This is a genomic window from Pseudomonas sp. LBUM1647 (genome assembly GCF_059716175.1).
Genome location: NZ_CP166809.1, coordinates 5958362 through 6014435 on the forward strand (window position 1 = coordinate 5958362; position 56074 = coordinate 6014435).

A 56074-nucleotide genomic window follows, 5' to 3' on the forward strand; every position below is an offset into this window, starting at 1 on the left:
CCTTGGTCAGATCGGTGTGGATGGTGCAGCAGACGCAGCCGTTGGACAGCGTCATCACTTGCACCGGTTCGTCGCCCAACAGTTGGGTGTCGATACCGGCGTCGCTGAATTCGTTCTCGATCACGGCGATTTTCAGGCCGTGTTCGGCTTTGAGCAGGTAGCGCAACAGCGTGGTTTTTCCCGCGCCGAGAAAGCCACTGAGGATCGTTACCGGGATGGGAGAGGACAACTGGAATCTCCTGTTTCACAAAATGAGAATTCAACACAAAAACAAATGTGGGAGCGGGCTTGCTCGCGAAAGCGGTGTGTCAGTCGACATTAATGTTGAATGACAGATCGCTTTCGCGAGCAAGCCCGCTCCCACAGGGATTGCATCAAGCCGACTGTTGCATCAACAGCACTTCGGCCCACCCTTGCCACCGTAACGAGCCTCTTGGCGTTCCCGGAAGAACATTTCGTAGGTCATCACCGGTTTGTCCGGGTGTTTGGTTTGCATATGCTCGACGTAATTGTCGTAGTCGGGCATCCCGACCATCAGGCGCGCGGCCTGACCGAGGTATTTACCGAGGCGACTCAGGTCATTGAACATGCTGCAATCCTCGATTACGCATCCGGCAGAGCCTGGAATGGCGCTTCTTTATCCGTACGTTCCTTGCTGCCCCAAGCGGAAATACCGACCTTGAGCGCATAGAACAGGATACTGAATACCACGAACAGGAACAGCGCTGTCAGCGTTGCGTTGGTGTAGGCGTTGAAGATCACGTGCTGCATCTGCGTAATGTCCTTAGCCGGCGCGAGGATCTGACCGTTGGCCAGCGCATCGCTGTACTTCTTGGCCAGCGACAGGAAGCCGATCGCCGGGTTGGCGTCGAACAGCTTGATGAAACCGGCGGTGGTGGTGCAGATCAGCAGCCATACCGCTGGTAGCATGGTCACCCAAACGTAGCGTTGGCGTTTCATTTTGATCAGTACAACGGTGCCGAGCATCAGCGCGATACCGGCCAGCATCTGGTTGGAGATACCGAACAACGGCCACAAGGTGTTGATGCCACCCAGCGGATCGATCACGCCCTGGTACAGCAACCAACCCCACATCGCCACACAACCTGCGGTTGCGATCAGGTTAGCGGTCCAGGATTCGGTGCGTTTCAGCGCCGGCACGAAGGAACCGAGCAAGTCCTGCAGCATGAAACGGCCGGCACGGGTACCGGCGTCCACAGCCGTCAGGATGAACAGCGCTTCGAACAGAATCGCGAAGTGGTACCAGAACGCCATGGTGTTTTCACCCGGCAGGACACTGTGCAGGATCTGCGCGATACCAACCGCCAGGGTCGGTGCACCGCCAGCACGGGCCAGGATGGTGGTTTCACCGATGTCCTTGGCCACCGCTTGCAGGGCTTCCGGGGTGATTGCAAAGCCCCAGCTGCTGACGGTTTGTGCCACGGCCACCACGTCACCGCCGACGACTGCCGCCGGGCTGTTCATGGCGAAATACACGCCTGGCTCGATCACCGAAGCCGCCACCATCGCCATGATGGCGACGAAGGATTCCATCAGCATGGCGCCGTAACCGATGTAACGGGCGTTGACCTCGTTATCCAGCAGTTTCGGCGTGGTGCCGGACGAGATCAGCGCGTGGAAACCCGAGACCGCGCCACAGGCGATGGTAATGAACAGGAACGGGAACAGACCGCCCTTCCACACCGGGCCCGTGCCGTCGACGAACTGGGTGAGTGCCGGCATTTTCAGCTCTGGCATGGTGATCAGGATGCCGATCGCCAGGGCCACGATGGTGCCGATTTTCAGGAAGGTCGACAGGTAGTCACGCGGCGCCAGGATCAGCCAAACCGGTAACGAGGCGGCCACGAAACCGTAACCGACCAGCATCCAGGTAATCTGCACGCCGGTGAAGCTGAATGCCTTGGCCCAGACGGGATCGGCGGCAATCTGCCCGCCCAACCAGATCGACCCCAGCAGTAGCAATACGCCGACCACGGAGATTTCACCGATGCGGCCCGGACGGATGTAGCGCATGTAAATGCCCATGAACATCGCGATCGGGATGGTCGCCATCACCGTGAAAATGCCCCACGGGCTTTCGGCCAGAGCTTTCACGACGATCAGCGCCAGCACCGCGAGGATGATGATCATGATCAGGAAGCAGCCAAACAGCGCGATGGTCCCGGGGATGCGGCCCATTTCTTCACGGACCATGTCGCCCAGGGAACGGCCGTTGCGGCGGGTGGACATGAACAGGACCATGAAGTCCTGAACCGCACCCGCCAGCACCACACCGGCAATCAGCCACAGCGTACCGGGCAGGTAACCCATCTGCGCCGCCAGGACCGGGCCGACCAGCGGCCCCGCGCCAGCGATGGCCGCGAAGTGGTGACCGAAGAGGATGTGTTTGTTGGTCGGGACGTAGTCCAGACCGTCATTGTTGAGCACGGCGGGGGTGGCCCGTCGCGGGTCGAGTTGCATCACGTTGTTAGCGATGAACAGACTGTAGTAACGATACGCAACCAGATAGATGGCCACGGCGGCGACCACAATCCACAAGGCGTTGATCGCCTCGCCTCGGCGCAATGCCACTACACCTAGGGCGCACGCTCCCAGGATTGCCAGCAGCAGCCAGGGTAAGTGGCGTAGCAGGCTATTATTATTTTTCATTTTATGATTCCAGCCAGGGTGGACAAGAAAGACAGCCATCACGAGTTTAGCGCTAACGGCCGCAAAGGCCATCCCCCGACATGGGTTGAGCCATCACTTGCTGGCAGCCTTTGACAATGCGGGTCTATAGTCAGCGAACATTTACGAGGATTACGCCATGAGCGAACACCCTGCCGATCGCCGCCGCTTCAAACGTATTGCGTTCGATGCCCGAACCGAGCTGAGTCAGGGGGAATTCATCTGGCCGGTGAAGTTGATTGACCTGTCACTGAAGGGACTGTTGATCGAAAAGCCCGAACCGTGGCTGGGGAATCGGGACTGGCATTTCCTGGTGGATATTCATCTTACCGAAGACGTCGAGATCAAGATGGATGTGATGTTGACCCACGATGATCATGGTCAGCTCGGGTTCGTCTGCAAACACATCAGCCTGGAATCGATTGAACGCCTGCGGAGGTTGATCGAATTCAACTTGGGCGATCCTGAGGAACTGGAGCGCGAATTGGGCGCGCTGATCGAAATCTAAAGACCAACACTAATCCAATGTGGGAGCGAGCCTGCTCGCGATAGCGGTTTAGCATTCAACGATGATGTTGACTGATAGTCCGCTATCGCGAGCAGGCTCGCTCCCACAGGGGGTTGTGTTCTACCTGGAAGGTTATTCGAACAGGGCGTCGAGCGCCTGTTCCAGACGGGTCACGGCAATAATCTGCAACCCCGGCGGCGCTTCTTTAGGCGCATTGCCCTTGGGCACGATGGCGCGTTTGAAGCCGTGCTTGGCGGCTTCTTTCAAGCGTTCCTGGCCGCTCGGCACCGGGCGTACTTCGCCGGAAAGCCCGACTTCGCCGAACACCAGCAGATCATGGGGCAGTGGCCGGTTGCGCAAACTGGACATGACCGCCGCCATCAGCGCCAGATCGGAGGCCGTTTCCAGCACCTTCACCCCGCCAACCACGTTGAGAAACACATCCTGATCGTGGGTCGGAATGCCGCCGTGACGGTGCAGCACCGCCAGCAACATCGCCAGTCGATTCTGGTCCAGCCCCAGCGTTACCCGACGTGGATTGGCCAGGTGACTGTCGTCCACCAGCGCCTGGACTTCCACCAGCATCGGCCGCGTCCCTTCCCACGTCGCCATGACCACACTGCCCGGCACTTCTTCCTGCGCACGGGTGAGAAAAATCGCCGAAGGGTTGGAGACTTCTTTCAGCCCCTTGTCGGTCATACCGAACACGCCCAGTTCGTTGACGGCGCCGAAACGGTTCTTCACCGCCCGCAGCAAACGCAGCCGCCCATCGGATTCGCCTTCGAAATACAGAACCGTGTCGACCATGTGCTCCAGCACCCGCGGTCCCGCCAATGCACCTTCTTTCGTCACGTGACCGACCAGGAAGATGGCCGTGCCGCTCTGCTTCGCATAGCGCACCAGCAACGCCGCGCTTTCCCTGACCTGGGATACGCCGCCCGGTGCCGATTGCAGTTGCTCGGTGAAGATCGTCTGAATCGAGTCGATCACCATCACCTTGGGTTTTTCCTGCCGCGCGGTGGCGATGATGGTTTCGATGCAGGTTTCGGTCATCACCCGCAGTTGATCCTGAGGCAAGCCGAGACGGCGGGCGCGCATGGCCACTTGCTGCTGGGATTCTTCGCCGGTGACGTACAGTGCCGGCATGACTTTGGCGAGGTTGCACAAGGTTTGCAGCAGAATGGTCGATTTGCCGATGCCCGGATCACCGCCGATCAGCACCACCGAACCATCCACCAGACCGCCACCCAACACCCGATCGAGCTCGCTGGACGCTGTGGAAAAGCGCGGAATCTCTTCGACGCTGACTTCGGCCAGGGTCCTGATCTGTGCCTGTTGACCGGTCCAGCCGGTGCGACCGCTGGGAGCTGCGGCACCACCGCTCTCCACCATGGTTTCGGTCAGGGTGTTCCAGGCCCCGCACTCACCGCACTGGCCAGCCCACTTGGGGAAGGTTGAGCCGCACTCGGTGCAGCCGTACATGCGCTTGGCCTTGGCCATCTGAACTCCCGGCAAAAACCGCGATGATAGCTCAGCTGGAGCGGATCAGCGCGGCGCCGCATTGCGGATTTCACCGCTGGCCAGACGCGCGGCGCTGTTGCCCAGCGGATCCTCGGCATTAAGGTCCGCCCCCTTGGCTTTGAGCGCGTCGAGTAATTCGACGCGCTTGAACAATCCGGCGTACATCGCTGCAGTCTGCCCCGCACCGTTGCGCTGATCGGGGCTGCAATTGGCCGCCAACAAGGTTCGAGCAACCTCTACTTCGCCCTTGAAAATCGCGCCCATCAACGCCGTGTTGCCACGCAGGTCCTGAGCACAAGCGTCGGCCCCGGCAGCAAGCAATCGGTCCACTGCCGCACTCTGCCCGTGATAAGCCGCCAGAATCAGTGCGGTGTATCCCTTGTTATCGCGTGTATCGAGGGAGTAACCAGCCTCAATGAAGGTCTCGAGCATCGGCACATCGCCACGACGTGCAGCGTCGAAGTAGTAGTCCTGCAATTGGGCCTTCAGCGCAGCAGGATCTTTCGTGACGTCCATGCCCGGCCCGGCGAACACGCCGAACGGCAGACACGCCAGAAAAACAAACAGATAGAAACGCATGACAAGGCTCCTTGGCCAGACGGGACCTCGCAAGAGGCCCCGCTTCAGGCTGAAAAATCAGTCGACTAGTTTGGCCGCCAGTGCCTTAACCCGGCTCAGATCCCCCTTGGCAACCTTGGTCACCCCGGCCCCATATTCCGGGTCGGCCTTAAAGAGGAAGGACAGCATGATGTGTTTGCTCTCATCATCGGTGGTGACCAGCGAACCACCGAAGCTCTCGATCAGATCCTTGCGTTCTTTCTTGCTGAAGGAGCGATACAGATCGCCGGCCTGCTTGAAATTCTGCTCACGCTGAATCTTCGCCTGCTGCGTGCTGCCCGACAGGGCCGATTGGCTGTAGCGCGCGGTTTGCAGTTCTTCACGAGGCAGTAAACGGCTTGGCTGGTAATTCACCCCAGTGCTGCTGTGGCCGCTATTCATTGCGCCGTCCTGATTGCCGTTGTTTACCGCAATCTTTGGAGCATTGATCGGCAACTGCATCGCATTGGCCCCCAGGCGATACAGTTGCGTATCGGCATAAGAGAACACTCGACCCTGCAACAATCGGTCTTCCGAAGGTTCGATACCGGGAACAAGATTGGCCGGCGCCATGGCAACTTGTTCCGTTTCCTGGAAGACATTCGCAGGATTACGGTTCAAGACCATTTGTCCAACTTTTCGCTCTGGAACACCGGGCCAAATCTTGGTTGCATCCAAAGGATCGAAATCAAACTTGTACAAGTCTTGAGGATTTAAAACCTGAACGTACAAGTCCCACTTCGGAAAATCGCCTTTGTTGATGTGTGCAACCAAGTCATTAGTCATATGACTATAGTCTTTACCTTGAACCTTGGTCACCGCTTTCGGATCGAGATTATTAATCCCTTGCAAACTTTTCCAGTGAAACTTCACATAGTGAACTTCACCCTTGGTGTTAATTAACTTATAGGCGTGAACACCGTTACCATCCATTTCCCGATAACTGACCGGTGTACCGGCGTTAGAGTACAACTCGGTCAGGGTGCGAGTCGCTTCCGGAACATGCGAGAAGAAATCGAAACGACGGGCGTCATCGTCGAGGTTGGTACGCGGGTCAGGCTTGAAGGCATGGACCATGTCCGGAAACTTGATGGCGTCACGGATGAAGAAAGTCGGGAAATTGTTGCCGACCAGGTCCCAATTGCCATCCGCGGTGTAGAACTTGGTGGCAAAACCGCGAGGGTCACGCAGGGTTTCAGGCGAATGGTTGCCGTGGACCACCGCCGAAAAGCGTACGAACACCGGAGTGTTCTGGCCCGCGGCAAATACCTTGGCCTTGGTCAGATCGCTGAGATCGTCAGTCACGCTGAAGGTGCCATGGGCGCCAGTACCGCGGGCATGCACTACTCGTTCAGGAATACGTTCACGGTCAAAGCGCTGGAGCTTCTGGATCAATTGCACGTCTTGCAGCAACACCGGGCCGGTTGCGCCGGCGGTTTGCGAGTTCTGGTTGTCGCCCACCGCGGCACCGTTATCGCGGGTCAGGGTCGCAGCGTTGACGGAGAAGGACAGCAGACTGGCGGTCAAAACGCCAAGGGTGCGCCGATGGGGAAAAGCCCCGAGGCCAATGGTCGAATTCATTTCAGGTTCCTCTGTTTTTAAGGCGCAATCCAAGTGCGCTTATCAGAGGCTAGAGGTCGAATCCGCAGAACATAAATAGAAAGAACGTAACGCGATGATTTAGATTTTTATGTGGAAAATCAGCTGATTAACGCGTATTTCGCGCGCGACTGATGGCACTTTGTAAACTAATGACCGGCAAATGTGTCGATAACAACGAGCATGTAAGAAGGTGTTTCGAGCAAGACCCGTTCTGCTGATTTACACTGCGTTCACCAACCTCAGCTGTAACAAGGAAATAACCTATGGGCGTGATAAGTGAGTTCAAGGCCTTCGCGGTCAAAGGTAACGTGGTCGACATGGCCGTCGGTATCATCATCGGCGCAGCCTTCGGCAAGATCGTTTCATCGTTTGTCGGCGACGTGGTGATGCCACCCATTGGCCTGCTGATCGGAGGGGTGGACTTCAGTGACCTGGCCGTCACGCTCAAAGCAGCCAACGGCGATATCCCGGCGGTAGTGCTGGCGTACGGCAAATTCATCCAGAGCCTGATCGACTTCATCATCGTCGCCTTCGCGATCTTCATGGGCGTCAAAGCCATCAACCGCCTGAAACGCGAAGAGGCCGTTGCGCCAACGCTGCCGCCGGTTCCGACCAAGGAAGAAGAGTTGCTGGAAGAGATCCGCGATCTGCTCAAGGCTCAGAACAACCGGCCCTCAACAGGTCAGTAAATCAAGCGACGGCGCCCTTGAGGCGCCGTTTTTTTACCAGTAGTTTTCCACCGCCACTTGCCCGGGTCGGCGACTGAGGCTCAAGTGCATGTGGCGCTGTTTGAGCAATTTGCGCGTGTCATCAATCATCTGCGGGTTGCCGCAGAGCATGACCCTTGAGTGCTCGGCCGTCAGCGCCAGGCCTGCCGCCCGCTCCAGCTCGCCATTTTCGATTAGCGCAGTGATCCGGCCACTCAGCGCGCCATGATGCTGCTCGCGGGTGACCGTGGTGATGAACTGCAGCTTGTGCGCAAACGCCGCTAGATAGTCGAGCTGGGCCAACCCGCTGACGAGGTCCTGATAAGCCAGTTCCCGGGCTTCGCGCACACTGTAGACGAGGATGATTCGTTCGAATTTCTCCCAGACCTCGAAGTCCTGCAGGATCGACAGAAACGGCGCCAGGCCGGTGCCTGTGGATAACAACCAGAGATCCCGGCCATCGACAAAGCGATCCAGCGTCAGGTAACCAAAGGCCTGACGCTCGACCAGTAGCGTATCGCCGACACCCAGCCGACTCAGCTCACTGGTGAACTCCCCCCCTGGCACCACAATGGAAAAGAATTCGAGGAATTCGTCATAGGGCGACGACACCATGGAATAGGCCCGCCATACGGTGCTGCCGTCAGCCTTGGTAACGCCCAGCCGGGCGAATTGCCCTGCACGAAAACGAAAACCCGGATCCCGGGTGGTCCGCAAGGTGAACAGACTGGGGGTCAGCGACTGGACGCCGAGCAAGGTCTGGCGAGTGAATTTTTCTGCACTGGCGGTCATGGGGTGCTCCATTCAACAGATAGCCACAGTGTCCCGCAAAGCGAAGGGCTTAAACACCGGTGATTTGTAGTGGCTTTAGCCAGGGACTCATTCACATTAATTTCATAGTACAACTGAACATTAACCACCCAGTTAACACACAAATCCAAGTCTGATTATAGTAAGCCCGACATTTCTTTATCTACGCCAATACTCCCTAACGTTAGAACCAGATACTTGCTTAAAAATCGCAAACAAAGCCAAAAATTCTCACACGGACATAGGAAACATCCTACACTCGGCTCGTGCCAGATATTGGATCCAAAAAGGCACCCACAAGTAACATCACACCTGGAGAGACACAATGGAGAGGTGGAAGGAATCACAGCTCAATCAATTATCGCGGGCAACGGAGATTGATATTGCCTACCGGATTTCACTGGGTTTCGCGAAAAATATAGGTTTTAAATTTTTCGCCTTTTCAACAACATACCCAACAAAAACTGACCACTTTAATACAGTCCAGCTCAACAACTACCCTACGGACTGGAACATTGAATATGAACAAAAAAATTTCAGCGCAATAGACCCAGTAGTGGCTCACTGCAATCATTCCAGATTGCCTGTCCTTTGGAGCGAAGAACTTTTTTCCAAGACCCCGTGCTTGTGGGACGCGCTTGAGAAACAAGGATTGCAGCACGGCTGGTCGCAATCGGTCCATGACGAGGACAGTGGTGTTTGCAGCATTCTGAGCCTGGCCAGAAGCCATTGCCCGATCACTGCGTTTGAGCTGTATGAAAATCTCGGTTTTTCAGTGTTCATCGGGCGCCACCTGCATGCGTTGATCGCACAGACACTGCCCAGGAAATCGACCAAGCCACCTGTGCCGCATTTGTCCCCCCGCGAGATCGATGTATTGAAACTGGCGGCTGATGGCAAAACTGCTTATGAGAGTGCCAGAATCCTCAATCTCAGCGCACGCACGGTCAATTTCCATGTGCAAAGCGCCATTCTGAAACTCGGGGTCAATAACAAGATTTCGGCAGTCATCGCCGCAACCAAGGACGGTATTCTCAACAGCAGCGCGATACGCTGACCCAAAAAACCTGCAAGTAATCCAAAAGAAAAAAACGTACCATTTGCGGTCCTTCTTGAGTGATGACGTGTGAACCTTCACGACGCAGTACACTCGGACGGTCTCGCCCGCTACAACGCCCCTGGGCCGCGGGACACCAGTTGATGACCCCTGTTGATTACCCAGAGCCCCGCCTCATGCCCTTGCTCGAAACACCCTTTGCCCGACTCGATCTGATCCGCCAGCCCGAACAGCAGAACGAACCGCTGCAGGCGTTTGATGCCGCAGACGAATACCTGCTCACCCATCTGGCTGACCAACAGCCCTCGGCCGACACTCGGGTTTTGGTGCTCAACGACAGCTTTGGCGCATTGGCCGCCAGCCTGGCGGGCAAGGTTCAAGTGACCAGCAGCGGTGACTCGTTCCTGGCCTTTCAGGGACTGGAAAAAAATCTGATCCGTAACGGCCAGGCATTTGATGCGGTGCCAAGCGTACCTGCCAGCGACCCCATTTCAGGCCCCTTTGACCGGGTACTGATCCGGGTCCCGAAAACCCTCGCCTTGCTGGAAGAACAACTGATTCGCTTGCAGGGTCAACTGGCGCCGGGGGCTCAGGTGATTGCCGCCGCGATGATCAAGCATTTGCCCCGAGCCGCGGGCGATCTGCTGGAACGCTACATCGGCCCGGTGCAAGCCTCGTTGGCGGTGAAGAAGGCTCGGCTATTGATCGCGACCGCTGAGGTCAAAGCACCCGTCGTGTCCCCCTACCCGACCCGTTATCGACTCGACGCCCCTGAGATCGAACTGCTGAATCACGCCAATGTGTTCTGCCGCGAAGGCCTGGACATCGGCACGCGAGCGTTTTTGCCGCACCTGCCAAAGAACCTCGGCTCAGCGCGGGTTGCCGACTTGGGATGTGGCAACGGGGTTTTGGCCATCGCCAGCGCACTGCAAAACCCCGAGGCCCACTACACGCTCGTGGACGAGTCGTTCATGGCCGTGCAATCGGCAGGCGAAAACTGGCGCGCGGCGCTGGGTGACCGGGAAGTGGTTGTACGTGCCGGCGATGGTTTGGCGGGTCAGGAACCTCAGTCTCTGGACGTGGTTCTGTGCAACCCTCCGTTTCACCAACAACAAGTCGTCGGCGACTTCCTGGCCTGGCGCATGTTCCAGCAGGCCCGAGAGGCTCTGGTCGTCGGTGGCGCGTTGTACATCGTCGGCAACCGGCATCTGGGTTATCACAGCAAGCTCGCGCGGTTGTTCCGCGGCGTCGAGCAAGTGGCGGCCACACCTAAATTCGTGATCCTTAAAGCCCGGAAATAATCCAAAAAAAACCCTCCATCACAGGAGGGTTGTAATCCGTGCCGCAAGGCAACGGGATGGGATCAGGTGTCAAAAAATCAGTGGGTCGTCAGGCCCGCGGCATTCATGAACATGCGCATCAGGCTGGCCACGATGAACAGCGCCATCACGCTGCCAGTCCAGATCATCGCCAACCAGCCGAGCCGCTGCCAGAGCGGCTTTTTCTCTGCTGCTTCGATTTCCTGCAAGGAATGTTTACCCGCCATCATCGCAATCTCCTCTGAAGAAATGGCACAGGTATCAGCCCTGCGCCACTGTCGCGCGTTCTAGTGATAGCCATCTTCGTGGGTGACCTTGCCGCGGAACACGTAGTAGCTCCAGAAGGTGTAACCCAGGATGAACGGGATGATGAACAACGTGCCCACCAGCATGAAGCCCTGGCTTTGCGGCGGTGCGGCAGCGTCCCAGATCGAGATCGACGGCGGCACGATGTTCGGCCACAGGCTGATGCCCAAACCGCTGTAGCCGAGGAAGATCAGCACCAACGTCAGCAGGAATGGCGTGTAGTTCGCATTGCGAGCCACCGCGCGGATCAGACCGTACATGGTCACCAGCACCAGAATCGGCACCGGCAGGAACCAGAACAGGTTTGGCAGGGTGAACCAGCGAGCAGCAATCTCGGCGTGGGCCAGCGGGGTCCAGATGCTGACGATACCGATCACTGCCAACACCACGAAAGCCAGCGGTCGAGCCAGGTCATGCATCTGCTCCTGCAACTTGCCTTCAGTTTTCATGATCAGCCAGGTGCAACCGAGCAGCGCATAAGCCACTACCAGCGCCAAGCCGCAGAACAGGGTGAACGGCGTCAACCAGTCCAGTGAGCCTCCGGCAAATTGGCGATTGACCACCGGCAACCCATCAATGAACGCACCCAACGCCACGCCCTGGAAAAAGGTGGCGGCGACCGAGCCACCGATGAACGCCTTGTCCCAGAGATGGCGCTTGTCGTCCCTGGCCTTGAAGCGGAACTCGAAGGCCACGCCGCGGAAGATCAGCCCGATCAGCATAAAAATCAGCGGCAGGTACAACGCCGAGAGCACCACCGAATAGGCCAGCGGGAAGGCCCCGAACAACGCGGCGCCACCCAGTACCAGCCAGGTTTCGTTACCGTCCCAGACCGGCGCGACGGTGTTCATCATCACGTCACGATCGGTCTTGCCCGGAATGAACGGGAAGAGAATCCCGATCCCCAAATCGAAACCGTCCATGACCACGTACATCATGATGCCGAAGATGATGATCACGGCCCAGATCAGCGGAAGATCAATACCCATGAGTCAAATCTCCTTGGTCAGGCTGGGGCTGTGGTCGCTGTCACCGTTGTCATCGGCGGCGGACAGCGGACGGGCCGGCGTGCGTTTCTGGCCGGGACCACCCTCGTTGGTTTCCTTGCCTTCGTCGATCTTCGGCCCTTTGCGCACCAGGCGCATCATGTAGCCCAGACCGGCACCGAACAGCGCGAAATAGACCACGACGAACATGATCAACGTGATGCTCATCTGCATGAAGCTGTGATTGGAGGACGCGTCTGCCGTGCGCATCAGGCCGTAGACCACCCACGGCTGACGGCCGATTTCAGTGGTGAACCAACCGGCAAGGATCGCGATCAGGCCAGACGGCCCCATCCACAACGCCAGGTACAGGAACGGCCGCGAGGTGTAGAGCTTGTCGCGTTTACGCAGCCACAGGCTCCACAAACCGGTGAAGATCATCAGCATGCCCAGACCCACCATGATCCGGAACGACCAGAACACGATGGTCGAATTCGGCCGGTCTTCAGGCGGGAATTCCTTGAGCGCCGGGACCTGTTTGTCCAGCGAGTGCGTGAGGATCAGGCTGCCCAGATACGGGATCTCTACCGCGAATTTGGTCCGCTCTTCTTTCATGTCCGGCCAGCCGAACAGGATCAGCGGGGTCGGCTCATCGCCATGGTTTTCCCAGTGACCTTCGATCGCGGCGATTTTCGCTGGCTGATGCTCAAGCGTATTCAGCCCGTGGAAGTCACCGATGACCGCCTGAATCGGCGCCACGATCAAGGCCATCCACATGGCCATCGAGAGCATGGTGCGGATCGCCGGGTTGTCCTTGCCGCGCAGCAAATGCCAGGCCGCCGAGGAGCCGACGAAGAAAGCAGTCGCGACAAACGCCGCCGTCGACATGTGTAACAGACGGTAAGGGAACGACGGATTGAAAATCACCGCCAGCCAGTCCACCGGAATCACCTGGCCATTGACGATTTCATAGCCCTGCGGTGTTTGCATCCAGCTGTTGGAGGCGAGAATCCAGAAGGTCGAAATCAACGTGCCGATGGCGACCATGACCGTGGCGAAGAAGTGAAGATTGCGCCCGACCTTGTTCCAGCCGAACAGCATGACACCGAGGAAACCGGCTTCGAGGAAGAAAGCGGTGAGTACTTCGTACGTCAGCAGTGGCCCGGTCACGGAGCCGGCGAAATCCGAGAAGCGGCTCCAGTTGGTGCCGAACTGATAGGCCATGACCAGCCCGGAGACCACGCCCATGCCGAAGTTGACCGCAAAGATCTTCGACCAGAAGTGGTACAGATCGCGGTACGTGTCGTTATGGGTTTTCAGCCACAAGCCTTCGAGCACCGCCAGGTAACTCGCCAGGCCAATGGTGATGGCGGGAAATAGAATGTGAAACGAAATGGTGAACGCGAACTGCATCCGGGCGAGATCAAGTGCCTCCAAACCGAACATAAGTCTTCCTCTGTCAGGTAATACCGGCTGAAGGCTTGTGGCCTACACCCACTGCCCCCACGGATATGGAGTGTGGCGAATTTGAATTCGTTCTTTTTTTACAAACATCACAACGTAGGGAGTCTGGCCATCTGGCCGCCGGATCAATTCCACGAGCGGTCTTGATCTGGATCAAGCAACGTTAAAAGAGTAGTCCCATTTTTGACGATGGACGGTGTGGTCTTTTGCCGCGTGACAGGTTGCCTCACTGGACATTCCGGCCTCTGCGATCCCCTGTGGCGAGGGGGCTTGCCCCCGTCCGGCTGCGAAGCAGTCGTAAATCCGGTTACTGCGCTATGGTTGGAAGAAATGAGTTGGCCGGGTCTAGGGCCGCTTCGCAGCCCAACGGGGCGATGCGGCGTTCCGACAAGCCCCCTCGCCACAGGGACCAGCAATAAATTCGTGATCGGTGTCTAGCTAACGAAATTTCCTGCCCCTGCAACTTTTGGTTACAGCTTGGTGATAATCTCGACCCTTCCCTCGCTCAAGACCTGCCCTCAGATGCCCAGCCAAGCGCCCTTGCTGTTACGTCATCACCGCCCATTTATCGCGTTCTGGCTGGCTCGGGTGTTTACCGCCAGCGGTTTCCAGATGCTCACGGTAGCCATTGGCTGGAACCTCTACCAACTGACCGGTAATGTGCTCGACCTGGGCCTGGTCGGTCTGGTGGAATTCGCCCCGCGAGTGCTGTTCATGCTGCACACCGGGCATGTCGCGGACCGCTATGACCGGCGCAAGGTCGCGGCAATCTGTCAGTCCCTGCAAGCGTTGATCGCCCTGTCGCTGGCCATCGGTAGCGCGACCGACAATGTCACCCGGGAGATGATCTTCATCCTCGCGTTCCTGCTGGGTGCCGCCCGCTCCTTCGAAATGCCGACCACTCAGGCCCTGTTGCCGAGCATCGTGCCCAGCGCACTGTTCCCCCGTGCCGTCGCCGCCGCCCAATCCGCACAGCAATCGGCGACGATCGTTGCCCCGGCCCTCGGTGGGTTGCTTTACGCCTTCGGCAGCGTCTGGGTCTATGGCCCGACGGTGATCCTCTACATCATCGCCTGCATGCTGATGCTCAACCTGCCTGCACGGCAGACACCGCTGAACAAGGGCAAGGCAACCCTGGATTCGCTGCTGGCGGGCATCCGCTTCATTCGCAGTCGTCCGGACATTCTCGGGGCGATTTCTCTGGATCTGTTTGCCGTCCTGCTTGGTGGCGCGACGGCGTTGCTGCCGGTGTTCGCCAAGGACATCCTGCTGACCGGCCCTTGGGGCCTGGGCCTGCTGCGTTCAGCGCCGGCAGTCGGTGCGCTGCTGATGTCGCTGTACCTGGCGAGATTTGCCGTGGAACGCAAAGTCGGACGGGTCATGTTTACCGCAGTGGGTGTATTCGGCGTCGCGACCATTGCGTTCGGCCTGTCAACCTCGTTCTGGTTTTCCCTGGCGGTGTTGGTGGTGTTGGGCGCGGCGGACATGATCAGCATGGTGATCCGCGCCTCCTTCGTGCAACTGGAAACCCCGGATGAAATGCGCGGCCGGGTCAGTGCCGTGAACGGTTTGTTCATTGGCGCTTCGAACCAGTTGGGCGAGTTTGAATCCGGCTTGACCGCCCACTGGTTCGGCACCGTGCCGGCGGTGGTCATGGGCGGTATTGGCACATTGGTGGTGACCGGGGCGTGGATCAAGCTGTTCCCGACCCTGGCTAACCGCGACCGCATGCATGTGCCGGTGGAAGAAGTGAAGGCCTGAAGCAGTTTGTCCGGGGCACTCTCTAGACCACCAACTCCCCCGCCACCGCCGCTCGCCTGGCTTTGCCACAGAGTTGTTCCACCAGCGTCAGGGCGAATTGCAACGCCGCTCCTGAACCTTGGGCAGTGATGCAGTTGCCATCGACCACCACCGGTTGATCGACGAAGGTGCAACCCAACAGTTGATGGCTGGCCGATGGCAGGCAGGTCATGCGCCGCTGACGCAGTACGCCAAAGGCTTGCAGCGCCAGCGCAGGGGCCTCGGCGATGCCGGCGAACAGGCGCCCGGCCGCCGCCTGATCCTTGATCAATTGTTGCAGGGGCTGATGCGCCGCCAGATGTTGCGCCCCAACGGCACCGCCGGGCAGGACGATCAGGTCGAATGACTGGGCCAGCACGTCTACCAGCATCGCATCGGACGTCACTCGGGTGCCGCGCGCGCAGGTGAGCATGCGCCGCCCTTCGATGCTGGCCACCACCACTTCAACCTTGGCACGGCGCAGCACATCGATCAGGGTCACTGATTGCAGGTCATCGATGCCCTCGGCGAGGGTAATCAGAGCTCTAAAGGTCATGGGCGCAGTCCACTGGATGATCTTTAAAGCGTAGTCAGCTTTCCTGCCCCTTGTTCGAGCCCGCCGTTACTTGATGTAAAGCTGCGTCGACAGCGTATTGCCGGGCGCGTTGATCGATGTGTTGCTGAAGGTGAACGTACCTTCCTGTTTACCCGCCAGATCGAAGACATACAGATAGCCGACGGTTTTTTTCCCGACGGTGCAATCGGTCAGATTACCGTTATCAAAAGCACAGACCGGGGTCCGGGTGCCGTTCACCTCAAAACCGTCCAGCCCGACATGCGCGCTACGACCGTAACCGACTTCCAGCACGTAGACCTTGATGTTCGGTCCGCTGTGATTGCAGCGGGTTTGCTCTTGCCCCTGCGCTATGTCTTCAAAGCCACAGCCCGGCGATTCGACCTTCAGTACCTTCACCTGACTCAACGGTGGTGCCGATGCAGCCGAAGCGGTGTGTGCCCCCAGGAACAAGGCGATCGCCATTGCGAATACGGCAATCAGACGTTTATTCATGCAATACATAAGTACCCCCCAAAATCAGCGCGCAGTATGGCGCACTTGGCTTTTCCGCAAAACATCGACGACGATCGCAGCCATAAGCAGCCATAGCCCCACGCTGCTGGTATGATGCGCGGCTTTTTCCGACCCACAGAAAATTACCAGGCGCCTGCAGCGGTCTGTGCTTTGCTGTTGAGGTCGATACATTCACGGCGCCTGGCGCGCCACGGGGAGCAGACATGCTGGAAAGGCTGTTTCAACTCAAGGCACACAACACCAACGTGCGGACCGAGATACTGGCGGGCGTCACGACCTTTTTGGCCATGGCCTACATTCTGTTCGTCAACCCGAGCATCCTCGGCGAGACCGGCATGGACAAGGGAGCGGTGTTCGTCGCCACGTGTCTGGCAGCCGCCATCGGCTCCACGGTGATGGGCCTGATCGCCAACTACCCGATCGCTCTCGCGCCGGGCATGGGCCTGAATGCCTTCTTTACCTACACCGTGGTCCTGCACATGGGCCACACCTGGCAAGTGGCGCTGGGGGCGGTATTCATCTCGGCGGTGCTGTTCTTCCTGCTGTCGATCTTCCGCATCCGCGAATGGATCATCAACAGCATCCCGTTGCCGCTGCGTTCGGCGATTGCCGCCGGTATCGGCCTGTTCCTGGCCCTGATCGCCCTGCATAACGCGGGCATCGTGGTGAGCAACCCGGCAACCATGGTCGGCCTCGGCGATTTGAAACAACCGGCCCCGATCCTCGCGACCCTCGGCTTCGCCCTGATCGTGGCGCTTGAAGCACTGAAAGTGCGCGGCGCGGTACTGATCGGCATTCTGGCGGTGACCATCGTTTCGATCGTGATGGGCTTCACCCCGTTCGGCGGCGTGATGTCGATGCCACCGTCGTTGGCCCCGACCTTCCTGCAACTGGACATCAAGGGCGCCCTGGACATCGGGCTGGTCAGCGTGATCTTCGCCTTCCTGTTCGTCGACCTGTTCGACAACTCCGGCACCCTGATTGGCGTTGCCAAGCGCGCCGGACTGATGGGCAAGGATGGCCACATGCCGAAAATGGGTCGCGCCCTGATCGCCGACAGTACCGCGGCCATGGCCGGTTCGCTGCTGGGCACTTCGACCACCACCAGCTACATCGAATCCGCAGCCGGCGTGAGTGCCGGTGGCCGCACCGGACTGACCGCCGTTGTCGTGGCGATTCTGTTCCTGTTGGCGCTGTTTTTCTCGCCATTAGCGGCCAGCATTCCAGCCTTTGCTACCGCGCCTGCACTGCTGTTCGTCGCGGTACTGATGACATCCGGCTTGGCCGAAATAGACTGGGACGACATCACCGTCGCCGCACCGGTCGTGGTCACCGCTCTGGCCATGCCGTTCACTTATTCCATCGCCAACGGCATCGCCTTCGGTTTCATCTCCTGGACCGCAATCAAGTTGCTGTCCGGCCGCGGCCGTGAGCTGAACCCGGCACTGGTGATTCTGTCGATTCTGTTCGTGATCAAGTTGGGTTGGTTCAACGCATGACTTTTGATTCCAAGGCTTACGCCGCTCAGCTCGAAGAGAAGGTTACGCGCCTGCGTGACCTGTTGACCCCGTTCGGTGCGCCAGAACCTGCGGTGTTCGACTCGCCGCTGAAAAACTTCCGCCTGCGCGCCGAATTCCGCCTGTGGCGCGAAGCCGGTGAGCGTCACTACGCGATGTTTTCCCAGGAAGACAAGCGCACGCCGATCCTGATCGAAGAATTCCCGATCGCCAGCCTGCGCATCAACGAGTTGATGCCGCTGCTGAAGGCAGCGTGGCAAGCCAGTGCGGCCCTGAGCAACAAGCTGTTCCAGGTGGAGTTCCTGACCACCCTGGCCGGCGATGCGATGATCACGCTGTGCTATCACCGCCCGCTGGACGAGCACTGGCACGCAGCAGCGTCGAAACTGGCAACTGACCTGAACGTCAGCATCATCGGCCGCTCCAAGGGCAAACGCGAAGTCATCGGTCACGATTACGTGGTCGAGCAGATGGACGTCGGCGGTCGCACCTTCAGCTATCGCCAGCCGGAAGGCGCGTTCACCCAGCCCAACGGCACCGTGAACCAGAAGATGCTCAACTGGGCTTACGACTCGCTCGGCGATCGCTCCGATGATTTGCTGGAGCTGTATTGTGGCAACGGCAACTTCACCCTGCCGCTCGCGACGCGCGTACGCAAAGTGCTGGCCACCGAAATCAGCAAGGCGTCAGTCAACGCCGCGTTGAGCAATCTCAGCGAAAACGCTGTGGATAACGTCACGCTGGTGCGTTTGTCCGCCGAGGAGCTGACCGAAGCCCTGAACGAAGTTCGCCCGTTTCGTCGTCTGCACGGCATCGATCTGAAGAGCTACGAGTTCGGTAGCGTCTTCGTCGATCCGCCTCGCGCCGGCATGGATCCGGACACCTGCGAACTGACCCGTCGCTTCGACAACATCCTCTACATCTCCTGCAACCCGGAAACCCTGGCGGCCAACATCGCCCAGTTGCACGACACCCATCGCATCACCCGATGCGCAATGTTCGACCAGTTCCCGTGGACCCATCACATGGAATCCGGGGTGTTGTTGACCCGCCGTTGATTGCCGTTGGCAGAAACAAATCAGCCGTCATCACGACGGCTTTTTTGTATGTGCTTAAAGGGTGATATCTGTCTTGCGCGGACGCCCGCCCTTACGGCCATTCGCCCGCGCAGCCTCTGCTTTGGCGGCGCTGCTTTGGCGACCATTACGCGAGGCGATGACCGACGCGGCCATATCCATCAGCGGCTTGCTGGCCGAAACCATCCCGGCGATGGAGACCTGCAGATCCTTGCCCTCATGGCAAAGGGCTGTCCCGGAAAAGCCGACTTTCAGGTCTGCGAAATCCTCGACGTCGAAATCATCGAACTCCGGATAGTGCTGCACGGGCAACAGCACGCCACTGCCATCAATGAAATTGACCGCCAGGCACGGTTCCACAAAGGTCACCGAAGTCGCCCGCAGACCGCCTTTGTGGCGCACCTGGCCACGCTGGATGGCTTCATCCAGCACGGCTTCGGTTACGGGCCGATCCACCAACATTTTTGCTGTTATCGTTTTCATAGTTCGATCTCCACGCCCTCCGGAACGCCCATCAGCGCCAGCAGGGTCTTGTTCGTCTCCGGCTCATAGCAAGCCGAGCCAATCATGCAGGTCGTACTGGCGACCCTTTTTACCACCACGACTTCGCTGGTTTGCCAGTCCCATATCTGATGATCGAGACAGACCGTTTGCAGCTTGTCCCACCAGATACCCCGAGCGCGGCGCAAGTGAGCGGGTTGTCCGAGCGCGTGACGCAACCCTTCCAGCACCGCCAAAGGTGGCCTGCGAGAATGAGGAACCACGTCCCACAACTCGACACTGTTGTGCCAGAAGCTGAATTTGAAGCGCGCACTCCAGGTTCCGGCATCCACATGTGCATGCGGCGGGCAGTGCTCGTCGCGCAACATGATCACCATTGAAAACCCTTTGTAGCTGAATAATCTCATGCTAACCCATCCGTTAGGTTAATGAGCCCGAAGACCCGACATTCCCTGGAAAATCCGATAACTGGCGCTGTGTTGAATCATCACTGCGACTTTTGAGACTAGCGCCAAGGCTCGGCTCGGGCCGGTGGATAACACCGCAAAATGGTAAGCAATCCTTTCCTCGTGCCTACAAAAAAGCCGTCCCGAGGACGGCTGTCTTGGCTTGTCAGGAAATCAACCCGACTGGTTTTTTCGATACTCGGTGGTGGTGATGCCCGCATACCCCCAGTTATCCGTGTCGACTTCCTCGATCACAATGTGGGTCAGCTCCGGAGGTTTACCAAGGACGCGCTTCAAGGTGTCGGTGATTTCAGCGATGACCTGGGCCTTCTGCTCCCGGGTCACACCATCGCGGGTAATACGTACGCTGACGAAAGGCATGCTGGTTCTCCTGCTTGTTGATTAAGAAAGGCTTAGTGCTTGCCGCTGCTCATCACGAACTCACTGTATCTGTGTGCAGGCATCTGATAAATACGACTCACACACTTCATTTGATCCCCGGTGTAATCAATCATGCAGCGACAATTCGACGATCTTCAACTGGGCAGCATCGAACTGTTTTGTCTGGCGGCCGAAGCCGGCAGTTTTACCGCCGCCGCGCTGGTGGCTGGCGTGACGCCGGCAGCCGTGAGCCGCTCGGTGTCGCGCATGGAGGAACGGCTGGGCGTGCGGTTATTCGCGCGCACCACTCGCAGCGTCAAGCTGACTGACAGTGGTCGGCGGTATTACGAGGAATGTCGTCAGGCGCTGGCGCAACTGGTCGAGGCCCAACGCGAGGTCATGGGTCAGCAGCAACAGCCTTCCGGCACCTTGCGAATCAGCATTCCCACCACCTATGCCCATCACCGGATTCTGCCGTTGTTGCCGGCATTTCGGGCACGCTTTCCAGCGGTGAAGGTCGAGTCGCACATCAGCAATCGCAACATCGATTTCGTCGGTGAAGGCTATGACATGGCGATCCGCGTGCGGGCGATTCCGGATTCCGGCCTGATCGCCCGACAGTTAGAAGACGCCGCGCTGGTGATGATTGCCAGTCCTGACTACCTCAAGCACGCGGGCATTCCACAAACGCTGGATGATCTTAAACAGCACGAGTGCATCCAGTACGAATTGCCCAGCAGCGGTCGGCGGATTGCCTGGCTGTTCAACGACAATGGCGTGCACCGGGAGATTTTGGCCGAGGGCAATCTCAGTTGTTCCGACGACGTACTGGGCGGCGTGACCCTGGCCAAACATGGCGCGGGACTGTTCCAGACCTATCGCTTCATCGTCGAAAACGAACTGGCCGATGGCTCGTTGGTGGAAGTGCTCACGCCTTATGGCGGGCGCTCGCGGCCGTTCACCCTGCTCTACCCGCAAAGCCGCCATATGCCGTTGCGATTGAGGGCGTTTATCGATTTTCTGGTGGAGCATCTGCCCCGCTGAAAAGCCGAAACCGTCCGATCACCGCACACATTAACCCTGAGAACCGCCTCTTCAATTGACCAAATTAACCAGCTAGTACAATTTATCTCCACAGGCTGAAACCCTTGGCCAATGCCAAAAATAAAAAGTGGAGAGACTCCGATGTCCCCTATCGTTCTGGTGCTCAACGGCCCCAATTTGAACCTGCTCGGCACCCGTGAACCGGCGACTTATGGCCACGAAACCCTGGCCGACATCTCAGCCTTGTGCGGTCGTGCCGCCGAAGAGTTCGGCCTGGCGGTGGAGTTTCGCCAGACCAATCATGAAGGCGAACTGCTCGACTGGATTCACGCCGCGCGCGGCCGTTGTGCCGGGATCGTCATCAACCCGGCCGCCTGGACCCACACCTCGGTCGCGATCCGCGATGCGTTGGTCGCCAGCGAATTGCCGGTGATCGAAGTCCACCTGTCCAACGTTCATGCCCGCGAGCCCTTCCGCCACCACTCTTTTGTGTCGGCCATCGCCACGGCGGTGATGGCCGGTTTCGGCAGCCACGGCTATCGTCTGGCGCTGGAGTATTTCAGCCAACGTTTGAAGGGGTGAACGCCGTGACTCAGACCAACGCTGTACTGGCCGGACTGATCGGCGCCGGCATCCAGGCTTCTCGCACCCCGGCGCTGCACGAGCATGAAGGCGATGCCCAGGGGTTGCGTTACCTCTATCGCCTGATCGATCTGGACCAGTTAAAACTCGACAGCGGCGCCCTGCCCGACCTGTTGATGGCCGCCGAACGCATGAACTTCACAGGCCTGAACATCACCTTTCCGTGCAAGCAGACGATCATCCCGCTGCTCGACGAACTGTCACCGGAAGCCCGAGGCATTGGGGCGGTAAATACGGTCGTGCTAAAGGACGGTAAACGCATCGGCCACAACACCGATTGCCTGGGCTTCGCCGAAGGTTTTCGTCGTGGCTTGAAGGGCGTTGCCCTTGAGCGCGTCGTGCAAATGGGTGCCGGTGGCGCTGGCGCGGCAGTGGCCCATGCCCTATTGAGTGAAGGCGTACAGCTGCTGACCATTTTTGACGTGGAGATCAGCCGCGCCCAGAGCCTGGCGGACAATCTCAATCAACATTTCGGCGTCGGCCGGGCTGTGGCGGGCCATGACTTGCCGAGCACCCTGGCCCAGGCTGACGGTCTGGTGAACACCACCCCCATGGGCATGAAAAAACTGCCGGGCATGCCAGTGCCGGTGGAACTGCTTCGAGGTGAGTTATGGGTGGCGGAGATCGTTTACTTCCCGCTGGAAACCGAACTGCTGCGCAACGCCCGCGCGTTGGGTTGCCGAACGCTGGATGGCGGCAACATGGCCGTGTTTCAGGCGGTGAAGGCGTTTGAGTTGTTCAGCGGCGTGGTGCCGGATGCGCAGCGAATGCTCGAGCATTTTCAGAGCATGAATGGTTAAACATCAAAAGATCGCAGCCTGCGGCAGCTCCTACAGTGGATGGGGCACATTCTGTAGGACCTGCCGCAGGCTGCGATCTTTTAAAATGAATCAGGCCTGCAGATACCGTAAAACCGACTCGCAAATCATCTCGCGATGACGCTGCTTGATGCTTTCGTCCGGCAAGTCGACCTGAAAGATCTCACCGAAGGTATGGCGGTTCGACACGCGATAGAAGCAGAACGAGCTGATCAGCAGATGCACATCCAACGGCTCGAGCCCCGCGCGGAACACGCCTTCCTCAGCACCGCGACGCAAAATCTCGCCCAGTGAATCGAGGATGGTGTTGTTCATCGCCTTGATCGCATCGGAGCGCTTCACGTATTCAGCGTTGTGAATATTCTCGATGCTGACGATACGCACAAAGTCGACGTTGCGATCATGGTGGTCGAAAGTGAATTCCACCAGCCGCCGAATCGCTTCCACCGGCGCCAGTTCGGTCAGGTGCAGACGGTTTTCGGTGCTGCGGATATCGCCGTAGAGTTTCTCCAGCACCTCGACGTAGAGCTGTTCCTTACTGCCGAAGTAGTAATAGATCATGCGTTTTGAGGTGTGGATGCGCTCGGCAATCGCATCGACGCGAGCGCCGGAAAGCCCCTGCTGGACGAACTCGACAATCGCCTCTTGAAGGATATTCTCGCGGGTCTTTTCCGGGTTGTTTTTGCGACTCTTGCGCGGCTCGACAATCGGCTCGTCGGGCACGGCGGGGAGTTCTGAAGTTATCGTCATTGCGGGCTCACGGCCATCACTGCACAGGTTGGCGATTATGGGCCGCGCCACACAGTGAAGGAAGCCGCGCGGCAGCGGTTTGTACCCGTGTTTACGATTTTCCTACAACTTTGCCTGACGTACGGCACCGCTTCGAGACTTGGCCATGGCCGCCAGTCGCACCGCGACGTTGGCTGCGCCGTAACCTGCGTAGTCATTCTTGCGCTGGATAATTTCAAAGAAGAACCGTCCTTCAAACGGCTCGGTGTACACATGGAACAGCTCGCCACCTTGGGCATCGCGATCGTAGAGCACGTTGTAATAGGCCAGTTCGCTGAGGAACTCATCGTCGAAATCGAACCGCGCGGCGAGGTCATCGTAATAATTGAGCGGGATATCCAGCAGCGGTACGCCCGCCTCCTTGGCCCGGCTGACTTCGGCAAAGATGTCGTCGCAATCGAAGGCGATGTGATGCACGCCGGAACCGCGATAACTCGACAGCGCGTGTGAGATCGCGGTGTTGCGGTTCTCGGAAATGTTCAGCGGCAAGCGGATCGAACTGTCCCGGCTGCGCAGCGCCCGACTCTTCACCAGGCCATACGGATCAGGCAGCACCACTTCATCGTCGGCTTCGAAATCCAGCAGGCTTTTATAGAACAATACCCAACTGTCGAGACTGTCGGCCGGCAGCGCCATGGCCATATGGTCGATGCGCTTGAGGCCGCCACTGGCCACGGCGGTGGGTTGCAGGTTGAAGTCGGTGCCGTAGACGTCGGCATCCTGATCCACCAGATAAATCAGACTGCCATCCGGCGCGCGCACTGCGGCGAGCTCCAGTTCATTGGGGCCAACCAGTCCGCGATACGGCTGGCCTTTATAAGCCACGGCCCGAGCCAGCGCACTGGTGCTGTCTTTGACCCGCACGGCGGTGGCGCACAGTGATGGGCCGTGAGCTTCGAAAAAACTGTGGGCGAACGAGTAAGGCTCGGAGTTGAGGATCAGGTTGATATCACCCTGACGCAGCAGGCTGACGCTCTTGGAGCGATGTTGCCCTGCCTTGACGAAACCCAGCCGCTCCAGCCAATGGGACAGCTTGGCGCCAAGGCTTTCGTCCACGGCGAATTCAAGAAACTCGATGCCGTTGTACTCGCTGGCCTTGGGCGTCTCGAACAGAATGTCGACAGTGGCCGGTGGCGTGGCTTCCTGCGCCAGACGTTCGCGGGTTTTCTCTTCCAGGTACAGCAACGAGCGCAAACCGTCGGCAGCATTGGCCCGTGGCGGCGCGGCGCGGAAGCCGTCGTTGAAGATCTCCAGCGACAACGGCCCGGTGTAACCGCTCTTGATGATCGGCGCGAGGAAACCCGGCAGATCGAATTCGCCCTGACCCGGGAAACAGCGGAAATGCCGGCTCCACTCCAGCACGTCCATGGCCAGGATCGGCGCGTCGGCCATTTGCACGAAGAAAATCTTGTCGCCGGGAATCTCGGCGATCGCACTCGGATCACCCTTGAGCGACAACGTGTGGAAGCTGTCCAGCAATACACCGAGGTTTGGGTGATCGGCCTGACGGACGATGTTCCACACCTGTTGATAAGTGTTCACGTGGCGGCCCCAGGCCAGCGCTTCGTAGCCGATCCGCAAACCACGGGCGCCGGCGTGTTCGGCCAGCAGGCGCAAGTCGTCGACTAAAATCTGTTCATCGCCGAGGGCGTCGGCCGAGGCGTTGCTGCACACCAGCACCAGGTCCGTGCCCAGTTCCTGCATCAGGTCGAACTTGCGCTCGGCTCGCTCCAGGTTGCGCGGCAGGCGGTCGCGGCGGCAGCCCTCGAAATCCCGGAAGGGTTGAAACAGTGTGATCGCGATCCCGAGATCGGCGCACATCTGTTTAATTTCCCGCGGACTGCCGTCGTAGTAGAGAAGGTCGTTCTCGAAAATCTCCACCCCGTCGAAACCGGCGGCGGCGATGGCTTCAAGTTTTTCCGGCAGGGTACCGCTCAAGGACACGGTGGCAATGGAACGCTGCATGTATCGACTCCCGGTGGTGGAGACAGTCTTGTTATCAACATCGCACGCTTTCGCTTTTAAGTAGGAGCTGTCGAGTGAAACGAGGCTGCGATCTTTTGATCTTAAAAACCGACATCAAAAGATCGCAGCCTCGTTTCACTCGACAGCTCCTACAGGGATCAGGGATCAGGGATCGCGCTTAACTTGGGGTGGATTATTGGCCGGACGAATCGACACAGCAATTCAAAGTGTACTACCCGGTTAGTTTTGTGTTCGATTATCGAACACAATGGCCCTTGGCGAATTGACGATTTTTCGTCCACTGCCCACCATCCACTACACATTGAGTCCGGTCACAAACATCGGTCTCGGTTACCAAAGACCCAGAACACCACATAAAAATAATCGGTGGACTACATGACTCCTTCTCAAAGCTCTTCCGTGGAGCGTTCCTCCATGACTCCTGCCACTGGCGGTATCGGCGACAAGATCCGCGGCGCCATGGCCGTCGGCAAAACCCGTTGGGGCATGCTGGCGCTGGTGTTCTTCGCCACCACCCTGAACTACATTGACCGCGCCGCACTGGGCGTCATGCAGCCTATCCTCGCCAAGGAAATGAGCTGGACGGCGATGGACTACGCCAACATCAACTTCTGGTTCCAGGTCGGCTACGCCATCGGTTTCGTGCTGCAAGGCCAGTTGATCGATCGGGTCGGCGTCAAGCGGGTGTTCTTCTTCGCCGTGCTGCTCTGGAGCCTGGCGACCGGCGCTCATGGCCTGGCCACTTCGGCCGTTGGCTTCATGGTCTGCCGATTCATACTGGGTCTGACGGAAGCCGCCAACTACCCGGCGTGCGTGAAGACCACCCGGTTGTGGTTCCCGGCCGGCGAACGCGCCGTGGCCACCGGCATCTTCAACGCCGGAACCAACGTCGGTGCAATGTTCACCCCCATGTTGTTGCCGCTGATCCTGCATGTCTGGGGCTGGCAGGCTGCCTTCCTGTGCATGTCGGCATTGGGCGGGATCTGGTTGCTGTTCTGGGGCTTGAAGTACTTCAACCCGGAAGATCACCCGAGCGTTAAACAATCGGAACTGGATTACATCCAGAAGGAAGTAGAGCCGGAACAATCCCGCGTACCGTTCTCGAAAATCCTGCGCATGCGTGGCACCTGGGCCTTCGCCCTGGCTTACGCGATCACCGCACCGGTGTTCTGGTTCTACCTCTACTGGCTGCCGCCGTTCCTCAATCAGCAATACAACCTGGGGATCAACGTGACCCAGATGGGTATCCCGCTGATCATCATCTACCTCACTGCCGATTTCGGCAGCGTCGGCGGCGGGATCCTGTCCTCGTTCCTGATTGGCCGCGGCGTCAACCCGATCAAGGCGCGGCTGATGTCCATGCTCCTGTTCGCCTGCTGCATCGTCGGCGTGATCATGGCGGCGGGGTCGAGCAGTCTGTGGGTCGCCGTGTTCGCCATCTCCCTGGCCATCGGTGCGCACCAGGCCTGGACCGCGAACATCTGGAGCCTGGTGATGGACTACACGCCTAAACACATGATGAGTACGGTGTTCGGCTTCGGTGGCATGTGCGCGGCCATCGGCGGGATGTTCATGACCCAGTTGGTCGGCCACATTCTGACGATCACCAATAACAACTACACCGTGCTGTTCACCATGATTCCGGCGATGTACTTCATCGCGCTGATCTGGATGTACTTCATGGCACCGCGCAAGATTCCGACCGTCACCCCGTAAAACCCCTCCCCCGGCAGGCCTGATTCCAGGCCTGCCCTGCTTCTCTCACCGACGACTCTGCTGCCAGGCTGCTGCCAACCCGCTGCAACAAATCACCGCGATTCCGACCACGGTGGTCAGGGTCGGCGTGTGAGAAAACAGCAACCAGCCCAGCAAACCGGCAAAGACAATCTGGCAATAACCGAACGGCGCCAACAATGCAGGGGCGGCGTGGCGGAAGGCTTGTGTCAGAAACAGGTGAGCCGTCATCCCGCAGGCGCCCAGCGCCACCATCATCAATCCATGGCCCAGGCTGGGTACTTGCCAGAAGAATGGCACCAGAGCGCTCATCACCAGTGTGTTGCACAGCCCAGCGAAGAAGTTGCTGGTGGTCGGGCTGTCGATGTTGCTGAGCTTGCGGGTGAGCAACTGATAGAAGCAGAAAAACAGCGCCGAGCAGAGCGGCAGCAACACCGCCGGGGTAAAGAGTTCTCCGCCGGGATGGACGATGATCAATACGCCGATGAATCCGCAAATCACCGCAATCCACTGGCCACGCGTGACGTGCTCGCGCAGCAGTGGCACCGACAGCGCAGTCACCAGAACCGGCGCAAGAAAGTTGACCGCCGTGGCTTCGGCCAAGGGGATGTACTGCAAGCCGGTGGTGAAAAACAGACTGGTACCCAACAGACACAACGCCCGCAGCAGCTGAAGTAACGGCCGTTTGGTCCGTAGGACACCCAGCCCGGATTGCGGCAGGAAAATCCCGGCCATCAGTAAGGTGTGAACCAGATAACGGGCCCAGACCACCATGACGATCGGGTAGAAGCCCGAGAGGTATTTCGAAAAGGCGTCGTGACTGGAAAACAGGAAGGTCGCAACGACGATCAGCAGAATCCCTTTGAAGGGTTGGTTTACGCCGGAGAGCGGAGTGCTGACGGTCATTCGGTATCCCTTGTGTTTTGCATCAACTGTTTAAAAACATCCCTTACAGCCGCGCTAACAACTCACGGGTTTTACTCAACGCCATCCGCGCCCGCTGCAACCCGCTCACGCCCTGCTCAAGCAACTTCACGGTGGGGATCTCCAGGCTCAACGGAATATCGGCCGGCAAACACTGCAACAACCCCGCCAGATCACAATCGCCATCGCCCGGAAAACGCCGCTCGTTACGGGCCTGGCGCAGAATCTCCGCCATGTCCGTCGGCCGTGGCCCGGCAACGTCGCACAACTGTGCATACCGTAACCGTGACGGCGCAACCCTGGCCAGATCTTCCAGCCGCGAAGCCGAACGGTCGAAGTGAAACGCGTCCACCAACACCGCGCCGTTTTCACGCCCCGCGTTTTCGACGATGCGCACCGCCTGTTCGAGATTGTGCGCATTGGTCCACGGCATGAATTCCAAATGCGGATGAAGCCCGTAAGGTGCCGCCAGATCACACAGCCGAGCGAAGTTGTCGGTGAGCCGCTGTTCGTCAGAATCGTTACCGGCCACCAGCAATTCACTGGCACCGAATTCGGCACCGACCGCCAGAATCTTCTCGAAATCGGCGACGACGGTTTCCGGTTTAAGACGCAGTATTTCGACATCCAGCACACGAATGCCGGTATCGCGCAGCCGCGCCAAGGTCCTGCGCCGTAACCCGACATCGGCGACCAGCGCAAAGTGGTGTTCTTCAGGCGTCGCAGGCTCCAACCGTAATCCGACATGACTGTAACCGGCCTGTACCGCCACTTCGACCATCTCGGGCGGTGACAATTCCAGCACCGTCAGGCTGGCCAGGGAAAAGACCCAATCGTTCCTGTTCATGCTCAACCCTCGATCAAGGTCGGTGCGCAAGCACGGCCGGTTTCGGCGGCCTCGCGTATCGCTTCAATCAGCGCCAACGTGCGGGTGGCATCGGCAACGCTCACCAACGGCTCGACTTCTCGACGCGCCACGCGCACGAAATGCTGCAACTGCAAACGCAGCGCGTCATCGGCGCTGAAGTTTTCCTGCACCGGCAGCAACGGTTGATGCCATCCCCCATCGGGGTCGGCGTAGTGCCAACGCTTAAGTTGCGGAATGCTCAATGCACCGCCGGTCCCGGCCAGCAGATAACACGGTTGATCGGCCTGACGTGGGTACACCGGGTTTTCCCCGGAATCCAGCTCCCAGCTCCAGGGCGCCGCGACCGCATCCGAACCGGTCAGGCTACCCAGCGCGCCGCTGTCGAATTGCAGCAACACCGCCGCGCAATCTTCGTTGGCAAACCCGCGCACCGCATTGCTGGTGATCGCCTGAACCTGCCGCACTTCGCCACACAAATGCCGGAGCAGATCGAGGTCGTGAATCAGGTTGGTCAGCAACATTCCCGCACCGGGTTCGCGACGCCAGGGCGTCTCGAAATAGCTGTCGGGTTTACGCAATTGCCAGAGCGCGGTCACCGTCGTCAGCCGGCCCAACGCGCCGCTTTGCACCAGTTCATGGGCGCGGACGATCAGCGGGTTGTGCCGGCGATGATGACCGACCAGCACAGGAACGCCCGTGGCTTTCGAAGCGGCGACCAGTTCGCGGACTTCGTCCATGTGCACGCCCACCGGTTTTTCCAGCAGGACCGGCACGCCGACAGCGAGGCAATCGAGTGCGGTGCTGACGTGCAGCGTATTCGGGTTGGCGACGATCACCGCGTCTGGTTTCACCTGCTCCAACATCTGACGGTGATCAGCGAAATACACCACGCCCCATTGCGCAGCGAGGCCCACTGCTTGCGGACCCGGATCGGCCACTGCGCACAAGGTCGCTTCCGTCAGAGTTTGCAGATGCTGGTAATGCTGCTGGCCCATATTGCCAGCCCCGATCAGGGCAATACGCAGGGGTGAACTCATCGTGCGGTCCTCTTGTGATTATTCTTGGAAGGGCGAATTCCAATAATTTAGAACCTGGTTCCAGATTCTCACACAAGCAAACCGCAAAAGTGTGCGAACAACGCACAGGATCAAAAGATCGCAGCCTTCGGCAGCTCCTACACTGCCGCAGGCTGCGATCTTTTAGACCGTCAAGTGAACAACTCTGAAGCCAGGCTCGCAGCCGACAGCTCCTCGGTAAACTTCAACAACAGCGGCGCCAACTCATGCAGTCGCGCCCCCGGCATCCGTGCGCTGGGCCCGGCGATGCTCAGCACACCGATGACTCGACCATCACTCGGATGTCGCACCACCGCAGCAATCGCCGAGGTGCCCACCGCCGAACTTTCCTCGACCCAGGCATAACCCTGCTCCCGCGCCATACGCAGGCGTTCCAGCAATTCGATGTTGGAACGCGGTGCATTCGGCCCAAGGTCCTTTGGCCGCTCGCCACCCTGCCGTTCGACCAGGGACAGCGCCTCGGCATCGCTCATACATGCCAGCCACGCATGCCCCGACGCGGTGTAAAACAAAGGCGCATCACGGCCCATGTCCGGGTCGTAACGCAGGCCGGAACGGGCGCCCTGGGATTTGGCGATCCAGATCTGCCGCTCACCTTCAATCACCCCAAGCCGCACCAGCTCGCCGGTTTCCTGGGCGAGGCGATCAAGCACCGGCTGGACAATATCCGCGCCGCTGCCCGACAGGTAACGGAAACCCATGGCCACCAGTTTGGTCGACAGGTGATACCGCAGGTTCTCCGGATTCTGTCGCACATAACCCAGCCGAATCAGCTCGGCGAGCAACCGGTGGGTCGCGCTTTTGGGAATATCCAGTTGCTCCGCCAGCGTCTGCATCGGCAGGCCCCGAGGGTCACTGGTGAGGCTTTCAAGCACGCTGAAAACACGTTCGATCTGACTGCCGGCCATGGGAGGTTCCACACAAAATTTGTCCGATTCTAGAAGACAACCGACCGAATGCGAAATCTGGAACCCTCTGTCCGATTACCGCCCGCTTTACCCGGTGAAAGGTTGCCGAGTTCGATTACGCTCCTATATTTTCTGGAATCAAATTCTAAAAAATACAAACCGTTGGAGCTTCAAACGATGCCTGCCGAATCAAAAAATCTCCCGGATATCGACTGCGACGTGCTCATCGTCGGCTCCGGTGCGGCTGGGCTATCGACTGCAGTGACCGCGGCGTGGCACGGCTTGAAAGTCATCGTGGTCGAAAAAGATCCGGTGTTCGGCGGCGCCACGGCGTGGTCCGGTGGTTGGGCTTGGGTGCCTTGCAACCCTCTGGCTCGGCGCGCCGGAATCGTCGAAGACGTCGAGCAACCGCGCACTTACCTGAAACACGAATTGGGCGAACGTTACGAGCCGGCCATGATCGATGCTTTCCTCGAATCCGGGCCGCGGATGGTGGCGTTCTTCGAACAGCACACCTCGCTGCAATTCGCCGACGGCAATGCCATTGCCGATATTCATGGCGATACACCGGGCGCCGGCACGGGAGGACGCTCGGTCATCGCGGCGCCTTACGATGGGCGAAAAGTCGGCAAGCTGCTCAAGCGTCTTCGCAAAACAATGCGGGAAACTTCGTTCATGGGCATGCCGATCATGGCAGGTGCGGACCTCTCGGCATTTCTCAATCTGACGCGCTCACTGTCGGCAGCCTGGCACGTGACACGGCGCTTTTCGCGGCACCTGCTCGACCTCGCTGTTCATGGTCGGGCGATGCAACTGGTCAACGGTGTCGCGCTGGTGGCTCGGTTGGCAAAATCCGCCGAAGACCTCGGCGTATGGCTCTGGGAGTCGGCCCCCGTTACCGAGCTGCTGCGCGATGGCGATCAGGTCCGAGGCGCGGTGGTCAGCACCGCCAAAGGCAAGGTCCGCATCCATGCACGCAAGGCCGTGGTGCTGGCGGCCGGCGGTTTTGCCAATGACATCGAGCGGCGCAAGGCATTGTTTCCTCGTACGCCAACCGGGCACGAACACCTGGCGTTGCCCCCCCTCGGCGTCTGCGGCGATGGCTTGCGACTGGGCGAAAGCGCCGGCGCGCGGGTGAACACCGATCTGGCGTCGCCCGTCGCCTGGGCACCGGTTTCGCAAGTGCCACACAAGGACGGCAGCATCGGCCACTTCCCGCACATCATCGAGCGCGGCAAACCGGGGATCATCGGCGTGTTGGGCAACGGTCAGCGCTTCGTCAACGAAGCCAACGGCTACTACGACTATGTAACGGCCATGGTCGCCGCCGCTCCGAAGGGCGAAGCGGTCGCCTCCTGGCTGGTCTGCACGCATGGCTTTCAACGGCGTTATGGCCTGGGTATCTCTCGGCCGTTTCCGCTGCCGCTGTCATCCTTTATCCGTAGTGGCTATCTGAAAACCGGCAACACCCTTGAGGAATTGGCCGAGGCCTGCGGCATCGACCCGAACGGTTTGCGCAGCACTGTGTCCGAATACAACCGGCACGCACGCAATGGTGAAGACCCGCTGTTTGGGCGCGGCTCAACGCCTTACAACCGCAAACAGGGTGATGCGTTGCAGCAACCCAACCCTTGCGTCGCCCCGATCGAACAAGGCCCGTTCTATGCTGTGAAGGTTCAGCCCGGCTGCTTCGGCACCTTCGCCGGCCTCAAGGTCAATCAACACGCCCAGGTTCTCGGTGAATCGGGCGAAGCCATCACCGGGTTGTACGCAGCAGGCAGTGACATGGCCAGCATCATGGGCGGGCACTACCCCGCCGGCGGCATCAATCTTGGCCCGGCGCTGACCTTCGGCTACATCGCCGCGCGACATATCGCAGGTATTACCGCTTACGAACAGGAGATCGAACGCTGATCGCCGGTTTGTCCAAGCGCGAACGCCAGGTCAATCCAGACTTTGCGCCGGTGTGGGATGCGTTCGACCAGTGATTCCCTCGAAGCAGGCGGTCGCCTGCTCGATAAAAACCCGTCGCCTGAAGGAATTAGATGGGTTGTCCGTGTTCAATACGAGTCTGGAAGACTCCCGGCCACCCACCACAGGTTGCCGGGAAGGCTGCTGTGCGCAACAAAAGATGGACGACTGGACTGGCGCCGCTCCCACTCAGCAGCAACACTCATCCCACGGACAATCAGAGGGTTCCCACATGCTATGGAAAAAAGGCCGACGCAGCGACAACGTGGTCGATGCCCGTGGAGATGATGTCGGCGGTGGCGGTGGCGGGATGCGCTTCGGTGGCGGCAAGGGTCTGAGCCTGACGGCGATTATATTGATCGTCGGGATCGGCTGGATCACCGGCCAGGACCCGATGCAAATCCTCGGGCAACTGACCGGGCAGATGAGTGAGCAATCGGCACCGGCCCCGACGCAAACCCGCAAGGCACCGCCGGCCACTGACGAAGGAGCCGAGTTCGTACGCTCGATCCTCGGCGATACCGAGGACACCTGGGGTCAGATTTTCCAGCAGGCCGGTCGTCAATATAAGGACCCGACCCTGGTGCTGTTCAGCGGCCGCGTCAACTCGGCCTGCGGTCTGGCAAGTTCGGCGACCGGCCCGTTCTATTGCCCGGCGGACCAGAAGGTCTACTTGGACATGAGTTTCTTCCAGGAAATGTCCCAGCGTTTTTCCGCCGCGGGCGACTTCGCTCAGGCCTACGTGATCGCTCACGAAATCGGACACCATGTGCAGACCTTGCTCGGTGTTTCCGCGAAAATTCAGACCGCCCGCCAACAGGGCCGGCAGATGGAAGGCGACGGCGGTTTGCTGGTACGCCAGGAACTGCAGGCCGATTGCCTGGCCGGAGTCTGGGCCAACAACGCGCAGAAACGGCTGAACTGGCTGGAACCCGGTGACATCGAAGAAGCCTTGAACGCCGCCAACGCCATCGGCGATGACCGCTTGCAACAGCAAGGTCAGGGCCGTGTGGTGCCGGATTCATTTACTCATGGTACGTCGGCGCAAAGGGTGCGCTGGTTCAAAACCGGATTCGCGCAAGGCCAGGTCGGCCAGTGCGATACCTTTGCAGCGAAAAACCTATAAATGAATAAGTGGCTGTTAGCTCTACTGATCACCTGCGCAAGCGCCCAGGCTGCCGAGCATGCGGTCAAGGAGGTCAGCCCCGGACGCCTGCTGCTGACTGCAGGTGAAATCGCGGTGGGCATCGGCCCGGCGCCGAAGAAAATCGAACGCGTGCTGATCATCATCCATGGTCGATTGCGCAATGCCGATACCTATCGCCAGAGCGCCGTGCGCGCGGCCGAACAGGCCGGGCAAAGCGCGAGCACCTTGGTGCTCGCCCCGCAATTTCTCAATGAAACCGACATCGCGACCCATCCCGTGGCTGACAGCGTATTGCGCTGGCAGGGCAATGACTGGATGGCGGGCGGTTTATCCACCGCTCCGTTTTCCCTGAGCTCCTACGCGGCGCTCGACGAAATCATCGCCCGAATCGGCGATCGAAAACAGTTTCCGGACGTGAAGCAAATTGTCATTGCCGGTCACTCCGGCGGCGCTCAGGTGGTGCAGCGATACGCGTTGCTGGGCCACGACCAGCCGGCGCTCAAGGCGGCCGACATACAGGTGCGTTACGTCATCGCCAATCCATCTTCTTATGCGTACTTCGATGAGCGACGGCCGGTGGCGTTCAAACACGCCGGTTGCCCGAATTTCAATCGCTGGAAATATGGACTGGCGGATTTACCCGCCTATGCCGAAGGGCAAACCGCCAAGCAGCTGGAGGAAAACTACGTCAAACGCGATGTCGTTTATCTACTCGGGCAGCAGGACAGCGACCCGAAGCAGCCGGCGCTGGATAAAAGCTGTGAGGCCCAAGCTCAGGGAGCCAATCGATTGGCTCGCGGGCGCAATTATTTTGCTTATCTGAAGCGGCTGCATCCTCAAGGTTTGAATCAGCAGCTGATTGAAGTGCCCGGGGTCGGGCATAACGGGGATGGGATGTTTAACTCGCCGCAGGGGCAGAAGGCGTTGTTTCAATAACCGTCAAAAGATCGCAGCCTTCGGCAGCTCCTACAGGTATACGCGATTCCACTGTAGGAGCTGCCGAAGGCTGCGATCTTTTGATCTCGAATCTCAAGCCGAAAGCATTTCCCGCAACGCCACGCAATCGGCGGCATGCCAATCCGCCAACTCAGGCCACGGATTATCCGGCAGGTTCACCAACACCGTCCGCGCACCTGCCGCCCGACCGCAATCCAGATCAAAGCGGTAGTCACCGACCATCACCATCTCACTGGCCGGGACATTCCAGGCCTGGGCCAACTTCAGCAAACCACCGGGATGCGGTTTTGGCGGTGCTTCATCACGGCCCAGCACATCCTCCACCGCAAAGCAGTCGGCCAGGCCGATCGCCTCCAGCGTGACGTGCGCCAGTTCGCGAGCATTGCGCGTGAGAATGCCCAGGCGATAACCGCGCCCGGCCAGCTCATGCACCAGCTCTACCGCGCCCGGTGCTGCTTTCGAACCGAGCGCCAGGTCCCGTTCGTGTTCCAGCAACCATGCATGTTTGGCTGCTGCTTCATCGGCCGGCAGCGCGGCGAGGTGGGTCAGGATGTCGTCTTCGGCAGGAATCGCCAACGCCACGCGGATCGCCGCGAAGTCATGCACGGCCACCGTCAGGGTGCCGTCCATGTCGAACACCCAGTGCCGCACCTCGGCCAGGCTCATGCCCAATCCTTGCGGTGGCGAATCAGGCCTTCCTGCGTGACCGAAGCCACCAGTTGCCCGGCGCGGTTGAATACGCTGCCGCGGGAGAAGCCGCGCGAGTTGCCCGCCCAAGGACTGTCCATCGCATACAGCAACCAATCATCGGCACGTAGATCCTGATGGAACCACAGCGCGTGATCGAGGCTGGCGACCTGCATGTCTTTCTGCCAGACCGACTTGCCGTGAGGTTGCATCGACGTGGTCAACAGACCGAAATCCGAAGCGTAGGCCAGCAAGTATTTATGCAGCGCCGGAGAATCGGCCAAGGCACCGTCGGCGCGAAACCAGACGTATTTGATCGGATCGGACGGTTGCGGGTTGTAGGGATCTTTCTCGGTGATCGGTCGGAACTCGATCGGTTTCGGGCACAGAAATTTTTCGCGCATGTGCTCGGGAATCAGGTGCGCGCGCTGTTGAGTGAGTTCCAGCTCCGACGGCAGGTTTTCCGGGCCGACCACAATCGGCATCTCGGCCTGGTGCTGGAAGCCTTCTTCGTCGTACTGGAACGACGCACTGCAGGTGAAAATCGGGTTGCCCTTCTGGATCGCCGTCACTCGACGCGTACTGAAACTGCCGCCGTCGCGCACCCGGTCAACCTGATACACCACGGGCAGCGCGGAATCGCCCGGACGCAGGAAATAACCGTGCATCGAATGCACATGGCGCGCTTCTTCGACCGTCTGACTGGCCGCCGACAGGGACTGACCGATCACCTGACCACCGAACAGCTGACGAAAACCCAGGTCCTGGCTGCGGCCACGGAACAGGTTTTCTTCGATTGGTTCCAGGGTCAGCAGGTCAACCAGATCATCCAACACTTGGCTCATTCAGACTCTCCTCACACAACGCATGCCGCGCAGTCTTGGCTGCGACGGTCGATTCAATTTCTGGCCAGGGCCCATGGGAGCCATTGTAAACGTCCGTGCCGGCTTATCCATGCAAGGTTTGCAGCCATTGTTCACGGGTGATGCGGTACAGCGCATGGTGACGCAGGGGATGATCGGCCGCGAGCATCGGGTGGTCGAAATCATCGGCTGAATCATGGTGCATGCCGATTGCCTGCATGACTTTCTGCGACGGCATGTTGGTTTCGGTGGTGAAGGACACCACTTCTTTCAGCGCCAACCGGTCAAACCCGCAGCGCAGAGCGGTCCACGCCGCTTCACTGGCGTAGCCAAGGCCCCAGTGCTCGCGGGCCAGGCGCCAGCCGATTTCGGTGGCCGGGGTAAAACGCGCGTCGAAGCCAACCACGGCGAGCCCGGTAAAACCGATAAATGCCCCGGTGTCCTTGCGCTCCAGCGCCCAGAGACCGAAGCCATGCTCGGCAAAATGGCCACGAATCCGTCCGATCAGCGAAGCACTTTCCAGGCGACTCAAGGGCGCCGGAAAATATCGCATCACCTGTGGATCGGCGCACATCGCCGCAAACTCCGGCAAATCCTCATCGCTCCACTGCCGCAACAACAGTCGCGCGCTCTCGAGTTCCAGTATCGGTTCCATCGTGCCCCCCGTTCCCATGCCGCAAGTCTACATCGCTGGTAGGATCCTTCACTCATTCCTACCTACCGTCCTGTATAAATCAGCCATGCCCCTGCCCCTGATCTACCACGAAGACTACAGTCCCGAGTTCCCGGCGGATCACCGCTTCCCCATGGACAAGTTTCGCCTGCTGCGCGATCACCTGGTGGACAGCGGACTGACCCGGGACGCTGACCTGCTGCGCCCCGACCTCTGCCCGCCAGAGATTCTCGCGCTCGCACATGACCCTGCGTATATCGAACGCTACATGGGCGGCGAGTTGTCCCGCGAAGACCAGCGGCGCCTCGGCCTGCCGTGGAGCGAAGCCCTGGCCCGGCGCACGGTGCGTGCGGTTGGCGGCTCGCTGCTGGCGGCCGAGCAGGCGCTGGAACATGGTTTGGCTTGTCACCTGGCTGGCGGCACCCATCACGCTCACTACGACCATCCTGCCGGGTTCTGCATCTTCAATGACCTGGCGGTGATCAGCCATTTCCTGCTGGAAAGCGGCCGTGTGAATCGGGTGCTGATCTTCGACTGCGATGTGCATCAGGGCGACGGGACTGCACGGATTCTGCACAACACCCCGGACGCCGTGACCGTTTCCCTGCACTGCGAGAAGAACTTTCCCGCACGCAAAGCCGAAAGTGACTGGGACATTCCACTGCCCAAGGGCATGGGCGATGCCGATTACCTGAAAGTGGTGGACGATGCGCTCAATTATTTGCTGCCGCTCTATCAACCTGACCTGGTGTTGTACGACGCCGGTGTCGATGTGCATAAAGATGACGCGCTCGGCTACCTGAAGCTGACAGACGAAGGCGTCGCCGCCAGGGATGAAAGTGTGATGCGCCATTGCCTGGGCCGGGATATTCCGGTGGTCGGGGTAATCGGCGGCGGCTACAGCAAGGACCGCAAGGCGTTGGCGCGCCGTCATGGAATCCTGCATCACAGTGCGCAACGGGTCTGGCAGTCATCAGGTTGTCATTGAGGTGTGGGTCTTTACCCACAATGTCTGTGGAACTGCCTGTGGATAACCTGAGTGAAAGGTCCTACAGGCCATGCTGCATATAGCTTGCAAAGGGGTGGTTGTTTTTTGATCAGCTGTTTGAAACAACATCGTTCCAATGTGGGAGCGAGCTTGCTCGCGATAGCGGCGGCACATCCAGCAATTGAAGTGACTGTCGGACCGCTATCGCGAGCAAGCTCGCTCCCACACTAAATCTGTGCTGATAGAATGCCCGCCCTACTCCGCCAGACCGCAGCGCACTCCATGACTCAGCCTTCGACCGCCCTCTCCCCCCATGTTGCCATCATCGGCGGCGGCCCCGCCGGTTTGATGGCGGCCGAAGTGCTGAGCCAGGCCGGGATCAAGGTCGACCTGTACGACGGCATGCCTTCAGTGGGGCGAAAATTCCTGCTGGCCGGCGTGGGTGGTATGAACATCACCCATTCCGAAGCCTACCCGGCATTTCTCTCACGCTACGCCGAACGCGCACCGCAGATTGCACCGCTGTTGCGAAGTTTCGGCGCCGAAGCCTTGTGCCAATGGATTCATGACCTGGGCATCGAAACCTTTGTCGGTAGTTCCGGCCGAGTCTTTCCTACAGACATGAAAGCCGCCCCCCTGTTGCGTGCATGGCTCAAACGCCTGCGTGACAGCGGCGTCGTTATCCACACCCGACACCGCTGGTTCGGCTGGGATGACAGCAGTGGATTGCGCATCGACAGCCCCGAGGGCGAAAAAACCGTCAAGCCTGACGCAACGTTACTGGCCCTCGGCGGCGGCAGCTGGTCGCGCCTCGGTTCGGACGGCGCCTGGATGCTGCCACTGGAACAACGCGGCGTAGGACTCGCGCTGCTGCAATCGAGTAATTGCGGCTTCGAGGTGCAGGCCTGGAGCGAGTTGATGGTCAGCAAATTCGCCGGCGCACCGCTGAAAAACATCGCCATCGGCCTCAACGACGACGTGCCGCGGCTCGGGGAATGTGTGATCACGGCGACCGGGATTGAAGGCAGTTTGATCTACGCTTTGTCGGCGCCGATCCGCGAAGCCATCAATCAGCACGCCTCGGCGACCATTCACCTGGACCTGTTGCCGGGCAGGCCTGTGGATAAAGTGCAGGCTGCGCTGAGCAAACCGCGTGGGTCACGCTCCATGGCTAAACATCTGCACAGCCAGCTCGGGATCGATGGTGTGAAAGCGGCGTTGCTGCGCGAACTCACGCCAGCCGAAAGCTTCGCTGATCCAGCGCTGCTGGCCAAAGCGATCAAGGCGCTTCCACTGACACTGGTGAAAACCCGCCCACTGGACGAGGCCATCAGCAGCGCCGGTGGCGTGATGTTCGAGTCGATGGATGAACGTTTGATGCTCAAGCAACTGCCCGGCGTGTTCTGCGCGGGGGAAATGCTGGATTGGGAAGCGCCGACGGGCGGCTATCTGCTGACCGCGTGTTTCGCCAGTGGGCGAGCGGCGGGGTTGGGGATGGTGGAGTGGTTGAAACACAAGGGCTGAGGACCGAGGCGCGGCCATCGCGAGCAAGCTCGCTCCCACACTAATCGCATTCTTTCTGAAAGAACTCGGTCGAATGTGGGAGCGAGCTTGCTCGCGAAGGCGGCCTAACAGACGCCGCGTGTATTCAAGGCTTCTTCTTGCGCGGTCCAGTATTAAACACCGGCACCTTGCGCACAGGCTTGATCGAAGGCTCCGGCGCCGAAGCATCCCCACTCTCAACCCATTTACCCAAGTTACGTTTACTACCACTGGAAGTCTTCGGCTTCTTCGGTTTTTTCGGTTTCTTCACCACCTGACCGCTGGCATCGGTATCCGGCACCCGATGCTCAGGCTCGAAGTCATGTTCCATCTGGCGAGGCAATGTCTGACGGGTTAACGTCTCGATGGCCGACAGCAGATTCACTTCATCGGCGCAGACCAGCGAAATCGCCTGCCCGGTTGCACCCGCGCGACCGGTACGGCCGATCCGGTGGATGTAGTCCTCCGCCACGATCGGAAGGTCGAAGTTGACCACCAATGGCAAATCTTCGATATCCAGACCACGGGCCGCAACGTCGGTGGCCACAAGAATCTGCACTTCACTGGCCTTGAAACGGTCCAGTGCGCGCTGACGGGTCGCCTGCGGTTTATCGCCATGGATGCCGTCGGCATTGATGCCCAGGCCCTGGAGTTTTTCCACCAGCGCGTCCACACCATTGCGGGTCTTGGCGAACACCAGCACCTGCTTCCACTTGCCCTTACGCATCAAGTGAACGAACAGTTCAGGCTTGCGCTTCTTGTCCACCACCACGACCCATTGCTTGACGGTGCTGGCAGCGACGTTGCGCGGGCTGACTTCGATGCTCAGTGGATCGTTGAGCATTTGTCCGGCCAGCAAGCGGATCGCATCGGAGAAAGTCGCGGAGAACAACAGCGTCTGACGTTGCTTCGGCAGCACGCGGTAAATATTCCCCAGTTCCTCGGAGAAACCCAGATCAAGCATGCGATCGGCTTCGTCCAGGATCAGGGTTTGCAGCTGATTGAACTTGAGGGCCTTCTGGCGATACAGGTCGAGCAAACGACCTGGCGTCGCCACCAGCACGTCAACACCCTTGCGCAGCTTCATCATTTGCGGGTTGATGCTGACGCCGCCGTACACCGCGTAAGTGCTCAACGGCAGATTCTCGGCGTACTGACGCACGGCTTCGTGAACCTGTTCGGCCAATTCGCGGGTCGGCACCAGGATCAGTGCGCGCACGGAGTTAGACGCCACCTTCGGCCCTTCCATGGCCAGCAATTGCAGGAGCGGCAGCGCGAAGCCGGCGGTCTTGCCAGTCCCGGTCTGGGCGGCGGCCATCAGGTCGCGACCGGCCAGCACCGCCGGAATGGCTTGCGCCTGAACCGGCGTCGGGGTCTGGTAGCCGAGCGTCTCGAGAGAACGCAGCAAGGGTTCGATCAGGCCAAGGGTGGCGAAAGTCATGGGATTACCGTAGGAAAATTCAGCGCGGTTGTGCAAAACGAGTGTGCAATGGCGCGCAGTTTACCCTAATTCACACGGGATTCTGTCGGCACAACAACGGCGGGCCGTTCAGGCGCACGGCGCCACTGTGGCAATCCGATCAGCACCACGGCGCTGATGATTACCGCCATGGCCAATGCTTCCTCGATACCGATGGTCTCGCCGACAAACACAATCCCCAGCAACACCGCCACGGCTGGGTTGACGTAGGCATAACTGGTGGCTGCCGCCGGACGCACATGTTTCAACAGGTACATGTAGGCGTTGAAAGCGATGATCGAACCGAAGAAGGTCAGATAGGCCAGGGCCGCCCAGCCTTCGATCGGCGGCATGGCTTCCAGATGCTCACCGCTTACCGCACTGCCGATCAACAGGACCACGCCGCCCACCAGCATTTCCACGGCACTGGCCATCGCGCCTTGGGGCAGCGGCAAGTGTTTGCTCCACACCGAACCGAAGGCCCAGGAAGCTGCCGCGAATATCAGCAATGCGGCGCCCAATGGGCTCGATTGCAGGTTGGAACCGAGGTTGAGCATGGCAATGCCGATCAGCCCGAGCACAATCCCGGCCCATTCGAGACGGGTATTACGCGCGCCCCAGAAATATCCGCAGAGCAAGGTAAACAGCGGCACCGTCGCCACCGCCAACGCAGCCACACCCGAGGCGACGCCCATGTGTTCGGCCACGCTCACTCCGCCGTTACCGCACGCCAGCAGCAAAATCCCGATGATCCCGGCGGCTTTCCACTGCGCCCAGGTCGGTGCCGGCGCCCCGCGCCAACGCAGGAACGCATACATCAACGTCCCGGCGATCACGAAGCGGATACCGGCGAGCAGCAACGGCGGCCAGTACTCCACACCGATGCGAATCACCAGGTAAGTCGAGCCCCAAATCACGTACAACGCGAAAAAGGCAGCGATCAACGGTAAGGGAAAACGACGTAAGCCAGGCATGGGGCAGCTCGTAGGCAAGGCAAGTGAACAGCTATTCTAGAAAGGCCAGCGGCGTAAAATAAGTTACAAAACCTGTTTATAGCGCCGGTACACTTTTCAAAACACGGAGATCACCGCTATAAACCGTGTTTTCGAAAGTCAGTCATTTTTCAGGAATACGACCATGGATAAATACGACCGCATGCTCCTCAGCGCCCTGTTGGAAAACGGTCGTGCGTCCTACGCCGACCTGGCGCGCAAGGTCAACCTGTCCGCCCCCGCCGTGGCCGAGCGCGTGGCCAAACTCGAAGCCTGCGGGGTCATCACGGGTTACCAGGCGAAAGTCGACATGGCCAAGCTTGGCTTGCCGATCCAGTGCGTGATCGAACTGCGCCTGAACCAGCACGGCAACCAGAAGGCCTACGACGACCTGATCAAAATCCCACAACTGACCGAATGCCACCGGGTGACGGGTGATCCGTGCGTGATCATGCAAGCGGCGGTGGGTTCGATGCCGGAGCTGGAAGAGTTGATCAATCGCATTGCCAAGTTTGGCTTCAGCAAAACGTCGATTGTGTTGTCGAGCGCGATAGATAAGCGGGTGCCGTTGGGGCAGTTGGAAGGGAATGGTAAATAGCGATCCCGTAGGAGCTGTCGAGTGAAACGAGGCTGCGATCTTTTGATTTTGCTCTTTAAAAACAAGATCAAAAGATCGCAGCCTCGTTTCACTCGACAGCTCCTACAGAAGTTCAGCGGTATCGTCAGAATCCGCGAACGCCGCTATATCCGGCGCCTAGCAAACACTGCATATCTTTCAAACGAACCCAAGGCTCTGTCCGCCAATGCAGCAGGCTTAACGTTCCCCCCGCCCACTCCATCAAGCGCAAACTCGGCGCCTGATTCGAAGCAACCCCGCCACCGTCCCGCAGCATCGGCACCACGTGATGGGTCAGCCAACGCCGCAGATTCCGGTTCTCCGGGCAGTAGTGATAGACCAGCATCGCGTACACGCCGGATTCGCTCAGCATCAATGTTTCCTGGGGGGCGTCGCTTCCAGACAAACACATCATCCGGCGCTGGTCCGCATCAAGCTTGAGCGCGTACCGGCCGTTTATATCCACGCCCATTAAACGGCCGATATCTCGGGCGCAAAACCACGCCTCGGCATGCAGTAACAGTGCTTTTAGTTGGATGTGATGACGGATGAATGTTTGGGGGACGAAGTGAGCTTCTCTTGAAGCTGGTTGCACTATTTCGGACTGATCTGAGTCAGCACTGCTATCAGGGATATTGAGGGTAGCTTTGACCATGGGCGAATCTCCGAACCAAATATGCCTCCAACGATTCGGGCTTGCAGTCCCGGTTGCTGCATTGGCAGCAACGGTCAAAAGGTTATCGATGCCCCAGATGAGGGGCAAGACAGACATTCCCTAAAATTCGGTAGGACCGATCATCGAATCGGAGGCGTCGTTAACACCAATCTATTTGCCGCAGGAGATCCAATGTGGGAGCGGGCTTGCTCGCGAAAGCGTCGGCACATCCAACATAAATGTGACAGACAGACCGTATTCGCGAGCAAGCCCGCTCCCACAGGGGATTTGTGTTGTGTCCGAGGATTTTTGGGGTGTCAGTCAGAACCCGCGATGGCGCTTGAGATGCTCATTGATCTTCGCCGCCGGCACTTTCTGCAAGCTGACCAGCAGATCATGCGACAACTCCCGCAACCCATGCTTCTGCCGCAGTTCCTGAGCCAAATGCGCCGTCAGATTGGCGGCCATCTCGGCATCGGCCATGGCCCGGTGAGCTTTACCGGTGTGGGGCAGGTTGGCGAACGTGGTGAGAGTACCGAGTTTGTGGTTCGGCGCGGCGGGCATCAAACGGCGGGCGAGTAGCAGCGAGCAGGCGAAGTTCTGCAAGCGTGTGCGTTTGATACGCCCCAGCTCAAAGTCCCAGAACTTCTGGTCGAACGCGGCGTTGTGGGCCAGCAGCGGTGTGATGCCGACGAATTCGTTGACTTCGTTCATCACCTGCTCCGCCGATGGCGCGGTGCGCAGCATGGCGTTGCTGATGCCGGTGAGTTGTTCGATGAAGGCCGGGACGCGCACGCCGGCATTCATCAGGCTTTGGTAACGCTCGACGATGCGCCCCTGTTCAAGGATCACCACGGCAATTTCCGTGGCCCGGCAGCTGCTGCTCGGGGAGATCCCGGTGGTTTCAAAGTCGATGACTGCTATGCGTTCCAAACCTGTTTCAACTCCGTAAAAATCAATTCTTGAGCAGCAACGCGCCTTCGATCGGCACGTAGCGGCTGGCGGCGCGGATCAGCGAGTTGGCCGTCAGGCCCGGCACGCCGTAGGCCACGGCTTGCACTCCGTGCTTGGTGATGATGCGCTCCAACAGCATGTCGAAATCACCGTCACCGGAGGCCAGCACCACTTCGTCGACATGATCGGCGGCGTCCATGATGTCGAGGGTGATGCCCACGTCCCAGTCACCCTTGGCCGAGCCATCGCTGCGCTGGATGTAGGGCTTGAGCTTCACAATGAAGCCGAGGTTGCGCAGGATCTGCTGGAATTGCTGTTGTTTGCTGTCGCCACGATCGATGGCGTAGGCATAGGCCTCGACGATCTCGCCCTGTTTGCTGATATCAGCCCACAGCGCGGCATAGTTGAAATGACAACCATAGGCCTGACGCACGGTGTAATAGAGGTTCTGGACATCGGCGAACACTGCGATTTTTTTCACCGGTCATCCTCGTTGGCGCGCCGGAGCGCGGGCAGGATCAGGCACCAGGCCCGAAAAGTTGCCCAGTATGCCAGCCTGAAGGATTGTTCCGCGAATAATCGGCCATGTGGCGAGGGAGCTTGCTCCCGCTGGACTGCGCAGCAGTCCCTGTTTTTGGGGCCGCTTCGCGGCCCAGCGGGAGCAAGCTCCCTCGCCACAGGTGTATCAGACGAAGGAATCGTCGTCGCCGCCAAAGAACGATGAGCTGTCATCGCTGTAGTCGGCATCGGTAAAGCCGCCCTGATCACTGGAGTTGTCAGCCACGCGCTGATCATCGCCCCAGCCGTTATCACCGCTCTGATCATTGACCTGAGCCGGCTCTTCCTTGATAACTTCAGCCACTTCCGGCTGCTGATTGTGATGGAACAGGCTGCTGATGCCTTGCGCCAGCATCACACCACCGGCCACACCGGCGGCGGTTTTCAGCGCACCACCGAGGAAGCTGCTGCCGGCGGGCTGTTGCGGGGCGTAATTCTGCTGAGGCGGCGCTGCACCGAAGTTTTGCTGTGGCGGCTGCGAGTTGAACGACGGCCGCGCCGGTTCACGCCAGCCGCCACCGCTCGATGCGGGTGGGCTTTGGGTGGACGCTGGCTGCGGATCACGGGAACCGCCACCGAAAATGCTCGACAAGAAGCCGCCGCTGCTCGGTGCCGCAGCAGCAGCAGCCGGCTGAGTCTTGGCCGATTGCAGTTCGGCCTGCAATTGCTGGACTTGCCGGGCGAGCTGTTTGTTCTGTTCGTCGAGGCTTTTGAGGGCGGCCTCTTGCACCAGAATCGCCTGGGTCATGAAATAGCCCGCCGCGGGCTGGCGAGTCAGGTGTTCCTTGATCCGCGTCTCGGCCTGGGCGTCGCGCGGGGCTGAGTCCGTTTCGGCCTGTTGCAGCCGGGAAAACAGTCCATCGATCAGGGTTTGTTCTTCGCTGTTCATGGCGACCTCGTAGATTGCCGGGAATATCGTCGCCCTTACCCACTGTGGATAAGGTGCTCATCCGTAATGGAGGCTGATACAGGATGTTTCAATGGTCTTTACCGAACGTTTACGTTTGCGCCCCAAAGCGCTTCATCGGTTAAAGTGGGCCACTGCTTTCAACCTGCGATACCGACTGATGAATTCGTTCGATGTGCTGCGTGACTCTCTGTATTTCTTCAAGCGCAATCTGGGCCAGATCGTGCGGCTGTGCCTGCCGCTGGTGATCTTCGAGGCGCTGCTGCAACAAGTGGTCGATCACTCCACCGAGCCGGACAGCTTTCCCGGTATCAGCGTGATGGTCGGCTTGCTGGTTTATCCGCTGTACACCGCTGCGCTGATCCTGTTTCTCGATGCACGCAGTCGTGGGGAATCACCGCGCACTCGCGACCTGCTGGCGATGTCCGCGACCCTGTGGCCACGCTTCGCCCTGCTCACCGCGCTCAATACCTTGCTGATCCTGATCGGCCTGTCGCTGTATTTCCTGCCGGGCATCTGGCTGATGGTGACCCTGGCGTTTGGCGAGTACCTCCTGGTGCTGCGCGGCTTCGCACCGCTGGCGGCGATGAAGGAAAGCCTGCGCCTGACCCGCGGCCACTTCCTGCGCATTCTGGTGTGCATTCTCTGTGTAATGGGCCCGTTGTGGGTGCTCAAGGGCGCGACCCTTGCGGTCTATCCCGAACCGCAGAACCCGGTGATTTCCCTGCTGATCGACAGCGCCCACAGCTTCCTGCAATTGTTCGTCAGCGTGGTGCTGTTCCGCTTGTTCATGCTGATCGGCGAGGTGCCGGAAAAGATTGATCGACCTCTTTGAAGAACAACGCGCCCCCCTGTAGCAGCTAATTGATGTGCAGGCGGTTTCACTCTTGGGATTAAACCCGACGCTCGGTTATGCTCGGGCTCAACTTTTGTAACGCTATAAGCCGAGCCATGACCCGTCTACTGCGCTACACCCTGCTGGGCCTGTTGATCGTGACCGGCCTGATTGCCTTGCTGATCTACAGCCTGACCTGGCGCCCCGAAGCCAAGGAAGCCTTGCCGGTCAGTTGCAACGCCCAGGCACCGACGCTGGTGCCCGGTCAGGCACTGAAGGTGATGACCTGGAACGTCCAGTACCTGGCGGGAAAACGCTACGTGTTCTGGAATGACCTGGCAGCCGGCAATGACGAAAAACCCACGCCCGAAGACATGGCGTTCAGCCTCGATGAAGTGGCGCGGGTGATCCGCGACGAGCAACCGGATGTCGTGCTGCTGCAGGAGCTCGATGACGGCGCCAAGACCAGCGATTACCAAAACCAGTTCAAACTGCTTCAGGAGCGAGTCGCGGACCTGTATCCGTGCAGCGCTCACGCGTTCGACTGGAAAGCCGACTTCGTGCCTGAGCCGCACATCTTTGGCAGCGTCGGCCGACAACTGGCCACCCTCAGCCGCTACCAGATCGAACACGCTGAACGCCTGCAATTACCGGTCGGACCGGCCAACTTCATCACCCGCCAATTCAAACCGAAAAACGCCTTGCTGGTCACCTACCTGCCGTTGAGCGACGGCGGTCAGATGGCGGTGCTCAACACCCATCTGGACCGCGTAATCCCGCCAGACGAAACGCTGCAATCCCAGGTGACGGCCACGGTCAAAGTCCTCGACAAGTTCGAAAGCCGCGGCACGCCATGGTTGATCGGTGGGGACTTCAATCTGTTACCGCTGGGGCAATATCGACGCCTGCCCGACGAGCAACGCACGCCCTACTCCGCCGACAGCGCGCTGCATGTGCTGTGGGACAAATACCCGATGATCCCGACCAACAACGAAGCCAGCGGCATCGACCGGGCGCGGTGGCTGACTCATTACCCGAATGATCCGGGCTTGAACGGCCCGGACCGGACTGTCGACTACCTGTTCTACAGTCCGCGGATCAAACGGGTCGAGGCGACGGTGAGGCAGGACGACACCTTGCGGATCTCCGATCACTTGCCGGTGATCGCCCGTTTCCTGCTGCCTGCTGCGCCTTAAAATGCAGAAGTTGTAGGAGCTGGCGAAGCCTGCGATCTTTTGATCTTCAGCGAGTTCAGCTCCGCCAACAATCAGAATCAAAAGATCGCAGCCTTCGGCAGCTCCTACAGGGATTGCGCTGAATCAATGTTCCTCCTCCAGCTCATCATGCAATAGCCCGAAGATCCTGCGTTTCATGTCGATGAACGAGCGCTCCATGACCATGTCCAGGGTCCGTGGGCGTTCGATCGGCACGTCCAGAATCTGCTTGATCCGACCGGGCCGCGCGCCCATCACGTAGACCCGGTCGCCCAGCAGAATCGCCTCGTCGATATCGTGGGTCACGAACAACACGGTCTTCTTGCTGTTGCCCCAGACCCGCAACAACAGCTGCTGCATTTGCAGGCGCGTCTGGCTGTCGAGTGCACCGAAGGGCTCGTCCATGAGCAAGATTTGCGGATCGTTGGCCAGCGCCCGGGCAATGGCGACGCGCTGCATCATGCCGCCGGACAGCTGCTTGGCGTAGTTGTCGGCAAACCCGGTCAGGCCCACTTCGTTGACATAGTAATCAACGATCTCCTTGCGCTGAGCGGCGGCCATACCGCGACGTTTGAGGCCGAACTCGACGTTCTGGCGCACGGTCAGCCACGGGAACAGCGTATAGCTCTGGAACACCATGCCGCGATCCGCACCCGGTCCTTGAACTTGCTGACCACCGACGTAAATCTCGCCTTCCGTGGGCTCATTCAGACCCGCCGTGAGGTACAGCAAACTCGACTTGCCGCAGCCCGAAGGCCCCACCAGCACGGCGAATTGCTGATCCGGCACTTCGAACGACACCTGATCCAGCGCGGTGAACACGCCACCGTCGGGCTTTTGATAGCGAAGACTGACCTTGTCCACTTGCAGCCGTGGCGCGGCGTGCACCGGGGCGGCCTGTGGCGTGACGAAACGAGGGTTGACGGCGCTTACTGAGCCCATGCGGCGATCCTCAGACGGAGAAAACGGAACAGTTGATCGGTGACCAGGCCCAGCAGGCCGATGATCGCGATTGCCAGAAAAATCACATCCACTTGAAAGCCGCGCATGGCTTTAAGGCTCAAGTAACCCAGACCACTGGAAGCCGCGACCAGTTCGGCGACCACCAGGTAAGTCCAGGCCCAGCCCATGGTCACGCGCAAGGTGTCGAGCACACCCGGCAACGACGCCGGAGCGATCACATGCAGCACCGCATCGCGACGGTTCGAACCCAAGGTGTAAGACGCGTTGATCAGGTCCTTGGAGATGCCTTTTGACACGTCCGCGATCATCACCAGTTGCTGGAAGAACACGCCGAAGATGATCACCGAGACCCGCTGCTCCAGACCGATGCCGATCCACAAAATAAACAGCGGCACGAACGAAGTCACCGGTAGGTAGCGGATGAAATTCACCATTGGCTCAAGGAACGCCTGGACGATGCGAAAGCTGCCCATCAGCAACCCCAGCGGCACGGCCACCAGCGACGACACAATGAAGCCGACCATTACCACTTCGAGGCTGGCCCACACATGCAGGCCGAGCGTGCCGTCGCGGCTCAGGCGCACAGCGGCCTCAACCACCGCGCCCGGTGTCGGCAGGAACATGCCCGGCACCACGCCGCCGTAAGACAACCCGGCCCACAGGCCGACCAACAACACCCAGGCCAGACCGCTCGCGCTCCAGATCACCGACACCGGCAGGCCGGTCTTGGGCGTGATGCAGCGGCTCAGCCATGAATTGCGCTTGAACATGCAAACCTCCTAGAGCGGGCTGACGAAGCGGTTGTCGATCAGGTCGTCATTGCTGACGTTGTAGGGTTTGCCCTGCAATTCGCTGGCGGTCTCGTTGGCCAGTTTGATCAGCGGTTCGCTGTCGCCCGGTTTGCCCGGCGAGCCGAGGAGTTTTTCGCTCATGGCCTGATCGTAGAAGCGCACGCCTTGCGCGGCAGCGGCCAGTTCCTTCGGATCGGCGAGGTAACCGCCGACGCCTTTGGCCATGATTTTGTAGGCTTCTTCCGGATGATCCTTGGTGTACTGGACCGCCTTGTACAGACCGGCCACCAACGCCTTGACGTCTTCCGGCTGCTTCTCGATGACCGTGCAGTTGAGCGCGACCACGTCGACAATCACACCCGGCGTGCTGCTGCTGTCGATCAGCACCTTGCCTTGTTGCTTGCTGCGGACCATCGACAGGTGCGGTTCCCAGGTCACGGCGGCAGGCACGCGACCGGCGATGAACGCGGTGGCGGCGTCGTCAGCTGTCATGTTCTGCACGGTGATGTCACTCATTTTCATGCCGTGTTTTTTCAGCAGGTAAGACAGCCAGAACTGCGAGGTCGACCCTTCGTTCACCGCCACCGCCTTGCCTTTCAGCTCCTGCAGACTCTTGACGTCCTTGCCCACGAGCACGCCGTCGCCACCATGGCTGTCATCCAGTGCGGCCACCGCTTTGAAGCAGAATTGCGGACGGTACTTGAGCACCTCGTCGATGGTCGACGCCGAGCCCGACAATTCGCCCGAGGCTTGCGCGGCCATGTACATCGAAGCCTCTTCGACGACAGGCAATTCGACGGTCAAACCGTTTTCCTTGAAATAGCCCAGATCCTGAGCCAGGTAGAGCGTGCCGTAACCGACCCACGTGGTGTGGCCGATAGAGAGGGTGCCGGCCTGGGCGCTGGTAGCGACCGTCGCGGCGATGGCGGTGACCGCCAGTGGATGTGCGAAGCGGGTAAGCAAGGACTTGATCATGGAGCACTCCCAAAGCTGTTGATTTAGTTTTGTCATGGGCAGTACGGCCAGCGGCCTTGGAGAAGAGCTGCCACCTGAGGTCTCTGATGGACCTTTCGGTGAGCAGCGTTTGGCTGACTGGCGAGGTCGATGTTGGACCAAGGCCGGGATTAGGAAAATTAGGAAATATGTCGATGGGAGTGATGAAAAAACTGGGTAGCGCGCACTGCGAAAGGGCGGGGTTGGCGGGGGTGCACGGGGAGAGTGCAAAGCGCCATCAAAAGCAAAAGATCGCAGCCTTCGGCAGCTCCTACATAGGAATGCGATCCCCTGTAGGAGCTGCCGAAGGCTGCGATCTTTTTGGGATCACACCAATTTCAGATCAGAGCCGGCCGTATTCCTGCGCTGTACGATCAACGGCTTTCAGGGTTTTCCCCACCAACTCATCAACCTCTTCCCGACGGGCAATCAACGCCGGCGCCATGATCATCCGCCCCAACGTCGAGCGAATAATCACTCCCTCTTCAAAGCCAATCGTGCGGCAACGCCAGGCAATGTCGTTCTCATTGGCAAAGCGCTTGCGACTGGTTTTGTCCTCAGCCAATTGCAGCGCCGCGACCATGCCGACACCCTGAATATCACCCACCAACGGGTGATTGCCGAACACTTCGCGCAAGCACTGTTGCAGGTACGGCCCGATGTCGTCCTTGACCCGCGTCACCACCCCTTCATCGCGCAATGCCGTTAGGTTGGCGATGGCCACCGCCGCCGCCACCGGGTGCCCGGAGTAGGTCAAGCCGTGGGCAAATACCCCGCCCTGCTCCACCAGTACCTGAGCCATTTTCTTCGACAGAATCAGACCACCCATGGGGATGTAACCCGAGGTCAAACCCTTGGCAATCGACAGCGTGTCTGGCTCGAAACCGAAGTGCTCGTGGGCGAACCACTCGCCGGTGCGACCGAAGCCACCGATCACTTCATCGGCGCACAACAGCACGTCGTATTTACGGCAAATACGCTGAATTTCCGGCCAGTAACTCTCTGGCGGAAAGATCATCCCGCCCGCGCCCTGAAACGGTTCGGCGATAAACCCGGCGACCTTGTCCGCACCGAGTTCGAGAATCTTCGCTTCCAATTGCTGCGCCGCCCGCAGGCCAAATTCAGCCGGGGTCAGGTTGCCCTCGTGGGCGAAAAAGTACGGCTCATCAATGTGTTCGATGTCGGGAATCATGCCGCCCATTTCGTGCATGAACTTCATGCCACCGAGTGCCGTCGCCGCCAGGGTCGAGCCGTGGTAACCGTTCCAGCGACCGATCATGACTTTCTTCTCGGGCTTGCCGAGAATCGTCCAGTAACGACGCACCGTGCGGATCAGCACCTCGTTGGCCTCGGAGCCGGAGTTGGTGTAGATCGCGTGGCTGTAGTGCCCTGGCAACAGGCTGAACAGCAGCTCCGAGAGTTCGATCACCTGCGGGTGAGTGGTGTGGAAAAACATGTTGTAGTACGGCAACTGCTCCAGTTGTCGGGACGCGGCGGCGGCCAGGTCCTTGCGCCCGTAACCGAGGTTGGTGCACCACAGCCCGGACATGCCGTCGAGGTAACGCCGACCATCGTTGTCCCACAGGTGCAGGCGCTCGCCACGGACCATCACTCGAGGCCCTTCATCGTTGAGCGCTTTTTGATCGACGAATGCGTGGATGTGGTGCGCAGCGTCGGCGGCCTGGTAGTCGCGGGTTTCACGTGGTGTGGTCATCGCCAGTTCTCCGTTTTGTTATTAGCGGCTGTTATGAGCGCAGCTGAAACCAAGTGGTCTTCAACTGGGTGTATTTATCGAATGAATGCAGCGACAGGTCACGGCCGAAACCGGATTGTTTGCCGCCGCCGAAAGGCACGGTCACGTCCAGCGCATCGACGCTGTTGACCGACACCGTGCCCGCTCGCAATTGCCGCGCCACGCGGTGGGCGCGGTTGAGGTCGTCGGTCCACAGCGACGCGGCCAAACCGTAGACGCTGTCGTTGGCCAGTTGCAAGGCGTGGGCCTCATCATCGAACGCCGTGACCGCCAGCACCGGGCCGAACACTTCATCGCGAAACAGCGGCATGTCCGGCGTCACGCCGGTGAAAATGGTCGGCTGAATGAAGTTGTCGGAGCCGTTGAAAATCGACTGTCGACCGCCACAGAGTTTCGTTGCGCCTTGGCGTTCGGCCTGCTGGATGAACTTCATGATGCGTGCCGTCTGGCGGCTGTCGACAATCGCCCCGGCGCGGCTCGACGGGTCCAGCGGATCACCCGGCTGCCAGCGCTCGGCGTGTGCTTTGACGCGCTCGACGAACTCGTCATGAATCGAACGCTGCACCAGCAACCGCGAGTTGGCCGAGCAGACTTCACCCTGATTGAAAAAGATCCCGAACGCGGCTTTCTCTGCGGCGAGGTCGAGGTCCTGACAATCAGCGAACACCAGATTGGCGCTCTTGCCGCCGCACTCCAGCCACACCTGTTTCAGGTTGGATTGCGCGGAGTACTGCATGAAGTATTTGCCGACTTCGGTGGAGCCGGTGAACACCAGGCAATCGACGTCCGGGTGCAGACCGAGGGCTTTGCCGGTCTGCTCGCCGAGCCCCGGCAACACGTTCAACACGCCCGCTGGCAGGCCGGCTTCCAGCGCCAGCTCGGCCAGACGCAGGGCGGAAAACGGTGACTGCTCGGCCGGTTTTAGAATCACCGAATTACCCGCCGCCAACGCGGGTGCGAGTTTCCACGCGGCCATGTCCAGCGGGAAATTCCATGGCACCACGGCAGCGACCACGCCCAGCGCTTCGCGGGTGATGGTCGCCAGCACGTTCTGCGCGCTGGGGGCGATCTGGTCGTAGAGTTTATCGAGGCTTTCGGCGTACCAACGAAACACTCCGGCGGCGCCCGGTACGTCGATGTTGTAGGCGTCCATCACCGGTTTGCCCATGTTCAGCGAGTCGAGCAGCGCCAGTTCTTCGCGATGGGTCATGATCAGATCGGCCAGGCGCAACAGCACTTGCTTGCGCTCATTCGGCGAACGCGCCGACCAGGTTCCGGCCTCGAACACGTGCCGCGCATTGCGCACCGCGGCGTCCACGTCTTCATCGCCGCACGCGGCCACGTTGGCCAGGCACTGGCCGGTGGCGGGGTTGATCGCGGCGAAGGTCTGCCCCGACTGCGCCGCACGGGGTTTGCCGTCGATCACGGCCTGATCGGGAAACCGCAGCGCAGCAGCTTTGTTTTGCCAGAATGTAAGCTCGAACACGTTCAGATGCTCCATGGGCTTTCTTGTGGATTGGATGGTGGCCCAGGCCTGTGTCCAGGAAAAATAGTAAAAATGTCTTCGCAGACCATGAAAAAACTGGGCAACCGATCTCCCCGGTGGCGCGGTATGTGGTTATTGTTCAGGCATAACAACACCGTCGTCAGAACGGATGCAGTCGGCGCGAAAATTGCCTGGATGTCGAAATCATCCACCCCGAGGTTTGCCGTGGCTGCCTACAACCTGCGTCAATTGAAGTACTTCATCACCACCGTCGAATGCGGCAGCGTCGCCGAGGCGTCGCGCAAGCTGTACATCGCCCAGCCGGCCATCTCCACGGCGATCAAAGGCCTGGAAGACAGCTTCGGCGTGCAACTGCTGATCCGTCACCACGCCCAGGGCGTGTCTTTGACCCCCAGCGGCGCACGCTTCTACCGCAAGGCCCAGGAACTGCTGCGCATGGCCAAGGAGTTCGAACAGAACGCCCTGGCCGACAACGACGTGGTGGCCGGGCAAATCGATATCGGTTGCTTCGAAACGGTCGCGCCGCTGTACCTGCCGCAGTTGATTGCCGGATTCTCGGCGCTGTATCCGGGGGTGAAAATCCGCATCCGCGACGGCGAACAGCAAGAACTGGTGCAAGGCCTGACCTCGGGCACCTTCGACCTGGCGATCCTGTATGAACACGACCTCGACGCCACCATCCAGACCGAACCACTGATGCCGGCGCAACGGCCTTATGCGCTGCTGCCGGCGGATCATCGCTTTGCGCAGCTCAAGCAAGTGTCGCTGCGCGACCTGTGCCTGGAGCCGATGATTCTGCTGGACGTGCAACCGAGCCGGACCTACTTCGTCAGCCTGTTCGAAGAGTTGGGGCTGACGCCGAACATTGCCTTCAGCTCACCGTCGATCGAGATGGTCCGGGGCATGGTCGGGCAAGGCTTCGGCTTCTCGATCCTGGTCACCCGGCCGCATTCGGAATGCACCTATGACGGCCAGAAAGTGGTGTGTGTGGACATCGTCGAAGACATCACCGGCTCAGGGCTGGTGGCGGCGTGGCTCAAGCGCGGGCAACTGACCAAACCGGCGCAGTTGTTTGCCGATTATTGTCGGGAGCAGTTGACGGCCAAGGCCGCCTCTTGAACATCAATGTCAAAAGATCGCAGCCTCGTTTCACTCGACAGCTCCTACATGTACCGCGTATCCCTTGTAGGAGCTGTCGAGTGAAACGAGGCTGCGATCTTTTGATCTTCAGCTTTTACGGGGTTTGATCCGCGCCGTCGCCTCGGCCACCAGCGGATCATCCGGCCAGTAATGCTTCGGATACCGACCTTTCAAATCCTTCTTCACCTCGGCATACGTACTGCGCCAGAAGTTCGCCAGATCCTGAGTCACCTGTACCGGCCGTCGCGCCGGGGACAGCAGATGCAACTTGACCACCTGCCGGCCACCGGCAATCCGCGGGGTTTCGGCCAGGCCGAACAACTCCTGCAACCGCACCGCCAGAATCGGCGGCTGTTCGCTGTAATCCAGACGAATCGACGAACCCGACGGCACGCTCAAATGATGCGGCGCCAGCTCATCGAGCCGTTGCGGCAGCGGCCACGGCAACAGGTTATGGACGATGCTCGACAGGTCCAGATTGGCGAAGTGGCTGAGGCGCGAGACTTTGCCCAGATACGGCATCAGCCAATGTTCGAGGTTTTTGAGCAGGGCGGCGTCGCTGACATCCGGCCATTCACTCTGCTCTTTACTGCTGAGGTCCAGTTGTCGCAACAACGCAACCCGCGCTTGCCACTGTCGCAGCTCCGGAGTCCACGGCAACAGCTCCAGACCTTTGCGCCGCACCAGATTCACCAACGCCTGGCTGCGAGCGGTCTCATCGAGTCCGGTCAACGGTTCACGGCTGAGGATCAATTCACCGACCTT

56 protein-coding genes and 1 pseudogene (2 of these 57 cut by a window edge) are annotated in these 56074 nt (G+C 59.4%); 21 read left to right on the forward strand and 36 right to left on the reverse strand.

Features of this window, described 5'->3' with window-relative positions:
• The 3 genes from yjiA to ACA059_RS27525 all read right to left on the reverse strand — a co-directional run.
• A protein-coding gene (gene yjiA / locus ACA059_RS27515) for a GTPase (RefSeq protein WP_497631674.1) crosses the window boundary here: on the reverse strand, positions 1 to 229 show its start. 743 nt of this gene lie to the left of the window's left edge; 229 of the gene's 972 nt are visible here — the first part of the coding sequence; the start codon lies at positions 227 to 229; its stop codon lies off the left edge, out of view.
• Between the two features lie 162 nt (positions 230 to 391).
• A complete protein-coding gene (locus ACA059_RS27520; protein WP_008154232.1) occupies positions 392 to 589 on the reverse strand; it encodes a YbdD/YjiX family protein in 198 nt (65 codons plus the stop codon).
• A gap of 14 nt (positions 590 to 603) precedes the next feature.
• A complete protein-coding gene (locus ACA059_RS27525; protein WP_497631675.1) occupies positions 604 to 2670 on the reverse strand; it encodes a carbon starvation CstA family protein in 2067 nt (688 codons plus the stop codon).
• 157 nt (positions 2671 to 2827) lie between these two features.
• Here ACA059_RS27525 and ACA059_RS27530 point away from each other — a divergent pair, with 157 nt between their 5' ends.
• A complete protein-coding gene (locus tag ACA059_RS27530; protein WP_497631676.1) occupies positions 2828 to 3196 on the forward strand; it encodes a PilZ domain-containing protein in 369 nt (122 codons plus the stop codon).
• A 132-nt stretch (positions 3197 to 3328) separates the two neighbouring features.
• Here ACA059_RS27530 and radA read toward each other — a convergent pair whose 3' ends face one another.
• The 3 genes from radA to katB are packed head-to-tail and all read right to left on the reverse strand — an operon-like array spanning position 3329 to position 6895.
• A complete protein-coding gene (gene radA, locus ACA059_RS27535) occupies positions 3329 to 4696 on the reverse strand; it encodes a DNA repair protein RadA (RefSeq protein WP_033054257.1) in 1368 nt (455 codons plus the stop codon).
• Positions 4697 to 4741: 45 nt separating this feature from the next.
• Positions 4742 to 5296, reverse strand: coding sequence for an ankyrin repeat domain-containing protein (locus ACA059_RS27540; RefSeq protein WP_497631678.1), 555 nt, complete (start codon positions 5294 to 5296; stop codon positions 4742 to 4744).
• Between the two features lie 57 nt (positions 5297 to 5353).
• Positions 5354 to 6895, reverse strand: coding sequence for a catalase KatB (gene katB, locus ACA059_RS27545; RefSeq protein WP_497631679.1), 1542 nt, complete (start codon positions 6893 to 6895; stop codon positions 5354 to 5356).
• A gap of 284 nt (positions 6896 to 7179) precedes the next feature.
• Here katB and mscL point away from each other — a divergent pair, with 284 nt between their 5' ends.
• Positions 7180 to 7605, forward strand: a complete 426-nt coding sequence (mscL, locus tag ACA059_RS27550; RefSeq protein WP_282480227.1) for a large-conductance mechanosensitive channel protein MscL — start codon at positions 7180 to 7182, stop codon at positions 7603 to 7605.
• Between the two features lie 33 nt (positions 7606 to 7638).
• On the opposite strand, the gene ACA059_RS27555 is transcribed toward mscL, so the two are convergent.
• A complete protein-coding gene (locus ACA059_RS27555; protein WP_497631680.1) occupies positions 7639 to 8415 on the reverse strand; it encodes a ferredoxin--NADP reductase in 777 nt (258 codons plus the stop codon).
• A 343-nt stretch (positions 8416 to 8758) separates the two neighbouring features.
• On the opposite strand from ACA059_RS27555, the gene ACA059_RS27560 reads away from it, so the two are divergent.
• A complete protein-coding gene (locus tag ACA059_RS27560) occupies positions 8759 to 9490 on the forward strand; it encodes a helix-turn-helix transcriptional regulator (protein WP_497631681.1) in 732 nt (243 codons plus the stop codon).
• Positions 9491 to 9666: 176 nt separating this feature from the next.
• Positions 9667 to 10791 (forward strand): methyltransferase, encoded by a 1125-nt coding sequence (locus tag ACA059_RS27565; protein ID WP_497631682.1) that lies wholly within the window; start codon positions 9667 to 9669, stop codon positions 10789 to 10791.
• A 77-nt stretch (positions 10792 to 10868) separates the two neighbouring features.
• Here the strand turns inward: ACA059_RS27565 and ACA059_RS27570 are convergent, their stop codons facing one another.
• The 3 genes from ACA059_RS27570 to ACA059_RS27580 are packed head-to-tail and all read right to left on the reverse strand — an operon-like array spanning position 10869 to position 13547.
• Positions 10869 to 11036, reverse strand: coding sequence for a DUF2474 domain-containing protein (locus ACA059_RS27570; RefSeq protein WP_497634741.1), 168 nt, complete (start codon positions 11034 to 11036; stop codon positions 10869 to 10871).
• Positions 11037 to 11096: 60 nt separating this feature from the next.
• On the reverse strand, positions 11097 to 12104 hold the full coding sequence (cydB, locus tag ACA059_RS27575) for a cytochrome d ubiquinol oxidase subunit II (protein ID WP_283181758.1): 1008 nt from the start codon (positions 12102 to 12104) through the stop codon (positions 11097 to 11099).
• Positions 12105 to 12107: 3 nt separating this feature from the next.
• Positions 12108 to 13547: a cytochrome ubiquinol oxidase subunit I gene (locus tag ACA059_RS27580; RefSeq protein ID WP_497631683.1), complete on the reverse strand. Its 1440-nt coding sequence runs from the start codon at positions 13545 to 13547 to the stop codon at positions 12108 to 12110.
• 540 nt (positions 13548 to 14087) lie between these two features.
• Between ACA059_RS27580 and ACA059_RS27585 the strand changes: the two genes are divergently transcribed.
• Entirely contained in the window at positions 14088 to 15326 is a 1239-nt protein-coding gene (locus ACA059_RS27585) for an MFS transporter (RefSeq protein ID WP_497631684.1), read from the forward strand.
• A gap of 22 nt (positions 15327 to 15348) precedes the next feature.
• On the opposite strand, the gene ACA059_RS27590 is transcribed toward ACA059_RS27585, so the two are convergent.
• A complete protein-coding gene (locus ACA059_RS27590) occupies positions 15349 to 15900 on the reverse strand; it encodes a DJ-1 family glyoxalase III (protein ID WP_497631685.1) in 552 nt (183 codons plus the stop codon).
• Positions 15901 to 15966: 66 nt separating this feature from the next.
• Positions 15967 to 16422 (reverse strand): DUF4879 domain-containing protein, encoded by a 456-nt coding sequence (locus tag ACA059_RS27595; RefSeq protein ID WP_497631686.1) that lies wholly within the window; start codon positions 16420 to 16422, stop codon positions 15967 to 15969.
• Between the two features lie 215 nt (positions 16423 to 16637).
• Here ACA059_RS27595 and ACA059_RS27600 point away from each other — a divergent pair, with 215 nt between their 5' ends.
• Both ACA059_RS27600 and trmA read left to right on the forward strand, forming a co-directional pair.
• A complete protein-coding gene (locus ACA059_RS27600) occupies positions 16638 to 17933 on the forward strand; it encodes an NCS2 family permease (RefSeq protein WP_140893747.1) in 1296 nt (431 codons plus the stop codon).
• On the forward strand, positions 17930 to 19009 hold the full coding sequence (trmA, locus tag ACA059_RS27605) for a tRNA (uridine(54)-C5)-methyltransferase TrmA (protein WP_497631687.1): 1080 nt from the start codon (positions 17930 to 17932) through the stop codon (positions 19007 to 19009). The genes ACA059_RS27600 and trmA overlap by 4 nt, the downstream gene beginning before the upstream one ends.
• A gap of 54 nt (positions 19010 to 19063) precedes the next feature.
• Here trmA and ACA059_RS27610 read toward each other — a convergent pair whose 3' ends face one another.
• The 3 genes from ACA059_RS27610 to ACA059_RS27620 all read right to left on the reverse strand — a co-directional run bounded on the left by ACA059_RS27610 (position 19064) and on the right by ACA059_RS27620 (position 20355).
• Positions 19064 to 19510, reverse strand: a complete 447-nt coding sequence (locus ACA059_RS27610; protein ID WP_056744646.1) for a DUF2442 domain-containing protein — start codon at positions 19508 to 19510, stop codon at positions 19064 to 19066.
• Positions 19507 to 19935: a DUF4160 domain-containing protein gene (locus tag ACA059_RS27615; protein WP_497631689.1), complete on the reverse strand. Its 429-nt coding sequence runs from the start codon at positions 19933 to 19935 to the stop codon at positions 19507 to 19509. The genes ACA059_RS27610 and ACA059_RS27615 overlap by 4 nt, the downstream gene beginning before the upstream one ends.
• Before the next feature lie 213 nt (positions 19936 to 20148).
• Positions 20149 to 20355 (reverse strand): tautomerase family protein, encoded by a 207-nt coding sequence (locus tag ACA059_RS27620; protein ID WP_123367741.1) that lies wholly within the window; start codon positions 20353 to 20355, stop codon positions 20149 to 20151.
• A gap of 132 nt (positions 20356 to 20487) precedes the next feature.
• Here ACA059_RS27620 and ACA059_RS27625 point away from each other — a divergent pair, with 132 nt between their 5' ends.
• From ACA059_RS27625 to ACA059_RS27635, 3 genes are all read left to right on the forward strand, one after another.
• Positions 20488 to 21399 (forward strand): LysR family transcriptional regulator, encoded by a 912-nt coding sequence (locus tag ACA059_RS27625; RefSeq protein WP_283181764.1) that lies wholly within the window; start codon positions 20488 to 20490, stop codon positions 21397 to 21399.
• Positions 21400 to 21540: 141 nt separating this feature from the next.
• On the forward strand, positions 21541 to 21981 hold the full coding sequence (aroQ, locus tag ACA059_RS27630; RefSeq protein WP_497631690.1) for a type II 3-dehydroquinate dehydratase: 441 nt from the start codon (positions 21541 to 21543) through the stop codon (positions 21979 to 21981).
• A 5-nt stretch (positions 21982 to 21986) separates the two neighbouring features.
• Positions 21987 to 22841: a shikimate dehydrogenase gene (locus ACA059_RS27635; RefSeq protein WP_497631692.1), complete on the forward strand. Its 855-nt coding sequence runs from the start codon at positions 21987 to 21989 to the stop codon at positions 22839 to 22841.
• 90 nt (positions 22842 to 22931) lie between these two features.
• Here ACA059_RS27635 and ACA059_RS27640 read toward each other — a convergent pair whose 3' ends face one another.
• On the reverse strand, positions 22932 to 23609 hold the full coding sequence (locus tag ACA059_RS27640; protein WP_497631693.1) for a TetR/AcrR family transcriptional regulator: 678 nt from the start codon (positions 23607 to 23609) through the stop codon (positions 22932 to 22934).
• A 102-nt stretch (positions 23610 to 23711) separates the two neighbouring features.
• On the reverse strand, positions 23712 to 25613 hold the full coding sequence (quiC, locus tag ACA059_RS27645; RefSeq protein WP_497631694.1) for a 3-dehydroshikimate dehydratase QuiC: 1902 nt from the start codon (positions 25611 to 25613) through the stop codon (positions 23712 to 23714).
• Positions 25614 to 26048: 435 nt separating this feature from the next.
• Here quiC and ACA059_RS27650 point away from each other — a divergent pair, with 435 nt between their 5' ends.
• On the forward strand, positions 26049 to 27350 hold the full coding sequence (locus tag ACA059_RS27650; RefSeq protein ID WP_497631696.1) for an MFS transporter: 1302 nt from the start codon (positions 26049 to 26051) through the stop codon (positions 27348 to 27350).
• 45 nt (positions 27351 to 27395) lie between these two features.
• On the opposite strand, the gene ACA059_RS27655 is transcribed toward ACA059_RS27650, so the two are convergent.
• The 4 genes from ACA059_RS27655 to ACA059_RS27670 all read right to left on the reverse strand — a co-directional run bounded on the left by ACA059_RS27655 (position 27396) and on the right by ACA059_RS27670 (position 31144).
• A complete protein-coding gene (locus tag ACA059_RS27655; RefSeq protein WP_497631698.1) occupies positions 27396 to 28274 on the reverse strand; it encodes a DMT family transporter in 879 nt (292 codons plus the stop codon).
• A gap of 43 nt (positions 28275 to 28317) precedes the next feature.
• A complete protein-coding gene (locus tag ACA059_RS27660) occupies positions 28318 to 29139 on the reverse strand; it encodes a sugar phosphate isomerase/epimerase family protein (RefSeq protein ID WP_497631699.1) in 822 nt (273 codons plus the stop codon).
• Positions 29140 to 29141: 2 nt separating this feature from the next.
• Positions 29142 to 30197 carry a Gfo/Idh/MocA family protein gene (locus ACA059_RS27665; RefSeq protein ID WP_497631700.1) on the reverse strand — a complete coding sequence of 352 codons (1056 nt, stop codon included), beginning with the start codon at positions 30195 to 30197 and terminating at the stop codon, positions 29142 to 29144.
• A 170-nt stretch (positions 30198 to 30367) separates the two neighbouring features.
• Entirely contained in the window at positions 30368 to 31144 is a 777-nt protein-coding gene (locus ACA059_RS27670; RefSeq protein ID WP_497631701.1) for an IclR family transcriptional regulator, read from the reverse strand.
• 177 nt (positions 31145 to 31321) lie between these two features.
• Here ACA059_RS27670 and ACA059_RS27675 point away from each other — a divergent pair, with 177 nt between their 5' ends.
• From ACA059_RS27675 to ACA059_RS27690, 4 genes and pseudogenes are all read left to right on the forward strand, one after another.
• Positions 31322 to 33058 (forward strand): FAD-dependent oxidoreductase, encoded by a 1737-nt coding sequence (locus ACA059_RS27675; RefSeq protein ID WP_497631702.1) that lies wholly within the window; start codon positions 31322 to 31324, stop codon positions 33056 to 33058.
• Positions 33046 to 33132, forward strand: a pseudogene (locus tag ACA059_RS27680) (aldo/keto reductase); the annotation flags it as partial. The gene ACA059_RS27675 and the pseudogene ACA059_RS27680, both read left to right, overlap by 13 nt.
• A gap of 215 nt (positions 33133 to 33347) precedes the next feature.
• Positions 33348 to 34241, forward strand: a complete 894-nt coding sequence (gene ypfJ, locus ACA059_RS27685; protein ID WP_497631704.1) for a KPN_02809 family neutral zinc metallopeptidase — start codon at positions 33348 to 33350, stop codon at positions 34239 to 34241.
• Positions 34242 to 35198, forward strand: a complete 957-nt coding sequence (locus tag ACA059_RS27690) for an alpha/beta fold hydrolase (protein WP_497631705.1) — start codon at positions 34242 to 34244, stop codon at positions 35196 to 35198.
• A gap of 93 nt (positions 35199 to 35291) precedes the next feature.
• Here the strand turns inward: ACA059_RS27690 and ACA059_RS27695 are convergent, their stop codons facing one another.
• The 3 genes from ACA059_RS27695 to ACA059_RS27705 form a co-directional block, all read right to left on the reverse strand.
• The gene (locus ACA059_RS27695) at positions 35292 to 35885 is read right to left on the reverse strand and encodes an HAD family hydrolase (protein WP_497631707.1); all 594 of its coding nucleotides are present in this window, start codon (positions 35883 to 35885) and stop codon (positions 35292 to 35294) included.
• Positions 35882 to 36751 carry an acyl-CoA thioesterase II gene (tesB, locus tag ACA059_RS27700; protein WP_415771568.1) on the reverse strand — a complete coding sequence of 290 codons (870 nt, stop codon included), beginning with the start codon at positions 36749 to 36751 and terminating at the stop codon, positions 35882 to 35884. Before tesB ends, ACA059_RS27695 begins: the two co-directional genes overlap by 4 nt.
• A 103-nt stretch (positions 36752 to 36854) precedes the next feature.
• The gene (locus ACA059_RS27705; protein WP_497631708.1) at positions 36855 to 37424 is read right to left on the reverse strand and encodes a GNAT family N-acetyltransferase; all 570 of its coding nucleotides are present in this window, start codon (positions 37422 to 37424) and stop codon (positions 36855 to 36857) included.
• Between the two features lie 85 nt (positions 37425 to 37509).
• On the opposite strand from ACA059_RS27705, the gene ACA059_RS27710 reads away from it, so the two are divergent.
• Together ACA059_RS27710 and ACA059_RS27715 are read left to right on the forward strand one after the other, a co-directional pair.
• Positions 37510 to 38430, forward strand: coding sequence for a histone deacetylase family protein (locus tag ACA059_RS27710; protein ID WP_497631709.1), 921 nt, complete (start codon positions 37510 to 37512; stop codon positions 38428 to 38430).
• Between the two features lie 282 nt (positions 38431 to 38712).
• Complete coding sequence (locus ACA059_RS27715) at positions 38713 to 39954, forward strand: TIGR03862 family flavoprotein (protein WP_497631710.1); 1242 nt, start codon at positions 38713 to 38715, stop codon at positions 39952 to 39954.
• Between the two features lie 124 nt (positions 39955 to 40078).
• On the opposite strand, the gene rhlE1 is transcribed toward ACA059_RS27715, so the two are convergent.
• Positions 40079 to 41413, reverse strand: coding sequence for an RNA helicase RhlE1 (gene rhlE1 / locus ACA059_RS27720; protein WP_497631711.1), 1335 nt, complete (start codon positions 41411 to 41413; stop codon positions 40079 to 40081).
• A gap of 65 nt (positions 41414 to 41478) precedes the next feature.
• Positions 41479 to 42405 (reverse strand): drug/metabolite exporter YedA, encoded by a 927-nt coding sequence (yedA, locus tag ACA059_RS27725; protein WP_497631712.1) that lies wholly within the window; start codon positions 42403 to 42405, stop codon positions 41479 to 41481.
• 163 nt (positions 42406 to 42568) lie between these two features.
• Between yedA and ACA059_RS27730 the strand changes: the two genes are divergently transcribed.
• Complete coding sequence (locus ACA059_RS27730) at positions 42569 to 43021, forward strand: Lrp/AsnC family transcriptional regulator (RefSeq protein ID WP_497631713.1); 453 nt, start codon at positions 42569 to 42571, stop codon at positions 43019 to 43021.
• Between the two features lie 124 nt (positions 43022 to 43145).
• Here the strand turns inward: ACA059_RS27730 and ACA059_RS27735 are convergent, their stop codons facing one another.
• From ACA059_RS27735 to ACA059_RS27750, 4 genes are all read right to left on the reverse strand, one after another.
• Positions 43146 to 43694, reverse strand: a complete 549-nt coding sequence (locus ACA059_RS27735) for a BRO-N domain-containing protein (protein ID WP_497631714.1) — start codon at positions 43692 to 43694, stop codon at positions 43146 to 43148.
• A 321-nt stretch (positions 43695 to 44015) separates the two neighbouring features.
• Entirely contained in the window at positions 44016 to 44627 is a 612-nt protein-coding gene (locus ACA059_RS27740; RefSeq protein ID WP_046048736.1) for a 3'-5' exonuclease, read from the reverse strand.
• Between the two features lie 22 nt (positions 44628 to 44649).
• A complete protein-coding gene (locus ACA059_RS27745; RefSeq protein WP_010467410.1) occupies positions 44650 to 45129 on the reverse strand; it encodes a LabA-like NYN domain-containing protein in 480 nt (159 codons plus the stop codon).
• 204 nt (positions 45130 to 45333) lie between these two features.
• Entirely contained in the window at positions 45334 to 46095 is a 762-nt protein-coding gene (locus tag ACA059_RS27750) for a DUF2076 domain-containing protein (RefSeq protein WP_497631716.1), read from the reverse strand.
• 178 nt (positions 46096 to 46273) lie between these two features.
• Here ACA059_RS27750 and ACA059_RS27755 point away from each other — a divergent pair, with 178 nt between their 5' ends.
• The gene (locus ACA059_RS27755; protein ID WP_497631717.1) at positions 46274 to 46948 is read left to right on the forward strand and encodes a YciC family protein; all 675 of its coding nucleotides are present in this window, start codon (positions 46274 to 46276) and stop codon (positions 46946 to 46948) included.
• Positions 46949 to 47064: 116 nt separating this feature from the next.
• Positions 47065 to 48144, forward strand: coding sequence for an endonuclease/exonuclease/phosphatase family protein (locus ACA059_RS27760; protein ID WP_497631719.1), 1080 nt, complete (start codon positions 47065 to 47067; stop codon positions 48142 to 48144).
• Between the two features lie 123 nt (positions 48145 to 48267).
• Here ACA059_RS27760 and ACA059_RS27765 read toward each other — a convergent pair whose 3' ends face one another.
• The 5 genes from ACA059_RS27765 to ACA059_RS27785 all read right to left on the reverse strand — a co-directional run bounded on the left by ACA059_RS27765 (position 48268) and on the right by ACA059_RS27785 (position 54148).
• A complete protein-coding gene (locus tag ACA059_RS27765; protein WP_497631721.1) occupies positions 48268 to 49104 on the reverse strand; it encodes an ABC transporter ATP-binding protein in 837 nt (278 codons plus the stop codon).
• Positions 49092 to 49895: an ABC transporter permease gene (locus ACA059_RS27770; RefSeq protein ID WP_008149230.1), complete on the reverse strand. Its 804-nt coding sequence runs from the start codon at positions 49893 to 49895 to the stop codon at positions 49092 to 49094. The genes ACA059_RS27765 and ACA059_RS27770 overlap by 13 nt, the downstream gene beginning before the upstream one ends.
• Positions 49896 to 49904: 9 nt before the next feature.
• Positions 49905 to 50891, reverse strand: a complete 987-nt coding sequence (locus tag ACA059_RS27775; protein WP_497631722.1) for an ABC transporter substrate-binding protein — start codon at positions 50889 to 50891, stop codon at positions 49905 to 49907.
• Positions 50892 to 51252: 361 nt separating this feature from the next.
• Positions 51253 to 52623, reverse strand: a complete 1371-nt coding sequence (locus ACA059_RS27780) for an aspartate aminotransferase family protein (RefSeq protein ID WP_497631723.1) — start codon at positions 52621 to 52623, stop codon at positions 51253 to 51255.
• A gap of 31 nt (positions 52624 to 52654) precedes the next feature.
• Positions 52655 to 54148 (reverse strand): aldehyde dehydrogenase, encoded by a 1494-nt coding sequence (locus ACA059_RS27785; protein ID WP_497631724.1) that lies wholly within the window; start codon positions 54146 to 54148, stop codon positions 52655 to 52657.
• A 225-nt stretch (positions 54149 to 54373) separates the two neighbouring features.
• On the opposite strand from ACA059_RS27785, the gene ACA059_RS27790 reads away from it, so the two are divergent.
• A complete protein-coding gene (locus tag ACA059_RS27790) occupies positions 54374 to 55288 on the forward strand; it encodes a LysR substrate-binding domain-containing protein (protein ID WP_046048823.1) in 915 nt (304 codons plus the stop codon).
• A gap of 108 nt (positions 55289 to 55396) precedes the next feature.
• Here the strand turns inward: ACA059_RS27790 and hrpB are convergent, their stop codons facing one another.
• A protein-coding gene (gene hrpB / locus ACA059_RS27795; protein ID WP_497631725.1) for an ATP-dependent helicase HrpB crosses the window boundary here: on the reverse strand, positions 55397 to 56074 show its 3' end. The gene runs 1842 nt beyond the window's last position; 678 of the gene's 2520 nt are visible here — the last part of the coding sequence; its start codon lies beyond the right edge, outside the window; the stop codon is at positions 55397 to 55399.

What these genes read in the sequence shown, in the direction of transcription:
- ACA059_RS27520 (WP_008154232.1), bottom strand. Translation starts at nt 589, where the DNA reads ATGTTCAATGACCTGAGTCGCCTCGGTAAATACCTCGGTCAGGCCGCG.
- ACA059_RS27525 (WP_497631675.1), bottom strand. Translation starts at nt 2,670, where the DNA reads ATGAAAAATAATAATAGCCTGCTACGCCACTTACCCTGGCTGCTGCTG.
- ACA059_RS27530 (WP_497631676.1), top strand. Translation starts at nt 2,828, where the DNA reads ATGAGCGAACACCCTGCCGATCGCCGCCGCTTCAAACGTATTGCGTTC.
- radA (WP_033054257.1), bottom strand. Translation starts at nt 4,696, where the DNA reads ATGGCCAAGGCCAAGCGCATGTACGGCTGCACCGAGTGCGGCTCAACC.
- ACA059_RS27540 (WP_497631678.1), bottom strand. Translation starts at nt 5,296, where the DNA reads ATGCGTTTCTATCTGTTTGTTTTTCTGGCGTGTCTGCCGTTCGGCGTG.
- katB (WP_497631679.1), bottom strand. Translation starts at nt 6,895, where the DNA reads ATGAATTCGACCATTGGCCTCGGGGCTTTTCCCCATCGGCGCACCCTT.
- mscL (WP_282480227.1), top strand. Translation starts at nt 7,180, where the DNA reads ATGGGCGTGATAAGTGAGTTCAAGGCCTTCGCGGTCAAAGGTAACGTG.
- ACA059_RS27555 (WP_497631680.1), bottom strand. Translation starts at nt 8,415, where the DNA reads ATGACCGCCAGTGCAGAAAAATTCACTCGCCAGACCTTGCTCGGCGTC.
- ACA059_RS27560 (WP_497631681.1), top strand. Translation starts at nt 8,759, where the DNA reads ATGGAGAGGTGGAAGGAATCACAGCTCAATCAATTATCGCGGGCAACG.
- ACA059_RS27565 (WP_497631682.1), top strand. Translation starts at nt 9,667, where the DNA reads ATGCCCTTGCTCGAAACACCCTTTGCCCGACTCGATCTGATCCGCCAG.
- ACA059_RS27570 (WP_497634741.1), bottom strand. Translation starts at nt 11,036, where the DNA reads ATGGCGGGTAAACATTCCTTGCAGGAAATCGAAGCAGCAGAGAAAAAG.
- cydB (WP_283181758.1), bottom strand. Translation starts at nt 12,104, where the DNA reads ATGGGTATTGATCTTCCGCTGATCTGGGCCGTGATCATCATCTTCGGC.
- ACA059_RS27580 (WP_497631683.1), bottom strand. Translation starts at nt 13,547, where the DNA reads ATGTTCGGTTTGGAGGCACTTGATCTCGCCCGGATGCAGTTCGCGTTC.
- ACA059_RS27585 (WP_497631684.1), top strand. Translation starts at nt 14,088, where the DNA reads ATGCCCAGCCAAGCGCCCTTGCTGTTACGTCATCACCGCCCATTTATC.
- ACA059_RS27590 (WP_497631685.1), bottom strand. Translation starts at nt 15,900, where the DNA reads ATGACCTTTAGAGCTCTGATTACCCTCGCCGAGGGCATCGATGACCTG.
- ACA059_RS27595 (WP_497631686.1), bottom strand. Translation starts at nt 16,422, where the DNA reads ATGTATTGCATGAATAAACGTCTGATTGCCGTATTCGCAATGGCGATC.
- ACA059_RS27600 (WP_140893747.1), top strand. Translation starts at nt 16,638, where the DNA reads ATGCTGGAAAGGCTGTTTCAACTCAAGGCACACAACACCAACGTGCGG.
- trmA (WP_497631687.1), top strand. Translation starts at nt 17,930, where the DNA reads ATGACTTTTGATTCCAAGGCTTACGCCGCTCAGCTCGAAGAGAAGGTT.
- ACA059_RS27610 (WP_056744646.1), bottom strand. Translation starts at nt 19,510, where the DNA reads ATGAAAACGATAACAGCAAAAATGTTGGTGGATCGGCCCGTAACCGAA.
- ACA059_RS27615 (WP_497631689.1), bottom strand. Translation starts at nt 19,935, where the DNA reads ATGAGATTATTCAGCTACAAAGGGTTTTCAATGGTGATCATGTTGCGC.
- ACA059_RS27620 (WP_123367741.1), bottom strand. Translation starts at nt 20,355, where the DNA reads ATGCCTTTCGTCAGCGTACGTATTACCCGCGATGGTGTGACCCGGGAG.
- ACA059_RS27625 (WP_283181764.1), top strand. Translation starts at nt 20,488, where the DNA reads ATGCAGCGACAATTCGACGATCTTCAACTGGGCAGCATCGAACTGTTT.
- aroQ (WP_497631690.1), top strand. Translation starts at nt 21,541, where the DNA reads ATGTCCCCTATCGTTCTGGTGCTCAACGGCCCCAATTTGAACCTGCTC.
- ACA059_RS27640 (WP_497631693.1), bottom strand. Translation starts at nt 23,609, where the DNA reads ATGACGATAACTTCAGAACTCCCCGCCGTGCCCGACGAGCCGATTGTC.
- quiC (WP_497631694.1), bottom strand. Translation starts at nt 25,613, where the DNA reads ATGCAGCGTTCCATTGCCACCGTGTCCTTGAGCGGTACCCTGCCGGAA.
- ACA059_RS27650 (WP_497631696.1), top strand. Translation starts at nt 26,049, where the DNA reads ATGACTCCTGCCACTGGCGGTATCGGCGACAAGATCCGCGGCGCCATG.
- ACA059_RS27655 (WP_497631698.1), bottom strand. Translation starts at nt 28,274, where the DNA reads ATGACCGTCAGCACTCCGCTCTCCGGCGTAAACCAACCCTTCAAAGGG.
- ACA059_RS27660 (WP_497631699.1), bottom strand. Translation starts at nt 29,139, where the DNA reads ATGAACAGGAACGATTGGGTCTTTTCCCTGGCCAGCCTGACGGTGCTG.
- ACA059_RS27665 (WP_497631700.1), bottom strand. Translation starts at nt 30,197, where the DNA reads ATGAGTTCACCCCTGCGTATTGCCCTGATCGGGGCTGGCAATATGGGC.
- ACA059_RS27670 (WP_497631701.1), bottom strand. Translation starts at nt 31,144, where the DNA reads ATGGCCGGCAGTCAGATCGAACGTGTTTTCAGCGTGCTTGAAAGCCTC.
- ACA059_RS27675 (WP_497631702.1), top strand. Translation starts at nt 31,322, where the DNA reads ATGCCTGCCGAATCAAAAAATCTCCCGGATATCGACTGCGACGTGCTC.
- ypfJ (WP_497631704.1), top strand. Translation starts at nt 33,348, where the DNA reads ATGCTATGGAAAAAAGGCCGACGCAGCGACAACGTGGTCGATGCCCGT.
- ACA059_RS27690 (WP_497631705.1), top strand. Translation starts at nt 34,242, where the DNA reads ATGAATAAGTGGCTGTTAGCTCTACTGATCACCTGCGCAAGCGCCCAG.
- ACA059_RS27695 (WP_497631707.1), bottom strand. Translation starts at nt 35,885, where the DNA reads ATGAGCCTGGCCGAGGTGCGGCACTGGGTGTTCGACATGGACGGCACC.
- tesB (WP_415771568.1), bottom strand. Translation starts at nt 36,751, where the DNA reads ATGAGCCAAGTGTTGGATGATCTGGTTGACCTGCTGACCCTGGAACCA.
- ACA059_RS27705 (WP_497631708.1), bottom strand. Translation starts at nt 37,424, where the DNA reads ATGGAACCGATACTGGAACTCGAGAGCGCGCGACTGTTGTTGCGGCAG.
- ACA059_RS27710 (WP_497631709.1), top strand. Translation starts at nt 37,510, where the DNA reads ATGCCCCTGCCCCTGATCTACCACGAAGACTACAGTCCCGAGTTCCCG.
- ACA059_RS27715 (WP_497631710.1), top strand. Translation starts at nt 38,713, where the DNA reads ATGACTCAGCCTTCGACCGCCCTCTCCCCCCATGTTGCCATCATCGGC.
- rhlE1 (WP_497631711.1), bottom strand. Translation starts at nt 41,413, where the DNA reads ATGACTTTCGCCACCCTTGGCCTGATCGAACCCTTGCTGCGTTCTCTC.
- yedA (WP_497631712.1), bottom strand. Translation starts at nt 42,405, where the DNA reads ATGCCTGGCTTACGTCGTTTTCCCTTACCGTTGATCGCTGCCTTTTTC.
- ACA059_RS27730 (WP_497631713.1), top strand. Translation starts at nt 42,569, where the DNA reads ATGGATAAATACGACCGCATGCTCCTCAGCGCCCTGTTGGAAAACGGT.
- ACA059_RS27735 (WP_497631714.1), bottom strand. Translation starts at nt 43,694, where the DNA reads ATGGTCAAAGCTACCCTCAATATCCCTGATAGCAGTGCTGACTCAGAT.
- ACA059_RS27750 (WP_497631716.1), bottom strand. Translation starts at nt 46,095, where the DNA reads ATGAACAGCGAAGAACAAACCCTGATCGATGGACTGTTTTCCCGGCTG.
- ACA059_RS27755 (WP_497631717.1), top strand. Translation starts at nt 46,274, where the DNA reads ATGAATTCGTTCGATGTGCTGCGTGACTCTCTGTATTTCTTCAAGCGC.
- ACA059_RS27760 (WP_497631719.1), top strand. Translation starts at nt 47,065, where the DNA reads ATGACCCGTCTACTGCGCTACACCCTGCTGGGCCTGTTGATCGTGACC.
- ACA059_RS27765 (WP_497631721.1), bottom strand. Translation starts at nt 49,104, where the DNA reads ATGGGCTCAGTAAGCGCCGTCAACCCTCGTTTCGTCACGCCACAGGCC.
- ACA059_RS27770 (WP_008149230.1), bottom strand. Translation starts at nt 49,895, where the DNA reads ATGTTCAAGCGCAATTCATGGCTGAGCCGCTGCATCACGCCCAAGACC.
- ACA059_RS27775 (WP_497631722.1), bottom strand. Translation starts at nt 50,891, where the DNA reads ATGATCAAGTCCTTGCTTACCCGCTTCGCACATCCACTGGCGGTCACC.
- ACA059_RS27780 (WP_497631723.1), bottom strand. Translation starts at nt 52,623, where the DNA reads ATGACCACACCACGTGAAACCCGCGACTACCAGGCCGCCGACGCTGCG.